57 protein-coding genes (2 of these 57 only partly in view) are annotated in these 56125 nt (G+C 55.3%); 40 read left to right on the forward strand and 17 right to left on the reverse strand.

Translation table 11 applies throughout. From position 1 onward, the window contains the following. On the forward strand, positions 1-792 hold the 3' portion of the coding sequence (locus tag ACW17M_RS01325) for a 3-hydroxybutyryl-CoA dehydrogenase (protein WP_457546787.1). Its footprint begins 186 nt before the window's first position; the window shows 792 of its 978 coding nt (coding positions 187-978); the start codon falls outside the window, past its left edge; its stop codon occupies positions 790-792. A 71-nt stretch (positions 793-863) separates the two neighbouring features. Next, positions 864-1925, forward strand: coding sequence for a TRAP transporter substrate-binding protein (locus ACW17M_RS01330; protein ID WP_457546788.1), 1062 nt, complete (start codon positions 864-866; stop codon positions 1923-1925). A 23-nt stretch (positions 1926-1948) separates the two neighbouring features. On the opposite strand, the gene ACW17M_RS01335 is transcribed toward ACW17M_RS01330, so the two are convergent. Beyond that, on the reverse strand, positions 1949-2965 hold the full coding sequence (locus ACW17M_RS01335; RefSeq protein ID WP_457546789.1) for an AraC family transcriptional regulator: 1017 nt from the start codon (positions 2963-2965) through the stop codon (positions 1949-1951). 170 nt (positions 2966-3135) lie between these two features. Here ACW17M_RS01335 and ACW17M_RS01340 point away from each other — a divergent pair, with 170 nt between their 5' ends. From ACW17M_RS01340 to catA, 6 genes are all read left to right on the forward strand, one after another. Next, positions 3136-3612 (forward strand): MarR family winged helix-turn-helix transcriptional regulator, encoded by a 477-nt coding sequence (locus tag ACW17M_RS01340; RefSeq protein WP_041157349.1) that lies wholly within the window; start codon positions 3136-3138, stop codon positions 3610-3612. Between the two features lie 432 nt (positions 3613-4044). Beyond that, positions 4045-5550, forward strand: a complete 1506-nt coding sequence (locus ACW17M_RS01345) for an SLC13 family permease (RefSeq protein ID WP_457546790.1) — start codon at positions 4045-4047, stop codon at positions 5548-5550. A gap of 113 nt (positions 5551-5663) precedes the next feature. Then, positions 5664-6494, forward strand: coding sequence for a 3-keto-5-aminohexanoate cleavage protein (locus ACW17M_RS01350; RefSeq protein ID WP_457546791.1), 831 nt, complete (start codon positions 5664-5666; stop codon positions 6492-6494). 565 nt (positions 6495-7059) lie between these two features. Then, entirely contained in the window at positions 7060-8178 is a 1119-nt protein-coding gene (locus ACW17M_RS01355) for a muconate/chloromuconate family cycloisomerase (protein WP_427770240.1), read from the forward strand. 58 nt (positions 8179-8236) lie between these two features. Further along, positions 8237-8527, forward strand: a complete 291-nt coding sequence (catC, locus tag ACW17M_RS01360) for a muconolactone Delta-isomerase (RefSeq protein WP_027958957.1) — start codon at positions 8237-8239, stop codon at positions 8525-8527. 66 nt (positions 8528-8593) lie between these two features. Beyond that, complete coding sequence (gene catA, locus ACW17M_RS01365; protein WP_427770241.1) at positions 8594-9568, forward strand: catechol 1,2-dioxygenase; 975 nt, start codon at positions 8594-8596, stop codon at positions 9566-9568. Between the two features lie 109 nt (positions 9569-9677). On the opposite strand, the gene ACW17M_RS01370 is transcribed toward catA, so the two are convergent. Then, entirely contained in the window at positions 9678-10580 is a 903-nt protein-coding gene (locus ACW17M_RS01370; protein ID WP_457546792.1) for a LysR family transcriptional regulator, read from the reverse strand. A gap of 421 nt (positions 10581-11001) precedes the next feature. Here ACW17M_RS01370 and mscL point away from each other — a divergent pair, with 421 nt between their 5' ends. Then, the gene (gene mscL / locus ACW17M_RS01375; protein ID WP_022521214.1) at positions 11002-11529 is read left to right on the forward strand and encodes a large-conductance mechanosensitive channel protein MscL; all 528 of its coding nucleotides are present in this window, start codon (positions 11002-11004) and stop codon (positions 11527-11529) included. 60 nt (positions 11530-11589) lie between these two features. Here the strand turns inward: mscL and ACW17M_RS01380 are convergent, their stop codons facing one another. From ACW17M_RS01380 to hemC, 4 genes are read right to left on the reverse strand one after another with little or no spacing between them, the layout of a single operon-like run. Continuing rightward, positions 11590-12867: a heme biosynthesis HemY N-terminal domain-containing protein gene (locus ACW17M_RS01380; protein WP_022521215.1), complete on the reverse strand. Its 1278-nt coding sequence runs from the start codon at positions 12865-12867 to the stop codon at positions 11590-11592. Continuing rightward, positions 12864-14360: a uroporphyrinogen-III C-methyltransferase gene (locus ACW17M_RS01385; RefSeq protein WP_457546793.1), complete on the reverse strand. Its 1497-nt coding sequence runs from the start codon at positions 14358-14360 to the stop codon at positions 12864-12866. The genes ACW17M_RS01380 and ACW17M_RS01385 overlap by 4 nt, the downstream gene beginning before the upstream one ends. Positions 14361-14373: 13 nt before the next feature. After that, the gene (locus ACW17M_RS01390; protein ID WP_400669754.1) at positions 14374-15153 is read right to left on the reverse strand and encodes a uroporphyrinogen-III synthase; all 780 of its coding nucleotides are present in this window, start codon (positions 15151-15153) and stop codon (positions 14374-14376) included. Beyond that, complete coding sequence (hemC, locus tag ACW17M_RS01395) at positions 15150-16094, reverse strand: hydroxymethylbilane synthase (protein WP_400669749.1); 945 nt, start codon at positions 16092-16094, stop codon at positions 15150-15152. Before hemC ends, ACW17M_RS01390 begins: the two co-directional genes overlap by 4 nt. Before the next feature lie 134 nt (positions 16095-16228). Here hemC and ACW17M_RS01400 point away from each other — a divergent pair, with 134 nt between their 5' ends. The 9 genes from ACW17M_RS01400 (at position 16229) to ACW17M_RS01440 (ending at position 25787) form a co-directional block, all read left to right on the forward strand. Continuing rightward, on the forward strand, positions 16229-18286 hold the full coding sequence (locus ACW17M_RS01400) for a sensor domain-containing protein (protein ID WP_457546794.1): 2058 nt from the start codon (positions 16229-16231) through the stop codon (positions 18284-18286). A gap of 97 nt (positions 18287-18383) precedes the next feature. Then, the gene (argH, locus tag ACW17M_RS01405; protein WP_022521219.1) at positions 18384-19787 is read left to right on the forward strand and encodes an argininosuccinate lyase; all 1404 of its coding nucleotides are present in this window, start codon (positions 18384-18386) and stop codon (positions 19785-19787) included. Then, positions 19784-19915 (forward strand): LPS translocon maturation chaperone LptM, encoded by a 132-nt coding sequence (lptM, locus tag ACW17M_RS01410; RefSeq protein ID WP_022521220.1) that lies wholly within the window; start codon positions 19784-19786, stop codon positions 19913-19915. Before argH ends, lptM begins: the two co-directional genes overlap by 4 nt. A 33-nt stretch (positions 19916-19948) precedes the next feature. Then, positions 19949-21220: a diaminopimelate decarboxylase gene (gene lysA / locus ACW17M_RS01415; RefSeq protein ID WP_089691342.1), complete on the forward strand. Its 1272-nt coding sequence runs from the start codon at positions 19949-19951 to the stop codon at positions 21218-21220. After that, entirely contained in the window at positions 21220-22053 is an 834-nt protein-coding gene (gene dapF / locus ACW17M_RS01420) for a diaminopimelate epimerase (protein WP_141440343.1), read from the forward strand. The genes lysA and dapF overlap by 1 nt, the downstream gene beginning before the upstream one ends. A gap of 139 nt (positions 22054-22192) precedes the next feature. Further along, positions 22193-23206 (forward strand): alpha/beta hydrolase, encoded by a 1014-nt coding sequence (locus tag ACW17M_RS01425; RefSeq protein WP_457546795.1) that lies wholly within the window; start codon positions 22193-22195, stop codon positions 23204-23206. 178 nt (positions 23207-23384) lie between these two features. Beyond that, a complete protein-coding gene (locus ACW17M_RS01430; RefSeq protein ID WP_027957991.1) occupies positions 23385-24095 on the forward strand; it encodes a DUF484 family protein in 711 nt (236 codons plus the stop codon). Continuing rightward, positions 24088-25032, forward strand: a complete 945-nt coding sequence (locus ACW17M_RS01435; protein WP_457546796.1) for a tyrosine recombinase XerC — start codon at positions 24088-24090, stop codon at positions 25030-25032. Before ACW17M_RS01430 ends, ACW17M_RS01435 begins: the two co-directional genes overlap by 8 nt. Further along, complete coding sequence (locus ACW17M_RS01440) at positions 25029-25787, forward strand: HAD family hydrolase (RefSeq protein WP_400669731.1); 759 nt, start codon at positions 25029-25031, stop codon at positions 25785-25787. The genes ACW17M_RS01435 and ACW17M_RS01440 overlap by 4 nt, the downstream gene beginning before the upstream one ends. Here the strand turns inward: ACW17M_RS01440 and yihA are convergent. Then, positions 25760-26398 carry a ribosome biogenesis GTP-binding protein YihA/YsxC gene (yihA, locus tag ACW17M_RS01445; protein ID WP_009286228.1) on the reverse strand — a complete coding sequence of 213 codons (639 nt, stop codon included), beginning with the start codon at positions 26396-26398 and terminating at the stop codon, positions 25760-25762. The genes ACW17M_RS01440 and yihA overlap by 28 nt on opposite strands. Positions 26399-26748: 350 nt before the next feature. Between yihA and ACW17M_RS01450 the strand changes: the two genes are divergently transcribed. The 9 genes from ACW17M_RS01450 (at position 26749) to dtd (ending at position 34850) form a co-directional block, all read left to right on the forward strand. Then, positions 26749-27378, forward strand: coding sequence for a c-type cytochrome (locus tag ACW17M_RS01450; protein ID WP_457546797.1), 630 nt, complete (start codon positions 26749-26751; stop codon positions 27376-27378). A gap of 185 nt (positions 27379-27563) precedes the next feature. After that, positions 27564-28196: a thiol:disulfide interchange protein DsbA/DsbL gene (locus ACW17M_RS01455; protein WP_457546856.1), complete on the forward strand. Its 633-nt coding sequence runs from the start codon at positions 27564-27566 to the stop codon at positions 28194-28196. Positions 28197-28201: 5 nt separating this feature from the next. Continuing rightward, positions 28202-29035 carry an endonuclease/exonuclease/phosphatase family protein gene (locus ACW17M_RS01460; RefSeq protein ID WP_089691363.1) on the forward strand — a complete coding sequence of 278 codons (834 nt, stop codon included), beginning with the start codon at positions 28202-28204 and terminating at the stop codon, positions 29033-29035. A 101-nt stretch (positions 29036-29136) separates the two neighbouring features. Further along, the gene (locus tag ACW17M_RS01465; protein WP_457546798.1) at positions 29137-29697 is read left to right on the forward strand and encodes a TRAP transporter small permease subunit; all 561 of its coding nucleotides are present in this window, start codon (positions 29137-29139) and stop codon (positions 29695-29697) included. After that, on the forward strand, positions 29697-31103 hold the full coding sequence (locus ACW17M_RS01470; protein ID WP_022521229.1) for a TRAP transporter large permease: 1407 nt from the start codon (positions 29697-29699) through the stop codon (positions 31101-31103). Before ACW17M_RS01465 ends, ACW17M_RS01470 begins: the two co-directional genes overlap by 1 nt. Before the next feature lie 168 nt (positions 31104-31271). Continuing rightward, positions 31272-32384: a TRAP transporter substrate-binding protein gene (locus ACW17M_RS01475; RefSeq protein WP_009286225.1), complete on the forward strand. Its 1113-nt coding sequence runs from the start codon at positions 31272-31274 to the stop codon at positions 32382-32384. 137 nt (positions 32385-32521) lie between these two features. Further along, positions 32522-33352 carry a bifunctional hydroxymethylpyrimidine kinase/phosphomethylpyrimidine kinase gene (gene thiD / locus ACW17M_RS01480; protein WP_009286224.1) on the forward strand — a complete coding sequence of 277 codons (831 nt, stop codon included), beginning with the start codon at positions 32522-32524 and terminating at the stop codon, positions 33350-33352. Between the two features lie 124 nt (positions 33353-33476). Continuing rightward, positions 33477-34322: a universal stress protein gene (locus tag ACW17M_RS01485; RefSeq protein WP_027957986.1), complete on the forward strand. Its 846-nt coding sequence runs from the start codon at positions 33477-33479 to the stop codon at positions 34320-34322. Positions 34323-34412: 90 nt separating this feature from the next. After that, positions 34413-34850, forward strand: coding sequence for a D-aminoacyl-tRNA deacylase (gene dtd / locus ACW17M_RS01490; protein WP_027957985.1), 438 nt, complete (start codon positions 34413-34415; stop codon positions 34848-34850). Between the two features lie 26 nt (positions 34851-34876). Here the strand turns inward: dtd and ACW17M_RS01495 are convergent, their stop codons facing one another. Continuing rightward, complete coding sequence (locus tag ACW17M_RS01495) at positions 34877-36853, reverse strand: ATP-binding cassette domain-containing protein (RefSeq protein ID WP_457546799.1); 1977 nt, start codon at positions 36851-36853, stop codon at positions 34877-34879. A gap of 29 nt (positions 36854-36882) precedes the next feature. On the opposite strand from ACW17M_RS01495, the gene ACW17M_RS01500 reads away from it, so the two are divergent. The 7 genes from ACW17M_RS01500 to ACW17M_RS01530 all read left to right on the forward strand — a co-directional run bounded on the left by ACW17M_RS01500 (position 36883) and on the right by ACW17M_RS01530 (position 43338). Beyond that, positions 36883-37470, forward strand: coding sequence for a TIGR02444 family protein (locus ACW17M_RS01500; protein ID WP_457546800.1), 588 nt, complete (start codon positions 36883-36885; stop codon positions 37468-37470). Between the two features lie 185 nt (positions 37471-37655). Continuing rightward, entirely contained in the window at positions 37656-38702 is a 1047-nt protein-coding gene (locus ACW17M_RS01505) for a TRAP transporter substrate-binding protein (protein WP_027957982.1), read from the forward strand. 355 nt (positions 38703-39057) lie between these two features. Then, positions 39058-39636 (forward strand): TRAP transporter small permease, encoded by a 579-nt coding sequence (locus ACW17M_RS01510; RefSeq protein ID WP_022521254.1) that lies wholly within the window; start codon positions 39058-39060, stop codon positions 39634-39636. Positions 39637-39666: 30 nt separating this feature from the next. Further along, entirely contained in the window at positions 39667-40950 is a 1284-nt protein-coding gene (locus ACW17M_RS01515; RefSeq protein WP_022521255.1) for a TRAP transporter large permease, read from the forward strand. Between the two features lie 21 nt (positions 40951-40971). Continuing rightward, positions 40972-41415 carry a universal stress protein gene (locus ACW17M_RS01520; RefSeq protein WP_022521256.1) on the forward strand — a complete coding sequence of 148 codons (444 nt, stop codon included), beginning with the start codon at positions 40972-40974 and terminating at the stop codon, positions 41413-41415. Between the two features lie 132 nt (positions 41416-41547). Next, positions 41548-42228: an FKBP-type peptidyl-prolyl cis-trans isomerase N-terminal domain-containing protein gene (locus ACW17M_RS01525; RefSeq protein ID WP_009286218.1), complete on the forward strand. Its 681-nt coding sequence runs from the start codon at positions 41548-41550 to the stop codon at positions 42226-42228. A 3-nt stretch (positions 42229-42231) separates the two neighbouring features. Beyond that, the gene (locus ACW17M_RS01530) at positions 42232-43338 is read left to right on the forward strand and encodes a PHB depolymerase family esterase (protein WP_089691351.1); all 1107 of its coding nucleotides are present in this window, start codon (positions 42232-42234) and stop codon (positions 43336-43338) included. Positions 43339-43351: 13 nt separating this feature from the next. Here the strand turns inward: ACW17M_RS01530 and ACW17M_RS01535 are convergent, their stop codons facing one another. Together ACW17M_RS01535 and ACW17M_RS01540 are read right to left on the reverse strand one after the other, a co-directional pair. Beyond that, positions 43352-43945: an SCO family protein gene (locus ACW17M_RS01535; protein ID WP_022521260.1), complete on the reverse strand. Its 594-nt coding sequence runs from the start codon at positions 43943-43945 to the stop codon at positions 43352-43354. A gap of 5 nt (positions 43946-43950) precedes the next feature. Continuing rightward, the gene (locus ACW17M_RS01540; RefSeq protein ID WP_039857676.1) at positions 43951-44454 is read right to left on the reverse strand and encodes a hypothetical protein; all 504 of its coding nucleotides are present in this window, start codon (positions 44452-44454) and stop codon (positions 43951-43953) included. Between the two features lie 106 nt (positions 44455-44560). Between ACW17M_RS01540 and ACW17M_RS01545 the strand changes: the two genes are divergently transcribed. The 3 genes from ACW17M_RS01545 (at position 44561) to ACW17M_RS01555 (ending at position 48049) form a co-directional block, all read left to right on the forward strand. Then, entirely contained in the window at positions 44561-45475 is a 915-nt protein-coding gene (locus ACW17M_RS01545) for an AEC family transporter (protein ID WP_400669698.1), read from the forward strand. Positions 45476-46139: 664 nt separating this feature from the next. Then, the gene (gene thpD / locus ACW17M_RS01550; RefSeq protein WP_457546801.1) at positions 46140-47051 is read left to right on the forward strand and encodes an ectoine hydroxylase; all 912 of its coding nucleotides are present in this window, start codon (positions 46140-46142) and stop codon (positions 47049-47051) included. A gap of 5 nt (positions 47052-47056) precedes the next feature. Beyond that, positions 47057-48049, forward strand: coding sequence for a 2-hydroxyacid dehydrogenase (locus ACW17M_RS01555; protein ID WP_400669693.1), 993 nt, complete (start codon positions 47057-47059; stop codon positions 48047-48049). A gap of 22 nt (positions 48050-48071) precedes the next feature. On the opposite strand, the gene argE is transcribed toward ACW17M_RS01555, so the two are convergent. From argE to ACW17M_RS01575, 4 genes are read right to left on the reverse strand one after another with little or no spacing between them, the layout of a single operon-like run. Beyond that, positions 48072-49259 carry an acetylornithine deacetylase gene (gene argE, locus ACW17M_RS01560; protein ID WP_400669690.1) on the reverse strand — a complete coding sequence of 396 codons (1188 nt, stop codon included), beginning with the start codon at positions 49257-49259 and terminating at the stop codon, positions 48072-48074. 35 nt (positions 49260-49294) lie between these two features. Next, positions 49295-50767, reverse strand: a complete 1473-nt coding sequence (locus tag ACW17M_RS01565; RefSeq protein WP_400669687.1) for a tripartite tricarboxylate transporter permease — start codon at positions 50765-50767, stop codon at positions 49295-49297. A 25-nt stretch (positions 50768-50792) separates the two neighbouring features. Continuing rightward, positions 50793-51296: a tripartite tricarboxylate transporter TctB family protein gene (locus tag ACW17M_RS01570; protein WP_035555025.1), complete on the reverse strand. Its 504-nt coding sequence runs from the start codon at positions 51294-51296 to the stop codon at positions 50793-50795. A gap of 59 nt (positions 51297-51355) precedes the next feature. Then, positions 51356-52321 carry a Bug family tripartite tricarboxylate transporter substrate binding protein gene (locus ACW17M_RS01575; RefSeq protein WP_400669682.1) on the reverse strand — a complete coding sequence of 322 codons (966 nt, stop codon included), beginning with the start codon at positions 52319-52321 and terminating at the stop codon, positions 51356-51358. A 227-nt stretch (positions 52322-52548) separates the two neighbouring features. On the opposite strand from ACW17M_RS01575, the gene ACW17M_RS01580 reads away from it, so the two are divergent. Both ACW17M_RS01580 and ACW17M_RS01585 read left to right on the forward strand, forming a co-directional pair. Continuing rightward, positions 52549-53466, forward strand: coding sequence for a LysR family transcriptional regulator (locus ACW17M_RS01580; RefSeq protein ID WP_039857665.1), 918 nt, complete (start codon positions 52549-52551; stop codon positions 53464-53466). Between the two features lie 41 nt (positions 53467-53507). Further along, positions 53508-54110: a glutathione S-transferase N-terminal domain-containing protein gene (locus tag ACW17M_RS01585; RefSeq protein ID WP_141440353.1), complete on the forward strand. Its 603-nt coding sequence runs from the start codon at positions 53508-53510 to the stop codon at positions 54108-54110. A 64-nt stretch (positions 54111-54174) separates the two neighbouring features. On the opposite strand, the gene trmB is transcribed toward ACW17M_RS01585, so the two are convergent. The 3 genes from trmB to thiS are packed head-to-tail and all read right to left on the reverse strand — an operon-like array spanning position 54175 to position 55987. Next, positions 54175-54945, reverse strand: coding sequence for a tRNA (guanosine(46)-N7)-methyltransferase TrmB (trmB, locus tag ACW17M_RS01590; protein ID WP_400669676.1), 771 nt, complete (start codon positions 54943-54945; stop codon positions 54175-54177). Between the two features lie 15 nt (positions 54946-54960). Further along, complete coding sequence (locus tag ACW17M_RS01595) at positions 54961-55770, reverse strand: thiazole synthase (protein ID WP_400669673.1); 810 nt, start codon at positions 55768-55770, stop codon at positions 54961-54963. 10 nt (positions 55771-55780) lie between these two features. Beyond that, a complete protein-coding gene (gene thiS, locus ACW17M_RS01600) occupies positions 55781-55987 on the reverse strand; it encodes a sulfur carrier protein ThiS (protein ID WP_022521266.1) in 207 nt (68 codons plus the stop codon). 137 nt (positions 55988-56124) lie between these two features. Between thiS and ACW17M_RS01605 the strand changes: the two genes are divergently transcribed. Beyond that, on the forward strand, position 56125 holds a 1-nt sliver of the coding sequence (locus tag ACW17M_RS01605; RefSeq protein WP_027957973.1) for a DUF423 domain-containing protein. It continues 383 nt past the right edge of the window; only 1 of the gene's 384 nt is visible here; the start codon is cut by the window's right edge — 1 of its three bases falls inside, at position 56125; its stop codon lies off the right edge, out of view.

Consider the following 56125-nt stretch of genomic DNA (forward strand, 5'->3'; position numbering starts at 1 on the left):
CGGCTCATTCAGGAAGAGCAGATCGCTTCAATGGTGAAGCAGCTTCGTATCGTGGATGACCAGCAGGTGCAGATGTTGGCGGGAAGCCGTCTGGTTTTCGAGGCGCTGCCTGAAGTCGGCGAGATTAAGCAGCAAGGGCTGGCCTGGGCAAGCCGACATTTGGATAAAGAGGCTGTTATCGCCTCAACGACGTCCACTTTTCTGGTCACCGAACTCGCTTGCATGGTTAGCCATCCGGCCCGTTTTATGAACGCCCACTGGCTTAATCCTGCCCATTTGATGCCCTTAGTGGAGGTAAGCCGGGGCAAGGATACCGAGCAGCGTTATGTCGATGCGCTGTTCACGGTGCTTAAAGGGATAGGAAAAGTACCGGTGCTGTGCGAGGCGGCGCCGGGCTACATCATTCCCCGCCTGCAGGTGCTGCTCATGAATGAAGCCGCGCGTATGGTCGAGGAGGGCGTTGCCAGTGCCGAGGATATCGATGTGGCCATTCGAGTCGGGCTGGGGTTGCGCTATTCGGTGCTGGGAGTGCTGGAGTTCATCGATTGGGGCGGTGGCGATACGCTTTTCTACGCCTCCAACTACCTGTGCGACAAGCTGGATAACCGATTCAAGTCACCTGAGGTTATTACCCGGAATATGCAAGAGAAGCGTCGAGGCTTCCAAGATGGCGTGGGCTTCTTCGACTACTCAGGGGTCGATCTGTCGAACTACCGAAAGCAGCGCTCCGACGCTTTTCTAAAGCGTCTCGAGCTGCTTGACCTGATGCCAGCAGTCACTACCCGTTATTAATCCTTCACAGCCTATAAAGCGCCTATTGGAAACCATGCTGTTCCTGTAGGCCTTCGCCGAGGATAGTCATAATGAAAACGAGTACACAGGTGGGAACGTTAACGGTACTAATAGCTGCAATGGCGTTGGTGGGGTGTAGCGATGCACAGGAGGAGGTAGTCGATGAGCCTAGCGACGAGTCCCAAGTGATTACCCTCAGCTACGCTTTCTTTGCCCCTGCGCAGAGCTTTCCGGCCATTCAGATGGAGCACTGGGCGAAAGAGCTCAATGAACGTACCGATGGTCGTGTCGAGGTCGACCTCTTCCCCGGGGGCTCCTTACTCACGGCCAGCAATATGTACGATGGGGTGTTGAATGGTGTTGCGGATATAGGGCTTTCCGCCACCTCTTACGAGCCGGGCCGTTTTCCTCTGATCAACTTGGCCGGGAGTCTGACCGGCCAGGACGTCAATTCAGAAGTCGCCAGCCGCATGACTTACCAACTGATTCAAGAGTTTGGTGACCAGATGCCCGAACTCGAAGAGTTCAAGGTCATCACGGCCTTTACATCGGAGCCTGCTTATTTTCAAACCATTGAACCGATTCATCAACTGGAAGACCTGGAGGGGCTGGAAATAAGAATTTCCGGCGATAACTCCAGGGCGCTGGACGCACTGGGAGTAACAGCAGTAGGTATGTCGCAAGCCGATGCCGGTGAGGCACTTCAATCTGGCATTATCGATGGGTATGCGGCTTCCCGGGAAGTGCTAATGGATATGCAGTTCGCGCGTTTGGCTAAGTACGTGACCGACTATCCCTTAACTAACACCATTTTTGCGGCGCTGATGTCGCGAGAGAAGTGGGAGGCGCTCCCTGCTGATATACAGGCGGTGATCGAGGAGTTGGCGCCGGAGATGGCAACCTTCACCGGCCAATATCTCGATGAGCATATACAGCGTTCACTCGAGTGGGCGCAGCAGGAAGAGGGCGTTGAAGTAATAGCGCTTGACGATGATGAGGCTAGCCGTTGGGATGATCAGCTCGCTCCGGTCAATGCAACTATCCTGTCGGATGCAGAGCAGCAGGGCCTACCGGCGTATGCCTTTGCAGAACGAATGCGTGAGCTGATCGAGGAGTATCGTACTGGGGAATAAAAAGAGCAGAGGCGACAGTAGGCTCAGAGCAAGACGTTGGTCAATTCGTTATCAATAGTATGCTCGCGGTTTGACTGCAGTGTTTGCACGGGGGTCACCCCATAGACCTCCTTGTACTGAGCGGAGAAGTGGCCAGGACTGTTGATGCCATGCTGCATGATGACGTCGGTGACACGGTGGCCACGAGGGGCATTAATCAGCGCCTGGTGCACACTCTTCATGCGTTGCTGAGTAAAATAGGCTTTGGGTGGGAGCCCGACAAATTGCTGGAAGCCGTATTGCAGCGTGCGCTTTGATACCCCCACCATCGAGGCTAGTGTCTCGAGCTCAATACTCTGCTTGAGATTTTGGTCAATAAGCGTTTTGGCGTTTTTTACATAGTGCGGAAGAGGAGAGGGGTTACCACTCAAGCGCTGACTGTAGTTGTTAATGAACAGCCCCAGCAGGCTGTCATATAAGTAGTCTTCCATCAGCTTGATCTGCTGGCGCGGGGCATTTTGCTGGTGAAGAGAGTCGGTGAGACGGGCAAAATACTTGATGGTATCCAGAAGAAAGACCGTGCCGGGGTAATGCTCGGGAAAGTAGTGGTCAAAGATGATCGGAAGATCAATGCGCTGTTCAAGTCGACACGAAAGGCGTTGTTCCAACCGGTGGCGCGGTACTCGAACGATGATGTTATGGCAGTTCGGAGAAGTTTGAATGAGAGCGCGTTGACAGGGGGATGTGACGGTAACACCTCCCTGAATCATACTGACCTGACGGTCAGCGTATACGATGGTTCCCTGGCCTTCGAGAGTGATACGAAACAGGTAAACGTTTGACTCTTCGACGGGATCAATTTCGACATTGGCACCATATTGCAATTCGATAATGGCCAATTGGTCGAAGCTGACGGCACTCAAACGTGAGGCAAGTCGCGGGCCGTTAAATAAACGCATGCGATGTGGGCAGAGGTAGTGGGTGACATGCTCACGAATGACCTCTTGTGAATCGGTGCGCAGAATAGCGTGCTTCTGCAGCAGAAACGGTGTTGTACCCATGGTTCACCTCAACAATGCACCAAGCAGGTGATGGTTTTGGGGTGTGAAGCCGAGGCAATAGCGGCTGGGCCAGTAGATGGCACGCTCTATCTCTAGAAGCTCCCAGGCGCTTACACTCGAATGGATATATGCTAGAATAATCCACTATTTTTTTGGATGGCGCGCTTCTTATGGTCGACAAGGATGAATTATCGTCTTCCTTTTTTCCTCTTGCCGATGAATTTCGCTCGCGTGATTTTCCTTTTTATTGGGTCGCGAGGCTGAATGCTAAATACAGCGCTGATGTCGATACACTACTGAAACCACTCGGGCTCAGTTCGTCTAAGTGGCGCATTCTCATGATCCTACATGAACATGGGCGCCTTAGCATGTCGGATATATCAGTACACGCTGTTGCAAAATTGTCAACTATCACCAAAATTGTATACCGAATGCAAGAGTCGGGTTTGCTTAAAACAGAGGCCAGCCCGCAGGATGGTCGCGTCACTGAAGTAGAGCTTACCGAGGCGGGTGAGGCAAAGCTGGATATTGCGCGGCAAGTTACTAGCCGTCTGGTGGAAAAAGCCTTTGCCGATTTCAGTAAACAGGACATTGTGTATATCAATCAGTGCTTGAGTAGGATGTTTCATAACTTAAACGCGCTTTAAGGTCTAGAGGGACGCTGGAATTACTGCCATCGCGGCCAAAGTGCTTACATTTGCCCTATGGGCTATCTAATAGCCCTGCCCTTTCCTGAACTACTCCTTTTTATTCAAACTTCCGCTTAGCGCTTTTGCTTAAACGTCACGCGGGTAGTGAAATTGCCACGCTTTTCGCAGTAGCCCATCCATTAGTCGTAAACTATACGTCGTAATTAAGCAGGATATTCCCTATCCCTTGTGAAAGTCACGAATAGGTCAAGTACGAAAATAGCAGCTATTTTATAGTTAAATAACTGATTTTATTGACTATATAGAGTTCTCTGTATTCATGTCAATTTGCTCAGTTAGGTATGTGCATCAACCTGAGAGGTATTGGCGACTCGGCCCATCAGTCGTAACACTCACCTGCACTGTTATTGCTATGCGGGTAAAACGATCATGTCGCAAACCACAGGGGCCGTTGAACAAGCGCCCTACGCTGCTGAAGCCTCTGCTTTCAAGCCAATCTCACTTGTAATGGGTATTGTCATTGGCTTGGGTGTTTTCTTCCTTTTGCCTGAAACGCTGGCCTTCAGTGCTCGTCTAGTGGCGGGCATTGCCATGCTGATGGCCACCTGGTGGATGACCGAGGCGATACCCATTCCTGCCACGTCGCTGTTGCCGCTTGTACTGTTCCCGTTTTTCGATATTGCCTCGGTCGGTGAAACCGCCTCGCCCTATGCTCACAGCATTGTCTTTCTAGTATTGGGTGGCGTACTGCTGGGCTTGGCAACGCAACGCTGGAATTTACACCGCCGCTTCGCGCTACTGACGGTGCTCACCGTGGGTACTAAGCCGGCTCAAATCGTCTTCGGTTTGATGTTCGCTAGCTGGTTTATCACCATGTGGGTCAGCAATACCGCCACCGCAGTGATCATGGTGCCCATTGGAGGCTCGATCATTGCGCTAGTGAAGTCACTGGGTAACGGTGATGACACGCCCAAGTTTTCTGCCTCTGTGCTACTGGGCATTGCCTATGCCATCACCATTGGCTCCATGGCCACATTGATCGGCCAGCCGCCGATGGCGCTAATGCGCGCCTACATGGAAGACACCCACGGGCTTAGCATCGGATTTGGTCACTGGATGCTGGTGGGTGTGCCGTTCTCATTCACTATGCTAATGCTGGCTTGGTTTGTGCTTAACAAACTGGTGTTCCGCTCGGAAGTCGAGAGCATCCAGGGTGGCCGGGCGATGATTGAGGCAGAGCTCAAGGGGATGGGCCGACTATCGCCTGAGGAGTCACGTGTATTGATGGTTTTTGCCGGGGCAGTGTTCTGCTGGGTATTCCTGCCGTTAATCGCGAGAATTCCTGTCGTGCAGAGTGCACTGCCTTGGTTGGGTAACATCAACGATACTAGTGTGGCGATTCTCTCGGCGATTCTGATGTTTGTGATTCCTGCCTCTAATGGAAAAGGGGCGTTGCTGGCGTGGTCGGCTACCCGTGACGTGCCCTGGGGGGTACTGATTTTGTTTGGCGGTGGCCTAACACTCTCAGCCCAGTTCACCGCCACTGGCTTGAGTGCGTGGGTTGGCGAGAGCGTCTCGGGATTATCGGGGTTACCTCCGATTCTGATCCTAGCCATCACGGCTATCGTCATTATCCTATTGACCGAGCTAACCAGTAACACGGCGACGGCGGCTGCCTTCTTCCCGATTATGGGATCTATTGCCGTGGGACTGGGTATCGAACCTTTTCTGATGACCATCGTGGTTACCTTTGCCGTGAGCTGCGCCTTTATGTTGCCCGTGGCGACACCTTCCAATGCAGTGGCTTTCGCAACAGGGGATCTTCCAATCAAGAGCATGATCCGAGCAGGTATCTGGCTCAACGTCATCGGTTTGCTGGTGATTATGGTCGCGCTCTACACCATTGTCCCTTTGGTATTCGATGTCTCTTTCTAAAATGTGGTTGTCAACGTCATTGGCAGCGATTCGGATTTGACGCTGGTAAAGATTCGCTCTATTTTGTTCGTAATGCAAATTAGTGTTCGCAATATGAACAAAGAGAGGTTTCCATGTCTCAGCCCTGTATTATTTGTGTCGCTATCACCGGCAGCCTGCCGCGCAAAGAGAACAATCCTGCCGTGCCGATTACGGTTGAAGAGCAAATTGAAAGTACTCAGGCGGCGTTCGAGGCGGGAGCTACCATTGCTCATTGCCACGTGCGTAACGATGACCAAACGCCTTCTTCCGACCCAGAGAAATTTGTAAGGCTGATGGAAGGGCTCAAGAAACACTGCCCTGGCATGATTATTCAGCTCTCAACCGGCGGGCGCTCTGGCGCCGGTGAGGTGCGCGGCGGGATGCTGTTGCTGAAGCCTGATATGGCCAGTCTCTCGGTGGGCTCCAATAACTTCCCCAATCGTGTGTACGAGAATCCGCCCCAGTTGGTGGAGTGGCTTGCCGATGAGATGCTCACGTATGGCATTAAGCCTGAAATCGAAGCGTTTGATCTGTCGCATATCCATCAGGCGGTTGCACTCTCCAAGCAGGGAAAGCTGAAAGCACCGCTCTATGTGCAGTTTGTCATGGGCGTTAAGAATTCGATGCCAGCGGATAAGCCGACTTTTGATTTCTATATCGAGACACTCAAGCGGCTAGCGCCGGATGCACAGTGGTGTGGCGCAGGCATCGGCGCCAATCAATACCTGCTTAACGAGTGGTCTATTGCTGCTGGTGGTCATACTCGGACGGGGCTTGAGGATAACGTTCGCCTGGATAGTAATACGCTGGTGCCCTCCAACGCCGCGCTGGTCGAGCGCACCGTAGCTCTCTGCGAAAGGTATGAGCGCCCGGTGGCTACTTGGCAGCAGGCGCGTGAGATGCTTGGGTTGAACAATGTGTAAAAATGTTAGCTGCTACCCAACGGTGGGTGAAGGAACATACTCAATCACCATCGGATTGTTGTTCAGTCGTCTTTAAGGTGTCAGAGAGGGCTACTTACTTCGCGATATGTCAGTAGTCACCGGTAATTTTTCATAAAGCAGCCAGTATTATCCTTTTGTCGTAAATGTATTTTGTAGCGCGATGTGGTTGAGAACCCTAGCGGCCGCGGCAAATGGCTGTCGTATCGGGCTAACGGCTGAAGTGCTACGGCATTTCTCATTTCGTTATTTAAGGCATTTATGCTCATTTAGTGATTAGTGGTGTAGCGTTAAGCTGCACCATTTTTTATTGTAGTCATTTGATTTAGTTGAATTTTAATCTATCAGTATTTGAGAAAATATATTTTTAGTTTGTTTTGTACGGTTTAATTTAAGCTACAGCTACACATGAGCGTTAAACAGCAACGCTAATGCTGGGTTGGCGATACCCTTACGGTATGGAAAGGCACTTAAACAATATTGGTTTCTAAAACCAGATGCTACCAAACTGCAGCCTAGCTAATGATTGCCAGACGCTGGAGCCTGCATGTCAACCGTCATCCAACATATTGAGACGCTGCTGGTCGATTTACCGACTATCCGTCCTCACAAACTCTCCATGACCACCATGGCCTGCCAAACCATGGTGATTGTGCGCATGCGCCACTCCGACGGTATCGAAGGGCTCGGCGAAGGCACCACCATTGGTGGCCTGGCCTATGGCCCAGAAAGCCCGGAGAGCATTAAGCGCAATATTGATACTTATCTAGCCCCTCTGCTGGTCGGCCAGCCCTCCAACAATGTCCATCAGTTGCGTGCTCGGCTTAACCGCCATGCTCGCGGCAATATGATCGCCAAATCTGCATTAGAAACGGCTCTGTTGGATGCCCAGGGCAAGCGCTTGGGATTGAGCGTCGCCGAGCTGCTGGGCGGCGTACGTCAGGATCACTTGCCCGTACTATGGACGCTAGCCAGCGGTGATACCGCCAAAGATATTGATGAGGCCATGCTGCGTTTAGAACAGCGTCGGCACTGCGACTTCAAGTTAAAAATTGGTGCTAACCCGGTGGATCAGGACGTGCGCCATGTGGCGGCGATCAAGGAAGCGCTGGGTGATCGGGCCAGCGTGCGAGTTGATGTTAATCAGGCGTGGGATGAATCCACCGCCGTTCGCGGTATTCAGGTGCTACAGGATGCTGGCATTGAGTTAATCGAGCAGCCCATTGCTGCTCGTGAACACGCCGGTCTAGTTCGTTTGGCTAACCGCTTCAATGTGCCAATGCTGGCTGACGAGGCCGTGCAGGATGCCCGCGACGGGCTTGATCTCGTGTGCGGCGGCTTCAGTGGTGCCTTTGCGCTGAAGATTGCCAAATCCGGCGGTATTTACGGGGTACTAGAGTTAGCTCACGTCGCCCAAGCGGCTGGAATTGGCTTATATGGCGGCACCCTGTTGGAGGGCACTATCGGTACGGCTGCCTCTCTACATGCCTGGGCAACGCTGCCAGCAATGGCCTGGGGCACGGAAATGTTCGGCCCTCTGCTGCTGCAAGACGACATCGTCGTTTCCCCTCTCAACTACACCGAATTTGGGGTGGAGTTGCCGCAAGGGGCTGGGCTCGGCATCACCTTAGATGAAGATAAGTTGGCGCACTACTCACGTAAGTAAAAGCCGCAGTAAATAAAGCCATCGCTTGTGATCGCCCGCGATGAAAGAGGAGAGCCATATGCTGTTTCAAGTTGAGATGACCGTTAAGTTGCCGCCGGACATGCCTGCCGAGCAGGCAGCCAAGATCAAGGCAACGGAAAAGGCGTATTCCCAAGACCTGCAGCGCCAGGGTAAGTGGCGCCATTTGTGGCGGGTGGCGGGTAGCTACTCGAACGTCAGTATTTTTGACGTGGAAGACAACGCCGAGCTGCAAGAGCTGGTCAGCAATCTGCCGCTCTTCCCCTATATGGAGATCAGCGTCAAACCGCTGTGTCGTCACCCCTCTTCAGTGCGCGATGACGATAGATAGCTCTCCACGTAACACGCCAGATCATATGACTACAACAACACCCCATAACAAACAGAGGGTTTCACCATGACTGTAAAAATATTCGACACGCCCGAGGTTCAAGACTTCCTAAAAGCCGTTGCGGGCTTTGACCAGACCGGCGGCAACGATCGCGCCAAGCAAATTGTGCACCGCCTAGTGGGCGACCTGTTCAAGCTGATCGATGATTTCGATGTCACTGAGGAAGAATACTGGGCAGCGATCAACCTGCTCAACGCTCTGGGCGGCCAGACCCAGTTCGGCCTGCTTTCTCCTGGGCTTGGTTTTGATCACTATCTGGACATGCGCCAGGACGCCATCGATGCCGAAGCCAAGCGCACCGGCGGCACCCCGCGTACCATCGAAGGCCCGCTCTACGTGGCCGGTGCCCCGGAAGCGGAAGGCTTCGCCCGCATGGACGACGGCAGTGATCCCGATGCCGAGGTGATGTGGCTGACCGGTCAGGTGCGCGATGTCGACGGTACCCCGATCCCCGGCGCTAAGGTTGAAATCTGGCACTGCAACTCCAAGGGCGGCTACTCGTTCTTTGATCCCTCCCAGGATGAGTACAACATGCGCCGCACGATCTATGCGGACAGCGAAGGCCGCTACACCGCGCGCAGCATCATTCCCTCCGGCTACGGCGTGCCCGAAGGCGCCCCCACCGATGTGGTGCTCAAGTCCCTGGGCCGTCACGGCGAACGCCCGGCGCATATCCACTACTTCGTCTCCGCACCGGGCCATCAGCACCTGACCACCCAGATCAACCTGGCGGGCGACCCCTACACCTTTGACGACTTCGCCTTCGCGACACGGGAAGAGCTGGTGGTGCCCGCTGAACGGATCGAAGATCCGGCCGAGATCGCCAAGCGCGACCTGGACGGCCCGTTCTCCCATGTGGTGTTTAATGTCGAACTGGCTAAAACCGAAGCCCCTGAGCTGCAAGTGCGTCACGCCCGTCCCCGCGCCAAGGAAGACGAGCAGGATCTCGCTAGCCAGTTGGCGGGTACCGCGAAGGTTTAATAGCCTTGTTAATTTCCTTTAAGTGCTTGAAGGAGCTTTAAAGAAGGGCCGCGCTAGGAAGGGGAATTGGCAAGCTCCAAAGGATCCACTTTCCTTTGAATATCATAGGTTATGGGTAGCGGCCCATGAAGCGATCATCAACAAGCTTGTGTAAAATGGTGGTCGCTTCATTCATGAGAAGTGATGGTTTTTCACCGCGGCGACGGCTGCAGACAACAGGTGAGGTGATTGTCTTGTCCGCCAATGCTACGTAAGAAATACCATCTCGTTGTACGCGCTTTACCTCCTCAGGTACCAGTGTAATACCGATATCAGAGGCGACGAGGCTAAGTGCTGTCTGAACTTCGTTTGCTTCCTGTATGACCTCAACCTTTAAGCCTTGTCGGCGGAAAATACCCAGTACCATATCTGCCAAGCTAGGACGTGGTTTGGCGGGGAAAAGAATAAGTGGATAACGTGCCAATTCTTCGCATGTAGGCGTAGTGCCCTCTAAGGGGTGACCGCTAGGAAGAGCAGCAATAAATGGCTCATTGAAGAGTATCTCTTGCTCTACGTCTGGATCATCAATGCGAAGACGTCCAAATCCCATGTCAATACGGCCTGCTTTAAGCGCCTGAATTTGCTGTATGGTCGTAAGTTCTGTCAATGATATTTCCACATTCTCAATTTGACGCAAGTCGCGAACCAGCATTGGAATCTGCCCATAAAAGATAGAGGGGACAAAGCCAATTCCAAATAGAGTTCGCTTGCTACGTGCCATATGGCGTGTTGTATCAATGGTGACGTCGACTTTCTCTAAAATTTCTAAAGCACGCTGCTGAAAAAATATACCCGATGGTGTTAAGCGAAGGCCTCGCGAGCTTCTCTCAAACAGTTCGACCCCAACTTCCCGCTCTAGCTGTTTAATTTGGCGCGAAAGTGGCGGCTGTGACATATGCAAGCGTTTAGCGGCACAGGTGAGATTAAGCTCTTCAGCGACAACGCAAAAGTACCTCAGGTGGCGTAATTCCATAAGAACTCCAAGGCATGAGTAACTTCTTAACTAATGGTGGCATTTACCTTCGGTGGCTTCCAATCAGGCTGCATTGCTCAAACAACCGGGCAATCTGCTACTAGCTAGGTGAGGCGCTATAACGCTACCAGTATTTACGCACTTGAAAGCTAAATAACGTCTAAGACTTTAGTAATACAAGGTAGTAACAAGAGGGGGAGAGCTTCCGAGTACGCCTATTCGCTGAGCTTTCAGCAACGACTCGTATAGCTTGGTTAGTCGCTGACACATAGTTGCACGAGGAAGGGGCTTCAACGCTTTATAATGCCTAGTATCGAACCGCAAGGAAATTACTTGCCGTCTAACACACCCTAGCCCATGCTTTTAGCAAGACGCTATAACCTAGGGTATTGGCTAAAACGAGACGTTAGGACGTTTGAACATGGCAAAATTCTTCCAGGAATTCCGAGAGTTTGCGGTAAAAGGCAACGTCGTCGATATGGCGGTGGGGATCATTATCGGTGGGGCGTTTACGCTGATTGTGCAGAGCCTGGTGGCGGATGTGATGAACCCGCTGATTGGCTTGTTGGTGGGCGGTGTGGATTTTTCCAATCTGTTTGTAGTGTTACGCCAAGGGGCGGTGGGCGGCCCTTATGCGACGCTGGCGGATGCCCAGGCGGCAGGGGCGGTAACGCTAAACCTCGGGCTTTTTATCAATGCGGTGGTCAGCTTTATGATTGTCGCCTTCGTGGTCTTCTTATTGGTACGCACCATTAACCGATTAAAGCGCGAAGAGGCGGTAGCGCCTGCGAACCCTACGGAGCAGCCGTGCCCTTACTGTTTGATGGTGGTGCCGATCAAAGCCACGCGCTGTGGCCACTGCACAGCAATGCTGGATCAGCCAGCGGAGGCTGAAACGCCGGTTGAAGTTACCTCTGCGCCACCGCAAATGCCACCCGCCAAACCTTGAGCCACTAAAAAGGGCGCCACTGCTGAAGTGGCGCCCTTTCACGTTATACCAGCAGCAACCCTAGGCGCTTTTCTTAATGGTTTTGCTGTCTTTTTGCTTACTGCCGGGCTTTTTGCTGTCGTTAGCATCGCTGGGTTGCGGCAGCGATGGCAGCGATTTGGCCAGCATTTCGACGCTGTGGCGATAGTAGAGCTGGCTCTTATTATGCTCGCCAAGGCTTGCATAGAGACGTGCAAGTTCAGCGCAAACTTCGCCATTGGGGCGCTGCCGCTGGCTGGCTTCAAAGTACTCCAACGCCTTTTGCCACTGGCCGGTGCGCAGCGAGAGGCGACCGCAGGCGAGCAGCAGCTCGGGGTCGTTGGGGCGCTCCTGCAGCCACTTCTCGGCTTTAACTAGTTGGCGACCGGCGTTCACATTCAGCAGGCCGTAGCGTTTTACCAAGCGTGCGTCCCAGTGGTGATCCAGCGAGTGGTTGAGCAAGCGCTCGGCAATGGGCTCTTCGTTGGCTTGAATCAGCGCTTCGCTGTACAGCACGATCAGCTCGGTGTTGCCGCGCAGGTAGTCGGGCATATCAGCCCAAAGGCCACGCACCCGCTCAATGTTGGTGGGGTTTTGCGCTTCAAACACGATCAGCTCGCGGTAGGCTTTAAACTCCAACTGCTCACGCTCTTGCTGGGTAATGAGCTTCTGCGCCGCCAAGCGTGGAATCAAACGCCGTAAGCCTTCCCAATCGTTGACGCTTAAATGCACCTGTTTGAGTAGCTTGAGCACCTGCGGGTGGTTGGAGAGCTTCTTATCCAGGCGATTAAGAATCGCCAGCGCTTCTTCCGGCTGCTGACGCTCAATCATCATTTGCGCCTGCATCAAGCCAACGGCCGTATCGGCTCCGTCGGTGGTTAGCTGCGCCTGATTCAGGTGCTCCTGGGATTTCACGTGGTGGCCCTGGTAATGGGCCGCCAGCGCTGCGGATAGGTAGTTGACCAGCGGTGTGCTGGAATCATCGGCGGCATTAACCAGGGTTTTTTCGGCTTTTTTCCAGCGCCCTTCGGTCAGTGCTACCAGGCCACGCACGGTGCGCTGCATGGCGCGACGGTTACGTGCGCGGCTGTTCCAGCTACGAAAACGCCCCATAGGGCGAATAATGCCGCTGAGCAAACGCAGTACAAAGTGTAGGACGATAAAGGCGGCAAACAGCAGCACCAGACCAAACCAAAACGATGTCTGGATGGATGAGTCGCCCACGCGGATTAGCCAATAGCCGGGCACCGACATCATCAGGTGCCCAAACAGGGCCCCGACGGCGAGGCCTGCGACAATGAGGAGAACAAGCTTTCTCATGAATCACCTCCGCTTTGGCCACGCGTCTTATAGCGGTTGTCGATAAAGCGTGCGAGCTCCTGCTGTGAAGCGCTGATATCGGGCAGCTCGGGTTTTACCTCTGCTTCCTTGAGCTCTTGAAGGCGCGTAATAACGCTTTGGGTCTCTTCACGAGTGGTGTCGTAGTAGTCGTTCAGCAGCTGTAGCGCTTTGTCGATACTCGCGTCATAAAGCTCTTTCTCTTCGTTGAGCAGGGCCAACTGCGTCTGCTCCAGCACTAAGCGCAGACTTTGGCGTAGGTAAGACTCTTGCTCTGGGGTAATCAGCGCTTCCAGCGCTTCATCGTGATGGCGAACCACCACCAGGTCTTTGAGCTCTTCACCGAAGCGCGCCAGCTGGCGCTGGAAAGTGCCGGTCGGCGGCTGCTCGATGCTGGAGGTTACCGCTTGCTCCTCAATTTCTTGAGAGAGTCGCAGAGAGGAGATGCGTTCCTGCTGGGCATTGAGCGCTAAGTAGAGGCCTGTACGGTCAACCTGGGGCACGGCATCCAGAGCGGCTAGCTCATTGGCAATCGCTGCGCGTACGGGTGTCAACGCCGGGTTGTCAGCATCTACTAGGCGCGCATCGGCGGTACGCAGCAGCGCAGCTGCGCCATCAACGTCGCCTTCCAGCTGTAAACGCTGATTGGCCAGACGCAGCAGGTAGGCGGCTTCGGCATGCAACCACTCGCGCTCGTCGGTGTCCTGCTCTTGAGAGAGCTGGTCCAGCACTTGGCCCAGGGTCTCATCGACGTCGCTGCGGTAGCTGTCAAATTCATCACGCAGGTCACCCAGTGTGCTTTGCAGCGCTTCATCGCGCTCGGCTTCGCCGCTATCAAGGCGTGACTCGAGGTCGCTAACCGTTTGCTGTGAGGCGCTCCCCTCAGCCTGCTGTGCGACTTCGTCGAGGCGTTGCTGCTGGCTCTCCAGGCGCAGCCAGCCCTGCCAAGCGATAAATGCCAAGGCAATCGCCAGGATAATCACCAGGGCAATCGCGAGGCCGCCGCTTTTACTGCCTCCGCTTTTGCCCCCACCGCTTTGGCCGTTACCGCTGCCTTTGTGGCCGGTGGGCGGCGTAGTGCCCGCCGATGACTTGCCGCTGGTCGGCTTTGACGAGGCGGCGCTTGACGATGGCGAACTAGAAGCCGACCCGCTTGAGGAAGATGGGCTGGGTTGAGCGGCACTCTGGGAAGGTGAGGCTGCGTTGCTGGATGTGGTATCTGCCGATTTAGCCGTGCTGGTAGTGCTGCTAGCAGCGGTTGAACTCGCAGTGGGCGAGCCCTTTCCACGTCGCCGCGACCGGCTATTTTTAGCGCCACTCTGAGCAGGTGTTGTTGAGCTCGGCGGTGTGTTCGGCTTGCTGGGCTCAGTCGCGTCGGTCGTGGAAGCTGCTTTGTCGGTCGTTTTAGGGACGCCTTGAGAGGCATCGGAGGACGTCGGTTGTACATCGTCCTGATCGTTTACTTGTTTGCTCATGTGTCGCTAGCCCTTAGTAAGTTCCTTGATCGACATCGGCACCCTGTGGGTCGCAGGTCTCCAACGCCGCTATCAACGCAGCTGGCGTAGCTCCGGACGCCACCTTGAGGTCACAAAAACCCAGTATGCCAGCCAGTGTAGCCAAACGGCGACTGGAAACGATTAGCGGTTGGTTCAAGGCCGCCTGATTGCACCATTTTGCCAGATGTTCCAGCAGTTCGCTGCTGGTGACGATCAACGCCCGGTAATTACCTGAAAAAAGGCGCGTTTGCAGAGCGGGTTCAAGGGGGTGAAATGTGCGTCGATACACCGCTACACGAGTCACCTGCGCCCCCCGCTCGGCAAGCGTTTCAGCGAGCAGCGGGCGGCCACCTTCGCCCGCCACCAGTAGAATGCGCTGGTGCCCTAACTGCTGAAGCGAGGCAAGCGCAAGCAGTGCTTCGCTGGTATCTTCACCTGCATTGGGCGAAGGCACATGCACACGTACGCCCAACTGATCATAAAGCGTGGCCGCGGTGGCGCTGCCAACGCTGTAGTAGTCAATACCAATGGGCAGCTGTGGCCAGAAGCGATCCAGCGCTTCACTCAAGCAAGTGGCCGCAAAGGGGCTGATGACTATTATCTTATGGTACTGATCAATATCCAGCCAGATACGCCGCATTTCAGGGGTTTCTGGCAAGGCTTCGAGTTGCATCACATTGAGTGATTCAACGCTCTCGCCCCGCTCGCGCAGAGCAGCGGCCAGTGCTTCACCTCGCTCGCCAGGGCGGCAGATCAGTACCGGTTGGCTCATATGGCGCGGCCGTAAACCTCAGCCAGAATATCGCCAGCGCCTTGGTCGAGCAGCTCTTCGGCAATGCGAATGCCCAGCGCTTCGGGCTCATGCATCGAGCCACGGCCTTCGGCGCGCAGCACTTCGGTGCCCTCTGGGTTGCCCACTAAGCCGCGTAGCCAAAGGGTTTCATTTTCAATATCCAGCACCGCGTGGCCCGCAATAGGCACTTGGCAGCCGCCCTCTAAGCGCGTGTTCATGGCCCGTTCGGCGCGCACACGCGTCGCGGTATCCGCGTCATCCAGCGGGGCTAGCAAGGCAATCAGCTCGGGGTCATGCAGGCGGCACTCAATGCCTAGGGCTCCTTGGCCGCAGGCGGGCAGGCACACTTCCGGCGGCAGTGCCTGGGCAATCCGCTCATCCAAGCCCAACCGCTTAAGGCCCGAGGTCGCCAGGATGATGGCGTCAAATTCGCCCGCGTCTAATTTACCTAGCCGCGTTTGTACGTTGCCGCGCAAGTTGAGAATTTGCAGATCGGGGCGGGCTTCACGCATCTGCAGGCCACGGCGTAAGCTGGCGGTGCCAATTCGTGCCCCTTCGGGAAGCTCATCAATGCTAGAGTAGTGGTTGGATACAAACGCATCGGTAGGGTCGGCCCCTTCTAGGATGACCGACAGGCCCAGCCCTTCGGGGAAGAGCATGGGTACATCTTTCATCGAGTGGACGGCAATATCGGCACGGCCATCGAGCATGGCGTCTTCCAGCTCTTTAACGAACAGCCCTTTACCGCCAATTTTTGAAAGCGGTGTATCGAGAATTTTGTCGCCCTTGGTAGACAGAGCTACAAGCTCGACCTCAAGGCCGTTGTGAGCCGCCATTAAGCGGTCGCGAACGTACTCAGCCTGCCACATGGCCAGTTGGCTTTTACGCGTGGCAATGCGCAGTTTGGTGATTGATAGCACGTTATTCTCCCTATACCGCAGACACGGCGAGTCAAGCTATGATAAGTGTCATCATAAAGCACCGAGCGCCACAGTAAAAATAACGGAACTGATTATGCTCCCGTAACGTGTTTTATCCGTCCCTAGGAAATTTTATGTCCTTAGTGTTACCCCGCGGCCAGCTTGACCAGTTTTTCCTGCTTTCACGGGATCTGTTCTGCTGTATCGACTTTGCAGGCACGCTGCTGCAAATCAATCCAGCCTTCGAGACGCTGCTGGGGTACTCGTCCGAAAAATTAATTGGGCGTTCCTGTGGTGTTGTCATTAACCCCCTTGACCACCCGGTGATCGAACGGGCGTTACAGCGAGTGCATCAAGGCGAAAAGGTCATTCCTTTTGAGGTGCGCGCTGTTTCCGCAACCGGCAAGCAGCACTGGTTAGAAATTTCGCCGTCGTTGGGGGAGGACGTGATTTACGTAATCGCCCGGGTGATTACGCGGCGTAAAGCTAGCGAACAACAGCTAAAATTATTGGAGCGTAGCGTTGAATCAAGCACCAATGGTGTTCTTATTGTCGATGCTCAGAGCAGCGATCTGCCTCTGGTTTACGTCAACGCTGCCTTTGAGCGCATTACCGGCTATTCGCGCAACCAGGCACTGGGGCGTAACTGCCGTTTCCTACAGGGGGAAGAAACCGACCCCGCCACCGTCAAGCAGCTACAGGTAGGGATTGCCGAGCAGCGTGAAGTACACGTGGTCATCCGTAACTATCGGCATGACGGCACGGTTTTTTGGAACGACTTGCACATTTCACCTGTACGCGATGAGAACGGCCAAGTGACCCACTTTGTCGGCGTACAGAATGATATCTCTGAACAGCGTGAATATCAGGCTCAACTCGACCATAACGCCCATCACGACGCCTTGACCGGGCTGCCCAACCGCTTGTTACTTGGTCAGCGCTTGGAAGAGGGGGGCGTGATGGCGCGCCGCTACCATCGCTATATAGCCGTGCTGTTTATTGACCTGGACGATTTTAAGCCGATCAACGATACCTTAGGTCATGAAGTGGGTGACTTTATTCTGGTGGAGGTTGCCAAGCGGCTGGAAAATGAGCTGCGCCCCTGGGACACCGTTGCGCGTTTTGGTAGCGATGAGTTTGTGGTGCTGTTGCCGGATCTAGCCCATCAGGACGATGTGATACAAGTGGTCGAGCGGGTTCTCCAGGGGCTTTCGCCGCCCTACTGGTACCGCGACAGCGAGCTGCGCATCACCGCCAGTATCGGCATTGCCATCAATGACGGCAGCATGGACAACCCTCGCCAGCTTATTCAGCGGGCGGATTTGGCAATGTATAAAGCCAAACGGCGCGGGCGTAATACCTACCACTGGTATACGGAAGACTTGAATCGCAAGGTGAGCGAACGGGTTAGCTTACGCAGCGCGCTACAGCAAGCCATTGAGCAGCAGCAGTTCGAGCTTCATTACCAGCCGCAGATTCACGCGCCAAGCGGTCGCGTGGTGGGGGTTGAAGCGCTGATCCGCTGGCAGCACCCTGAGCGCGGCAATATCCCACCGTCTGATTTTATTAGCCTTGCCGAGGATACGGGTCAGATCATTCCCATTAGCGAGTGGGTGTTGGCTACCGCCTGTCGCGATGCCCAGCAGCTCAATGGCCTGGGGTTGGGCGAGATCACCATGGCGGTCAATATTTCGCCTATGCAGTTTCAACGCCCTGGCTTCCTCACCTCCATTGAGCAGGTGCTGGTGAGCAGCGGTCTAACGCCAGCGTTGTTAGAGCTGGAGCTTACCGAGGGAGTGCTGATGGATAGCGCCGAACAAGCGATCCAGGCGTTAAAGAATTTGCGAGCGCTGGGAGTCCTGATTGCACTAGACGATTTTGGCACCGGCTTCTCTAGCCTAAGCTATTTAAAGCGCCTGCCGATTAATCGCATCAAGATTGACCGATCCTTTGTGCGCGATGTGATTTCAGACCGCTACGATGCCGCGATTATCGACGGCGTGGTCGCCATGGCGGGGAAAATGGGGCTCGAAGTGCTGGTCGAAGGCGTAGAAACGGCAGAGCTGTTTGGCTACCTGCAACAGCGTCACTGTGACTACTATCAGGGCTACTACTTTGCCCGCCCCATGCCCCTAAGTGCCCTGCACGAATTTCTCCACAAACCACCTGCCGTCGTAACGTCACGCTCTTAGCCGCCACAGAAATAAAAACGGCGTGCCGCTGACCGGGGCGACTCTGGTACACTTTCTGCTAACGACTCCTTTGTTTTGTCAGCAGGATATATCTTCGATGAGCCAAGCCACGAATCAGTCTTGGGGCGGTCGCTTTAGCGAGCCCACCGATGCCTTTGTTGCACGCTTCACCGCGTCAGTTAATTTCGACCAACGCCTGGCCCCCCAGGACATCCAGGGCTCCATCGCCCACGCTACTATGCTGGCTCGGGTAGGCGTGCTCACCGATGACGAGCGTGATGCGATTATTAATGGCCTGAACGAGATTCAGGGCGAAATCGAGCGCGGCGAGTTTAACTGGTCGGTGCCGCTGGAAGATGTGCATATGAACATCGAAGCGCGGCTGACCGAAAAGATCGGTATTACCGGCAAAAAACTCCACACCGGGCGCTCGCGCAACGACCAGGTCGCCACCGATATTCGCCTGTTTATGCGCGATGAGATCGATGTTATCGAAGTGGAGCTCAAGCGTCTGCGTGAAGGCATGATCGAACTGGCTGATCGTGAAGCCGAGACCATTATGCCCGGTTTTACCCACCTGCAAACCGCCCAGCCGGTCACCTTTGGCCACCATATTCTGGCTTGGCAAGAGATGCTGGCCCGGGATCACGAGCGCCTGCTGGACTGCCGCAAGCGCGTCAACGTCATGCCATTGGGCGCCGCTGCGCTGGCAGGGACGACGTACCCGATTGACCGCCACGTTACGGCAGAGCTTCTAGGCTTTGACCGTCCAACGGAGAACTCTCTGGACGCGGTCTCGGATCGTGACTTCGCTATCGAATTCACCAGCTTTGCCAGCATCCTACTAATGCACCTGTCGCGCATGAGCGAAGAACTGGTGCTATGGACCAGCGCCCAGTTCAACTTTATCGACCTGCCCGACCGCTTCTGCACCGGCTCTTCGATCATGCCGCAGAAGAAAAACCCCGACGTGCCTGAGCTGGTACGCGGCAAAACCGGGCGCGTGTACGGCCACCTGATGTCGTTGCTAACGCTGATGAAATCGCAGCCGTTGGCTTACAACAAAGACAATCAGGAAGATAAAGAGCCGCTGTTCGATGCAGTGGATACCGTGCGCGACTGCTTAAAAGCGTTTGCCGATATGGTGCCCGCCATTGAGCCCAAGAAAGCCAGCATGTATGAAGCGGCGCGGCGTGGTTTCTCTACCGCGACGGACTTGGCCGACTACTTGGTGCGCAAAGGCGTGGCCTTCCGCGACGCCCACGAAATCGTCGGACAGTCGGTGGCCTATGGCCTTAAAAGCGAAAAAGACCTGTCTGAGATGAGCCTGGATGAGCTCAAACAGTTCTCCGATACCATCGAGCAGGATGTGTTCGAGGTGTTGACCCTGGAAGGCTCGGTAGCCGCCCGGAACCATATTGGTGGCACAGCACCCAACCAGGTGCGGGCAGCTGCACAGCGAGCGCGTGAGGCGCTGAGTGCGCTCAAGGCGGGCGCATGAAAACGCTGGCAATCATGGCCCTTTCGGCGCTGCTGTTAACCGCGGTTGTTGGCTGTGGGCAAAAAGGGCCGCTTTATCTGCCGGAAGATGCACCCGCTGACGAGCAATCTGCCCAGGCGTCTGAATAGATAGCTGCAGGCCCAGGAGAAGGGGAGAGCACCATGGACTATTTTAATTACCGCGATGGCGTGCTGTACGCCGAAGACGTGCCTTTGTCACGCATTGCTGACGAGTACGGCACGCCCTGCTACGTCTACTCAAAAGCGACGTTTGAACGTCACTTTCGCGCCTATACCGAAGCACTGGGTGGCCATCCGCACCTGATTTGTTACGCGGTGAAAGCCAACTCCAACCTGGCGGTGCTGGGCCTGTTGGCCAAGCTGGGCGCGGGGTTCGATATTGTTTCCATTGGCGAGCTTGAACGGGTGCTAAAAGCCGGTGGCGACCCGGCGAAAGTAGTGTTTTCGGGCGTTGCCAAGCAGCCCCATGAAATGGTTCGTGCGCTGGACGTGGGCATTAAGTGCTTTAACGTTGAGTCACGCCCCGAACTTGAGCGCTTGAATCGTGTCGCCGGTGAGTTGGGGAAAATTGCCCCGGTCTCGTTGCGGGTCAACCCAGACGTGGATGCGGGTACTCATCCGTATATCTCCACTGGTTTGAAGGATAATAAGTTCGGCATCCCGGTGGATGAAGCGCTGGCGGTTTACGAACTAGCCGCAAGCCTGCCCAATTTGCAGGTGAAGGGGCTCGACTGTCACATCGGTTCACAGCTAACTGAAACCGCACCCTTCCTGGATGCCCTTGATCGCTTACTGGTGCTTATGGAGCGGCTGCGTGAGCGGGGCATCGAAATCGAGCACCTTGATTTAGGTGGCGGTTTAGGCGTGCCTTACCGCGATGAAAAACCGCCCCAGCCGTTTGATTACGCTAGCCAACTGTTGGCGCGGCTTTCGCGTTGGGAAGGTGGCGAAGCGCTTACGTTACTGTTTGAACCCGGTCGCTCCATCGCCGCCAATGCGGGTGTCATGCTCACTCGGGTAGAGTTTCTCAAGCCTGGAGAGACCAAGAACTTCGCCATTGTCGATGCGGCCATGAACGACCTGATTCGCCCGGCGCTGTACCAGGCCTGGCAGGCGATTGTGCCGGTGGATACTCGTCAAACACGCGAAAGCGCCCTTTACGACGTAGTGGGCCCAGTGTGTGAAACGGGTGACTTCCTGGGTAAGGAGCGCGAGCTGGCGATTGACGAAGGTGATCTGCTTGCAGTGCGTTCGGCGGGGGCCTACGGCTTTGTCATGGCGTCGAACTACAACAGTCGCCCTCGCGCCGCTGAGCTAATGGTTGATGGCGACAGCTGCCATGTGGTGCGCGCGCGGGAAACCGTTGCCAGTCTGTGGGCGGGTGAAGCGCTGCTGCCCGAAGGGGGGCGTTGATGCTGTTACACTTCACCAAAATGCATGGCCTGGGTAATGACTTTGTCATGGTGGACCTGGTCACTCAGCGCGCCCGGTTGGACGAAGCTCAGATTCGTGCACTGGCAGACCGACGTTTCGGCATTGGCTTTGATCAGTTGTTGCTCGTCGAACCGCCCCGGGATCCAGAGATGGATTTTCGCTACCGCATTTACAATGCTGACGGCAGTGAAGTGGAAAATTGTGGCAACGGCGCACGCTGCTTTGCCCGCTTCGTGCGCGATCAGCGATTGACCCACAAGCATGAAATCCACGTAGAAACCGCCGGGGGCCCGTTAGTGCTGACCGTGCAGCACGACGGCATGGTGCGAGTGGATATGGGTCGCCCGCGGTTTAGCCCTTTGGCGCTGCCGTTCGATGCCCCTGGGGATCAACCCCTGCATCAGTTACAAGTGGGTGATGAAACGCTGCAGATCGGCGTGGTCTCTATGGGCAACCCACATGCTGTGATGCAGGTTGAGAGCGTTGATAGCGCCCCGGTGGAACGCCTCGGGCCATTGGTCGAGGCGCATCCCCGCTTTCCCAAGCGTGTTAACGTGGGCTTTATGCAGGTACTCTCGCCCAGTGAGATTCGTTTGCGCGTGTATGAGCGCGGCAGTGGCGAAACGCTGGCCTGCGGTACTGGTGCCTGCGCTGCAGTGGCCAGCGGTATTCGCCAGGGGCTGCTGAAAAGCCCCGTAAAAGTCCATTTACCCGGTGGAGAGCTCAGCATTGAGTGGCCTGACCCTGAAGGGGCGCTAACGATGGTGGGGCCAGCTACACGCGTCTTCGATGGCCGCGTAGCACTTAATTAATTCGGGTATCCGGGTTATCTGGTTGATTGGGAGTCCTGGCCCTACATTCCAGAGGCTTGATAACCCGACGCTGTGCGATGATTATGGATGGCCCGTCCACCAGTTTTCCTGGAAGCCTCGAAATGATAGGAAAATAGATATGCCGGAAACCAAGGAGACTGAGGTGCAGGGTGTCCGCATCCACGAGCGTTTGATCCCCGTCCCCGCATCGATCAGCGCCGAGGCGCGAGGGATGCTGCAAGCCGCCGTACGCCACGACGGCACGCCACTGAATGCGCTCTATCCCTCTCCTGCACCGCAAGATCATGACGGCTGGAGACAGATGCAGGAAGCCGCCGACGTGCACTACGCGGAGGCGGTCAGGGGGCTCGCGGGCGAGGTGGAAGCCGAGATCGAGACTCAGTACATTGGCCCAGCAACCGTGCATATCGCGACGCCGCACGCTCTTCGACACGAAGGCTATGTCTGCATCGATCTCCACGGCGGCGCGCTGGTCTTTGGTGGTGGAGAAGCCTGCCGCCAAAGTGCGCGGATGCAGGCGGACCGGCATGGCATGGTGTGCTTCGGTGTTGACTACCGGATGCCCCCGGATCACCCCTATCCGGACGCTCTGGAGGATTGCATGGCAGTCTACGGACACGCGGTCGAAGCGTACGGTGCTGGTCATGTTATCCTTTGCGGACGCTCGGCCGGCGGCAACCTCGCGATGGCCACGATCCTGCGCGTGCGGGACGAGGGGCTGCCTCTGCCGGCCGCCGTCGTCCTTCTATCCCCGGAAGTCGATCTGACGGAGTCGGGAGACAGCTTCCAGACCAACCGGACCATCGATGTCGTGCTGCCGAATTCCCTGATGTCATGCAACTTGCTCTATGCGGGCGACGCGGACCTGACACATCCCTATGTCTCGCCATTGTTCGGAAAGATGACGACCGACATGCCGCCAATGTTCCTGCAGAGCGGAACCCGTGACCTCTTTCTCTCCAATACGGTACGCCTCCACCGCAAGCTGCGCCAGGCGGGAGTACCGGCAGAGCTACACGTCTTCGAGGCGATGCCACATGGCGGGTTCGGAGGTACAGCCCCTGAGGATCTCGAGCTTGTGCAGGAGGTTACCCGTTTCATCACGGACAATCTGCCTCAACGCAAAGTGTAAAGCCAGCGTCCACGTCATGCGCGATGTCTCCAATGCAGCGTTCAAGGCCCATGCGCTCGATACGGGTATCCGGACCAAATAGTTGACTGCAACATTCTGAGAGGATTAAGAGGTGGATATGCAGAAAGGTTCCATCCACCATTTAATCCGTATACCCATTAATTCGAGGAGAACGGCGATGTCACAAGCCCCCGAACCCCGCAAAACGCTCGAGCCTGATCAAGTGGCGTTCTGGCTGGCGCGCCATCCCGATTTTTTCGTCGGCCGGGAAGGGCTTCTGCAGCAACTGCAGGTTCCCCATCCGCATATCGACGGGTCGGTGTCACTGCTCGAGCGCCTGGTGTTAGATCTGCGTAAGCGCGCGGAAACCGCCGAGGGCCGCCTGGAGCACCTGCTGGAAACCGCTCGCCATAACGAGTCCCAGTACCGCCGGCTGCGGGAAACGTTGATAGCCCTGGTGGAAGCGCCGGATCGCGATGCGCTGGCGCAAGCATTGGCCACTCAGCTTAGCGAGCGCTTTGAAACCCCGGCCATGGCGCTGTGGTGTCCGGCCACGTTAAGCGATAGTGAACCGACGCCGCCTCAACCGCCACGGCACGTGCTTGATCAACATGCCAGCACGCGGCTGTCGGCGCTGCTGGATGGCCGCACCAGCCGTTGTGTGAAGCTTAGCGTCAGCGACTGGAAGTGCTTGCTGCCCCATGTCAAAGCGCCGCGCAAAGCCGGTTCCTGTGCGATTTCACGGCTCTCGGCGGGTGATCCTTTGGGTTATTTGCTACTGGCCAGCCCCAGCCCCGATGCTTATCGGGCCAGCATGGATACGCTGTTCACTGAGTACTTGGGCGATATCGTCGCGCGCCTGCTGGTGCGCCTGGGCGACTATGGCTGAAGCTCTCCCAACGGAAATAACGATAGCCAAGCGCATTGAGGCTTTTTTAGCAGCGCTGGCGTCCCATGCTAGCCCTGCCACGGTGGCGGCTTATCAGCATGATTTGGCCGCACTGTGTAACTTCACCGAGCGACGCGATGTGACAAATCCTGCAGCGTTAGACACCGCCCTGCTGCGGGCTTTTCTGGGGTCGGAGCGTAGCCGGGGGCTGGCGCCTAGAAGCCTGGCCCGGCGGCGGGCGGCACTTTCCCGCTTCGCCGATTACCTGGTCAAGCAGGGTGTGCTGGTCGATAACCCGGTGGGACTACTGCGTACGCCCAAACAGCCCAGCCACCTGCCGCGCCCGGTGGATGTCGACGCCCTGGCGCGCTTTCTCGATACCCCCCACGATGGCTCGCCGCTGGGCGTGCGAGATCAGGCTATTCTTGAACTGTTTTACTCCAGTGGCCTGCGCTTAGCGGAGCTGGCGGCGCTTGATTTGGGCGATTTGCAGAATAGCCGGGTAAGGGTGATCGGCAAAGGCGGCAAGCCGCGTCAGGTGCCGGTAGGGCGCCGCGCCCAGCAGGCGCTGGCTGAGTGGCTGGGATGTCGCTCAGCGCTGGCACCTATTACTGAGCAGGCGCTATTTGTGGGCCAGCGCGGGCAGCGCTTGGGCCATCGTGCCATTCAAAAGCGTTTAGCTCAGCTGTCGATTGCCCGTGGCTTGCCCGAACACCTGCACCCGCACCGTTTGCGGCACTCCTTTGCCAGTCACCTGTTGGAGTCGAGCCAGGATCTGCGCGCCGTGCAAGAGCTATTGGGGCACGCCAATCTATCGACCACGCAAATCTACACCCGGCTTGATTGGCAGCATCTGGCGACCAGCTACGACGCAGCGCACCCCCGTGCTAAACGAGGCCCCAACGACAGTAAGAATAGCCCCAGGAGCAAACCATGACGATGCTGCAGGCCATTACCTTCGATTTGGACGACACCCTATGGGACAACCACGGAGTCATGGCGCGTACCGAAGAGGGCCACTACCGCTGGCTACTGGAGGCACTTGAGGCATGGCGAGCGGCACGCCAGGAAACAGCGCTGGCGTTATCCCACGAAAGCGGCGGGCTGGATTATCTGCAGCGCCGTCAACAGTTGGCAAAAGAGGTGCCCGAACGGCGCGGCGACTTCACTTGGCTACGTTTGCGCTCACTGGAGGCCCAGTTAGAACACGCAGGTCTGCACCGCAGTGCTGCGTTGATGTGGGCAGCAGCAGCGATGAATGAGTTTCACCGCCTGCGCGTGCAGGTCACGCCCCATCCAGAAGCGGCCGGACTGCTGGCTGCCCTGGCAGAGCGCTATCAGTTGGCGGCGATCACCAACGGTAATATTCATCTTCAACGTCAGCCGCTGGCTGGCTACTTTCCGGTGGCCATTGCCGCGGGCGAGTTACTGGCGCCCAAGCCTGATCCGATGCCGTTCCTCACCGCGCTGTCGCGCTTAAACGTCGCCCCCGAGTGCGCTATGCACGTGGGCGATTCGTGGCAGGAGGACGTGTTACCCGCCCAGCAGTTGGGCATGCACGCGGTATGGATTTCTGAAACAGAGGATCAACCGCTCCCCACGCGCGTGCATCGTATTGCCCATATTAAAGAGCTGCCCAGCATTCTCGAGAAGTTAGAGGCGCATCATTCTGGCGGTGTATACAGCCACTGATTGAGTTTCTGGGACAGCGTATCGACGCCGTCGCGCTTGAGTGAAGAGAACAGCTGAACAGAGACGAGGTCTTCCCACTCTTTCAAGCGTGAGCGCACTTTTTGCAACGCAGCGCTGGCAGGGCCTTTTTTCAGTTTGTCGGCTTTGGTGAGCAAAATATGCACCGGCATTCCGCGCTGGTCAGCATAATCGAGCATCATTTGGTCGAACTCGGTGAGCGGGTGGCGCACGTCCATTAGCAGTACTAAGCCGCGTAGACTGAAACGGTTGCGCAGGTACTCGGCTAGGTGCTTTTGCCACTCTAGCTTGACCGCCTCCGGCACCTTGGCGTAACCGTAGCCGGGTAGGTCGACCAAACGCCGCGACTCGTCGTTCATAACGCTGAAAAAATTGATCAGCTGGGTGCGCCCCGGTGTGCGCGAGGTGCGCGCTAACGCATTTTGTTGCGTTAATGCGTTGATAGCACTGGATTTGCCCGCGTTTGAACGCCCGGCAAAGGCTACTTCTGCGCCGGTATCATCCGGGCACAGGGCCAGGGTGGGGGCGCTGATAAGAAAACTTGCCGTCGGGTAGTTCAGCCGAGGGACTGGGCTATCATGGGGGGTAGTCATTGGGTTGATCCTGAAAAACGAACATAAAAGCGGCCTACTCTGCGCACTATCACCTCTCTATCGCTTCGGTAAAGTAGAACGCATGATAGCGACTCATGATAGAGAATTGAGAGCAGTACCGCGACGAATTACCCCTAAAGCAGTCCAGTACTTGCATTCCCGCCGCTGGGGTGATTCGTTATAATGCAAGCGGTTTATATCTGCGACCTGGGGCGCTAGTGTACCATCGCGATACGTTGTTGGTATTAGCGAAGGTTGGTATTGGCGGAGCTAACCCTGGTAACTTGTGAAACCTGGGAAGCGCCCAGGGTGCGTACCAGTCAAACATAAAACGGCATAGTGGAATAGCAATGAGAAAGTTACTGGCAAGCCTAGCAATTACCATGGGCGCCGTTGGCATCGCCCACGCTCAAACAGACTATCAAGCTGATGCTGACGCATCCGCTGGCCAGGAAATGGCCCAAACCTGTGCCGCTTGTCATGGGCAGCAGGGCATTAGCCCATCGGGCGCTTTCCCTAACCTGGCGGGTCAGCAGATGTCCTATCTGGCGAAGCAGATTATGGATATCCGCGACGGCAACCGCATGGTTCCCCAAATGGCCGGTCAGGTAGATGACTACTCTGATCAAGACGCCTGGGATGTGGCAGCACACTTTGCGCGCCAGGATGCCAATCTGGGCCAGACCAGCGACGAAGACGCTGAGTTGCTGGCTCGCGGTGAAGAGCTTTACCGCGCTGGTGATATGTCCAAGGGCATTCCCGCCTGTTCAGCCTGCCATACGCCAACGGGTGCCGGTATCGGCAGCGCCGTTTACCCCGGTCTGTCTGGGCAGCACGCTCAGTACACGGTCTCAACGCTGCAGGCATTCGCCTCAGGTGATCGTAACAATAGCCCCAATAACATCATGGGCGACATCGCTTCAAAAATGAGCGACAACGATATGGAAGCAGTGGCCAACTACGTATTGGGTTTGAACTAACGTTTTAAATAAGCGCGTTTCAAGCCTGAAATCGACAGCCTAAACACTTCCTTATGCCGTTTGCGGGCCCTCACTGGGCAACGTTCTTGGCAACGTTAGCTAGCTGAGGGAACCCGCTAATGTATCTACGGTCTCACCCTTCGCTTACCCATGGAGAAACTTTTACAATGTCTAAAACGCGAGCGATGTTTAAAACGTTAATGGTCGCACTGGCCGGTTTGGGTCTTTCTGCGGCCGTGAGTGCCCAGGAAGTGGTTGAAGGCCAACATTATGAGCTGCTTGAAACGCCGGTAGAAACCCAGGTTGATGACGGGCAAATTGAAGTCACCGAAGTATTTTGGTTTGGCTGCCCGCACTGCTACCGCCTGCAAACGCCGATTAATGAGTGGTACGAGACCCTGGACGATGACGTTAGTGTCGTCAAAATGCCTGCCACCATGGGTGGGGATTGGAATACCCACGCTACAGCATTCTATGCAGCTGAGTCGCTGGGTATTGAAGAGGAGCTACACGCCGACTTCTTTAACGCCATCCATCAGGAAAATCAGTCGCTCACAGAGCCCGATGAGATTGCTGCTTTCTTTGCCAACTACGGCGTCAGCGAAGAAGAGGCCAAGCAAGCGCTGACTGACTTTGGTGTGCGTAGCGCAGTGAATGATGCCAATAACCGTATGCGCAAAATGAAGTTAATGGGTGTGCCTGCCCTGGTGATTGATGGCCGTTTTCTGGTGACGCCGAGCTCAGCCGGTAGCCTGGAAAACATGCCGAAAGTCGCTGAAGCGTTGGTTGAGCAGGTGCGTGAAGAGCGCGCAGAGTAACCGTGTTGCGTGAAGCGAGGGAGCGTGACACAACAGCCATCAATGGCTCACGCTCGACGCTGTTTGAAGATGGGCACTTGCGTTTGCTGACCTTTAATTTGCAGGTGGGCATCCAGACCTCGGCGTACCATCACTATCTTACGCGCAGTTGGCAGCACCTACTGCCCAACCCGCGTCGCCAGAAGCGGCTGGACGTGATGGGCGAAGTGCTGAGCAAGTTTGACGTGGTGGGGCTGCAAGAGGTCGATGGCGGTAGTTTTCGCTCAAGCCGCGTCAATCAGGTGGAGTATCTCGCTGCCCAAGCGGGGTTTCCCCATCATGTTCAGCAGCTCAATCGCAATCTGGGCCACATTGCCCAGCACAGTAACGGTTTACTCTCGCGCTTGGTACCCAGCCAAATAGAAGAGCACCGTTTGCCGGGGGCAATGCCGGGGCGCGGTGCGATTCACGCCCGCTTTGGCGAAGGGCCTGATGCGCTGCATATCTTTGTTGCCCACCTGGCGCTAAGCCACCGCGGCCGGGTGCGTCAGCTCAACTACTTAAGCGATATCATTCAACCACTGCGCCACGTGGTGGTGATGGGGGATCTCAACTGCACCCCTGACCAACTGCACGCTCACGAGCGTTTTAGTGCGTCGCTACCGCTGCACCCGGTTAAACCCCTGTTCAGTTACCCCTCCTGGCAGCCGCGCCATGCGTTGGATCATATCTTGTTGTCGCAGTCGTTAGAGGCCGCCGAAGTGCGGGTGCTGGATCATCTCTTCTCTGACCACCTGCCGATTGCTGTCGATTTACCCTTGCCCGAGGCCTGTTTAGCGGCAATTCGTTCAAGCGTTTAATAATAAGCACGCTGTGCACTCCGTGAGCGCTGCATTGTCCGCGTATATGCGCTATTGTCTGGGACGCTGATCCCCTTAGCCGTTTTACGCGAGACACTCCCATGTCGGACACAACACAACTACCTGCTTTTATTGGTGCGCTGGACCGCGCTTCCGAATGGTTCGGGCGTACCCTTGCGTGGCTGATCATCCTTATGATGTTGATTCAGTTCGCGATTGTACTGCTTCGCTATGCCTTCAGTGTGAATAGCATCTTCATGCAAGAACTAGTGATGTATATGCACGCCAGCGTGTTTATGCTCGCTGCCGCCTATACGTTTCGCCACGACGGCCACGTGCGGGTGGATATCTTCTATCGAGGCATGACCCCGCGCCGCCAGGCGTTAATCAATGTTGTGGGCATTATTACCCTATTGATTCCAGTGATGGTCTTTATCATCGCTTCCAGTCTGGGCTACGTTTTCAACTCCTGGCGTATTCTGGAAACCTCCTCCGATTACGGCGGTATTCCGGCAGTCTACGCTCTGAAAACCTTGATACCGTTGTTTGCCGTGCTGATGATCGTGCAAGGCGTGATTGAAATTGTGCGCAATGGTTACGTGATGACCGGGCGGATAACGCCGGGAGCTGCCGGTGGCAATCACCTTGAGGAGCGTGTTTGATGCTGGAATTTATGCCAGTTATTTTATTTGCCGTTATCTGTATTGTGTTGATGTTCGGCTTTCCCGTGGCGCTTTCGCTGGCGGGCACGGCGCTGCTGTTTGCCGGAATGGGACTCGGCTTGGAAGCCATCGGTATCGACGCTAACTTTGATAGTGGCTATCTTGCCGCTTTGCCCAACCGGCTCTACGGCATAATGACCAACCAAACGCTGTTGGCGGTGCCGCTATTTGTCTTGATGGGCGTGTTGCTGGAAAAATCCAAAGTGGCTGAGACGCTGCTGGATGCCATGGCCCTGCTGTTTGGTGCCATGCGCGGTGGCCTGGGTATTTCGGTGACCCTGGTGGGTATGCTGATGGCTGCCTCTACCGGTATTGTGGGGGCCACGGTGGTCACCATGGGGCTGATGTCGCTTCCCACCATGCTAAAGCGTGGCTACAGCACCTCGTTGGCAACCGGCACCATCTGCGCCACCGGCACACTGGGGCAGATTATTCCGCCTTCCATTGCCTTGGTACTGCTTGGTGATGTGCTGTCATCGGCGTATCAGCAAGCGCAGTTGGATATGGGGATCTTCAGCCCTAAAACGGTCTCCGTGGGCGACCTATTTATGGGCGCGCTGGTGCCTGGGCTACTTCTGGTCGTGATGTATATGGTCTATGTGGCCCTGGTGGCCTGGTTGCGTCCGCATATGGCGCCTGCTGCCGACCGTGAAGAGTTGATGGCCGAGCTTGGTCATACCTCAGGGATTGGCATGCTGCTGCTCAAAGGGCTGGTGCCACCGGTGGTGCTGATTGTGGCGGTACTGGGCTCGATTCTTAGTGGTTTTGCCACGCCGACCGAGGCCTCAGCGGTAGGCGCCTTCGGCGCTTTAGTACTGGCGCTGGCTTATCGTCAGCTCGATTGGGCGACGTTGAAGGACGTGCTGCGTTCGACCACTCACGTGACTACCATGGTGTTTTTGATCCTGATCGGTGCAGCGCTGTTTTCGCTGGTGTTTCGCGCTTACGGCGGCGAACACATGGTGACCGAACTGTTCGAGGGTATGCCTGGTGGGGTGGTCGGCGCGACGATCATCGTTATGCTGGTGATCTTTTTGCTCGGCTTTATTCTCGACTTTATCGAAATCACCTTTGTGGTGGTGCCCATTGTCGGGCCGATCTTGCTTGCCATGGGCCTTGACCCGATTTGGCTGGGCATCATGATCGCGATTAACCTACAAACGTCGTTCTTAACGCCGCCGTTCGGCTTTGCGCTGTTCTATCTGCGTGGCGTAGCGCCGCCATCTGTATCTACCTCGGCTATTTACCGTGGCGTTATCCCGTTTATCCTAATGCAACTGGGTATGTTGCTGATGCTAACGTTCTTCCCGCAGTTGGCAACGTGGCTGCCAGCGCAGTTTGGCTAATAAAGGGTTAGTTGAAAAACATCGCTGCTATCAACGTTAAGAAGTGGCAACCTAATTAATAAGCAGTAAATAGCCATTAATGGCCTGAAGTAAACCGCCTAGTGTTCTACGCTAGGCGGAGTATTCCCTACTCATAATAGTAATAATAGAAAGTAAGAGGGTTATTGTATGAAAGCCAAGACACTCCCTACCGCCATCGCCATGACGACAGCACTTTCCGCCAGTTTGTTGGCAGTTTCTAGCGTTGATAATCACGCCCAGGCGCAAGAGGAAGAATTCCGTTGGAAAATGGTCACCTCCTGGCCGAAAAATTTCCCAGGTGTTGGTCAGGGGCCCGAGCGGTTATCCCAGCTGGTCGATGAAATGTCGGATGGCCGCCTGACCATTGAAGTCTTCGGTGCTGGCCAGTTGGTGCCGGGGTTTGAGGTGTTTGACGCCGTTTCTGACGGTACCGCTGAGCTAGGCCACTCCGCCTCCTACTACTGGAAAGGCAAAGCGCCTGCTGCGCAGTTCTTTGCTGCCGTGCCGTTTGGCATGAATGCACAAGAGATGAACGCTTGGCTAAGCTATGGCGGCGGTATGGAGCTGTGGAACGAGCTCTACGATGACTTCGGCGTTGACGTCATGGTGGCGGGTGCCTCAGGCGTGCAGATGGGTGGCTGGTACAACAAAGAGATCAATTCGGTTGCCGACCTCGACGGACTGAAAATGCGTATGCCGGGCCTGGGTGGCGAAGTGATGAGCCGCATGGGTGTCGCGATTGTGAATATGCCGGGCGGCGAGATCTTTACTTCGCTGCAATCCGGTGCGATTGACGCAACAGAGTGGATTGGCCCTTACAACGACCTGGCATTCGGACTACATCAAGCCGCCGACTATTATTACTACCCAGGCTGGCACGAGCCGACGGTCATGTTTGAGGCGATTGTCAACGAAGAGGCTTTCGCGGAGCTGCCAGCGGATTTGCAGGCGATCCTGCGTACCGCTATTAGCGACATTAACCAGAGCGTACTGGATGAGTACACCGCACGTAACAACGATGCGCTGGAAACCCTGGTGAACGAGCACGATGTTGAGCTACGCCGCATTCCCGATGACGTACTGGCCCAGGCGCGTGAGCACTCTCAAGATGTGGTCGCCGAGCTGGCTGAATCGAGCGAATTAGCTACGCGTATCTATGACTCCTATCAAGCGTTCCAGGAGAAGGTCGAGGATTACCACGCCATCTCCGAGCAGGCGTATTACAACGCCCGCAACCCGGAAGGTGACACCGCGCAATAGTTTGCCGTGCTTGATGCACACTAACGAGCCGCCTTCGGGCGGCTTTTGTGTGTTTGGCATGTACGTTTTCGGCAGCATAAGGCGCGCAGCTTGGGTATCCTAGGAGTACAGTGACGTTTTTGCCGTGAAGGAGCCCCATGTCTACCCATTCCCGTCTTCGCAATGTGCTTACCATCGCCGGCTCCGATCCTTCGGGGGGCGCCGGGCTGCAGGGAGATCTAAAAACCTTTTCAGCCCTTGGCGTTTACGGCACCAACGTGATTACCGCGGTGATTGCCCAGAATACCTGCAGGGTGGCCTCGGTGTACCCCGTTTCGCCCCAGGCCATACGCGAGCAGTTGGAACACCTGCTGGATGATGTGGTGATAGACGCGGTTAAAATTGGCATGGTGGCGAGCCGTGAAGTCGCCGAGGTTATTGCTGATGTGCTGCGTCAGCGCCGCCCACGCTGGATTGTGCTCGACCCTGTGATGGTCGCCAAGAGCGGGGATGTTCTGGTCGACGACGCCGGTATTCATGCAGTGCGCGATATTCTAGTGCCGCTAGCCGATGTGATTACCCCCAATCTGCCGGAAGCCGCGGTATTGCTCGACACGCCGTCGCCCACCAGTTTAGACGCCATGGAAGCGATGCTGCCGGGGTTAACGCAATTGGGCGCGCCCTATGTGGTGCTGAAAGGCGGCCATCTGCGCGGGGAAACCTGCCCAGACTTGCTGGCAACCCCCAATGGTCATGAGTGGTTGCCCGCCTCGCGAATCGATACCGACAATTTGCACGGTACCGGCTGTGCTCTCTCCTCAGCGATCGCCGCCTGCTTGGCGAAGCTACCCGTGGATGCCGAAGGGGATGCCCCGGTAGCCGCTATCAGTGATGCCAAGCAGTGGCTGCATGCAGCCCTGGAGGCGAGCGTGCGCTTAAACGTGGGGAAAGGACGCGGTCCGGTGCACCATTTTCACGCTTGGTGGTGATGCTAGCTGTAGCCAGTGGCATTTGGGCAACAGTGCTTGCGAGAATGGACATTGCACACCATGCTAAGGAGTGTTTGCTTAACGGCTTGTAAGGCTGAGCTGCTCAGCCGAGGAGCGTTTCGCCATGCCTCGCACCATTCTGTTTGCCACCGATCTTTCCGCTGATAATCGCGCCGCTTTTGCTCGGGCGTTACGTTTGGCCTATGCCCAGGGTGTTCAGCTAGACGTGCTGCACGTGTTGGATCCTTACCTACCCAGGCGTGTGCTGCTGGATGTCGAGAGCGCGGTAGTGGAAGACATCACCACCATGTTGACGGATCTACGCGAAGACTACGCCCTAGAGGCGCCGAAAACGCTGATCCAGACCGTGACCGGCTCGCCTCATGTTGAAATCGTCCGCGAAGCTCATGAGCGCAACGCCGAGCTGATTGTGCTGGGCATGCATCGCAAGCGCGGGCAAAAAGACCTGCTGGCGGGTACCACGGTAATGCGCGTGCTGCGCAGTGCACCATGCCCTGTGGTGGTCTCTTCTCACCAGCCGACCCAGCCCTGGCAGCATATTTTGGTGCCCATCGATTTTTCACTGACGGCGCGGCATACCTTGAAAGAGGCGCTGATTCGCTTCCCTGAAGCCACGCTGACACTGTTGCACGCCTGGACACTGCCCGGCGAGCGCGAGCTGGGTTCGCAAGCCTATTACGCTCACTGGCGTGAACATGAAGTGCAGCGCCTGCGCGAGCAGTTGAGTAACGAAGTCGATAGCCTGATGCGCGAGTTAGAAGGAGTGCCTGATGTGGAGTTGGTGTTAGAACAAGGCGCGCCCTGTGATGTGCTGCAAGCATATATGAAGCGCCACACGCCCGATCTCGTGATGATCGGTAGTCGCGGTCAGCCCCATCACACCAGCCAGCTAACCGAGATGCTGCTGTGTGAACCGCACTGCGATCTAATGCTCTGCCGTGCTTGGTAACTCTGGGGGAAGCGTTTCGCGATGCCCTGCTAGGGAAAAATTAACGAGCGGTCGTTATAATGGCCGTTTGCTAGTGGGGAGAGAGACGTTTTGAAGGCACTCATTCAGCGCGTGAAGCGCGCCAGCGTGGAAGTGGAGGGCGAAATCGTCGGCAGTATCGACCATGGACTGCTGGCGCTGATAGGAGTGGAGAAGCACGATGACGGGACTAGCGTGGAAAAACTGCTGCACAAGCTCCTCCACTACAGGGTATTCAGCGACGCCGAAGGTAAAATGAATCACAACCTGCAGCAGGTGAACGGTGGTCTGTTGCTCGTCTCCCAGTTCACCCTGGCGGCGGATACCCGTAAGGGGCTGCGGCCGGGCTTCTCCAGCGCCGCTCCTCCCGCCCAGGGTGAAGAGCTATTCAACTTGCTGGTTACCCAGACCCGCACTGCTTGGCCGCACGTCGCCACCGGTGAATTTGGCGCCGATATGCAGGTGGCGCTAATTAACGACGGCCCGGTAACGTTTTTGTTGGAAAGCTAGCCCTGTTGTTGAGTATTCGCTTTCCGCTAGCTAGCCGTCTCTTCACTGGCGAGCAGCTCTGCTTCCATTGTCTCCAACGCCTCTTCGGCGCTCAGCCACTGCCGCTCTGATTCATCCAGGCGCGCTTTAATCTCCGCCTGCTGACTCAGCGTCTTGGTCAGTTCGGCTTTGCGGCTGCTGTCTGTGTAGAGCTCTGGGTCTGCCAGCACTTGTTCAACCTTATCAAGCTCGTGTTGGGCCTTCTCCATGGCTTTTTCTGCCTGGTCGCGCTGCTTTTTCAGTGGGCGCAGCTTCTCGCGCAGTTCGGCAGCCGCTTTGCGGGATGCTTTGCGTGCTTCTCGGCTGTCGCCGCTAGGCTGCTGGTTCTGGCGCTCGGCTTTTTCACCGCGGGAATCCCGACGGCTCTCTTCCAGGCGCGCTTTAAGCCAAGCCCGGTAATCTTCCAAATCACCATCGAAGGGCTCGACACGGTGATCCGCCACCCGCCAGAACTCATCGACCGTGGCGCGCAGTAAGTGACGGTCGTGGGAGACCAGAATAACCGTGCCTTCGAAGCTTGCCAGCGCTTGGGTCAGCGCCTCGCGCATCTCTAAGTCCAGGTGGTTGGTGGGCTCATCGAGCAGTAGCAGGTTGGGTTTTTGCCAAGCGACGAGGGCCAGCGCCAGGCGGGCTTTCTCACCTCCAGAGTAGTTGGCGACTGTGCCGAAGGCGTCATCGCCCTTAAAGCCAAAGCCGCCCAGGAAGTTGCGGATATCCTGATCGCTGGCGGTGGGTGAGAGTCGCTGGATATGCACAAAGGGCGTCGATGAAACATCCAGGCTCTCAAGCTGATGCTGAGCAAAATACCCAATCGCCAAATGCTCGCCGGGTACGCGCTTGCCGTTAAGCAGCTCAAGCTCCCCGGTGAGCGACTTAATCAGCGTTGATTTACCTGCCCCGTTGGGGCCTAGCAAGCCAATGCGGCTACCGGGCAGCAGGGTGACGTTGACCTTGTCTAGCTGGATGTTGTCGTCACTGCCGTCGCCCTTTTTACCGCGATAGCCTAGCTGCGCCTGGTCAAGCACCAGCAGAGGATGCGAGGTTTTATCGGCGGCGGGCAGCGTAAAGTGGAAGGGGGAGTCCACATGGGCGACGGCGATATCTTCCATGCGCTCGAGCATTTTTACCCGGCTTTGTGCTTGCTTGGCCTTGGTCGCCTTGGCTTTAAAGCGGGCGATAAAGCGTTCGATCTCTTCCCGGCGAGCCTGCTGTTTGGCGGCTTCAGCCTGCTGCAGAGCAAGCTTTTCGGCGCGAGTGCGCTCGAACTGGGAGTAATTGCCGCGGTATAGCTCCAGGGTTTGGTGGTGCATATGCACGATGTGATCGCATACGGCATCTAAAAAGTCACGGTCGTGGGAAATCAGCAGCAGGGTGCCAGGATAGCGGGTTAGCCACTGCTCCAGCCACAGCAGGGCATCTAGATCCAGGTGGTTGGTAGGCTCATCCAGCAGCAGTAGATCGGAAGGCATAAACAGCGTACGAGCAAGATTGACCCGCATCCGCCAGCCGCCGGAAAACGCCGAGAGCGGGCGGGCGAGGTCAGCCTGGACGAAGCCCAGCCCCACCAGCAACTGCGCCGCACGCGACTCGGCACGGTAGCCATCCAGGGTTTCAATCAAACCGTGCAGTTCGGCTTCGCGGTGGGCTTGCCCGGCTTCCTGGGCGGCCAATAAGTCAGCTTCTGCTTGGCGTAGCGCCAAGTCGCCATCGAGTACATACTCGATAATCGGGCGGTCGAGGGCGTCAACTTCCTGGGCCATATGCGCAATGCGCTGGCCGCCACTCATCTCGACATCGCCCTGGTCGGGCGCAAGCTCGCCGAGCAGCAGTTTGAATAGGCTCGATTTACCGGCGCCGTTTGCCCCGATAATCCCGGCCTTTACCCCGTTATTAAGGGTAATGTCCGCGTTGTCGAGTAGCGTTTGCGTGCCGCGTTGCAGGGCGACTTGGCGCAGTGCGATCATGCCTTCTCCCGAAGAAAGTGGGTCATTTGATGCGAGATTCTATTACGCTTGATTCTACCCGATTGCAGCGCCTACAGCAGACACCGTTATGGGATTTTGCACTGACGCTCTACGCTAGACCCGGCGTTGAAGCGGCCTGCCTGAAGCTTCAAGAGGAGGCCGGGCTGGATGTGTGCGAGATGCTGTTTCATTGCTGGCTCTACTCTTGCGGTCTGGAAGCCGAGCCTAGAGCGCTGGCTTACCAGCGTGAGCAGCGTCACCTTTGGCAGTGCCATGTAACGGAGGTATTGCGTGGGTTACGCCAAGACTTAAAAGCCTCAGCCGCAGAAAGCGAGTCCGTGAAAGCGCTGCGCGAGACCATCAAACAGGCCGAGCTGATGGCAGAGCGTGAGAATCTTCAACGTTGGCAAGCGTGGGCTTTGGCTCCGCCCAGCGATGAGGAACGTGTGGTCAACGTTGTCGAAAAGTCGCCAAATGCAGCTAAATGGCTGCTAAAACAGCTTTTTTTAGGACGGTGTTCCCATCAAGGCGAGGGGGGTATAAAGGAGCAAAATGAGTGGCTTGATTCGCTACAAACGCTTACTTGCCAGCTTGACCCTCACCAAGGAGCGCGCTAGCCTGAAATTAAGCTGTATTTGAAATACCTAGCGCTATTCGCCCGCTAGAACGCAGTATAGAGCAGCACCATTGCCGGTTTGCGAACACCGGTTAGCGAACAACAGTGTCGTGTTGAGATACGCGAGGCTTATCCAGGTTCTTGCGCACTCGTAAAGCGCGCTTACCACTGCAAGGGGAACACCGCATGAAGGCAAGCAAATTCGTTTCTACACGTTCTGTAACTACAAAGTTAATGACCACGGCAAGTGTGGGTGCACTGCTGTTTGGTCTAAGCGCCGCTGCTCAAGCAGACAACTGGCGCTATGCTCACGAGGAGTATGAAGGCGACGTTCAAGATGTCTTTGCCTATGCTTTTAAAGAGTATATTGAAGATAACTCAGACCACACCGTGCAGGTTTACCGCTTTGGTGAGCTGGGTGAGTCTGACGACATTATGGAGCAGACTCAGAACGGTATCCTGCAGTTTGTAAACCAGTCGCCTGGCTTTACCGGTGCGCTTATTCCGGAAGCACAAATCTTCTTTATTCCTTACCTGCTACCGACCGACGAAGAGACCGTACTGACGTTCTTCGACGAAAGTAAGGCTATCAACGAGATGTTTCCTGAGCTTTACGCCGAGCAAGGCCTAGAGCTGCTGAAGATGTATCCGGAAGGCGAAATGGTCGTGACGACCGACGAGCCTATTAGCTCACCGGAAGATATGGATAATAAGAAAATCCGTACCATGACCAACCCGCTGTTGTCGGAGACCTACGACGCCTTTGGTGCAACGCCGACGCCGTTGCCTTGGGGTGAAGTCTACGGTGGTCTGCAGACCGGCATCATTGATGGTCAAGAGAACCCGATTTTCTGGATTGAGTCTGGCGGTTTGTATGAAGTGTCTCCGCACCTGACGTTTACCGGTCACGGCTGGTTCACTACTGCGATGATGGCCAACCAGGACTTCTACGAAGGTTTGTCTGAAGAAGATCAAACGTTGGTGAATGAAGCCTCTGAAGCTGCCTATGACCACACTATTGAGCATATCAAAGGCTTGGCTGAAGAATCATTAGCGAAAATTCAGGAAGCATCTGATGAAGTGACGGTGACACGTCTCGACGAAGAGCAAATTCAAGCTTTCCGTGAGCGTGCCCCGCAGGTTGAAGAAGCCTTCCTGGAAATGACCGGTGAAGGTGGTCAAGAGCTGCTCGAGCAGTTTAAAGCTGACCTTGAAGCCGTAACAAACGAGTAATCATCCTTAAAGCCGCATTGGCGAATGGTTGATTGATCAAGGGGCAGCATAAGGCTGCCCCTTTTTGTTTTGCGGCGGTTAGGCAGAGGCTACTCGGGCTGGGGTTTGACATCGTTACCGTTGGGTTACGTACATCTAGCGTTGAATCATCGGCGGCCGCAAGCCGTTACGCTTTAGTTAACTCCTCGCCTTGCACGAGGTAAGACTTGTCTAGCAGTTCTGGTTTAGGCAAGTTGGGAAATAGGCAGGTTTTGACGAGATAGCTTGGATTGAGATAGCTCTGGAATAACGCTGTGTTTATTGTGCCTACGGCACGTAACTGTTGCCGTTAGAGCCGTTCAAAAGGAGTCCGGCCATGACCGATGACGAGATGGAAAAGAGTTACCGTTCCGGCTTGCCGGGGGTACTAGGCGTGATCGACACTGCAATTAGCAAAATAGAAGCCGTGATTCTCGCGATGGGTGTTTTGCTAATGGCGCTGAATACGGTCACCAACGTGGTTGCCCGCTTTGTATTTGGCAACAGCATCATGTTCTCCGGTGAGCTAAACCGCATTTTGATCATCATGATTACCTTTGCGGGTATTGGCTATGCAGCCCGTCATGGTCGTCATATTCGCATGTCGGCTATCTATGATGCGCTGCCGGTAGGTGGGCGCAGAGCGCTAATGATCTGCATCGCGCTGTTCACATCGCTAGTGATGTTTTTCCTGCTCTACTATTCGATCGTTTATATCCTGGATCTGCATAGCAAAGGCAGGGTGTTGCCCTCCTTGGGCTTGCCGGTGTGGATCATTTACCTATGGGTGCCGATGGGCTTTTTAATCACCGGTATTCAATACTTGCTGACCGCGGTTAAAAACTTCACGTCCCACGATGTCTATCTCTCGACGGGCGTGGTGGATGGATATAAAGACACCGAAACAGAAGTCTAACGCGGGGCATTGCACCCTAGGGGAACAGCTATGACGACAATAATGGTCACCACCATGATTGCCCTGCTGCTGCTGGGCTTTCCAATGATGATTCCGCTGATTACCGCTGCAGTAATCGGCTTCTATATGATGTTTAACGGCTTCGGCCAGATGGATACGCTGATCCAGCAGATGATGGCGGGTATACGCCCAGCCTCACTTATTGCGGTTCCCATGTTTATCCTTGCCGCTGATATCATGACCCGCGGGCAGTCCGCTAACCGATTGATTGATATGGTGATGGCGTTTATCGGCCACATTAAAGGTGGCTTGGCGGTGAGCACGGCAGCTTCGTGTACGCTGTTCGGTGCTGTATCCGGTTCTACCCAGGCAACCGTGGTCGCTGTTGGCTCGCCGCTGCGTCCAAAAATGCTTAAAGCGGGCTACTCAGACTCTTTCACGCTGGCGCTGATTATCAATTCCAGCGATATTGCGTTTTTGATTCCGCCCAGTATCGGCATGATCATTTACGGGGTTATCTCGGGCACCTCTATCGGCGAGCTATTTATTGCCGGGATTGGGCCAGGGTTAATGATCCTGGTTATGTTCTCGATTTACTGCATTATCTACGCCATCGTGAAAGATGTACCTACTGAAGCAAAATCGAGCTGGAAAGAGCGCGCAGTAGCGGTTCAGCAGGCTCTTTGGCCGCTTGGCTTTCCGGTCATTATTGTCGGTGGTATTTACGGCGGTATCTTCAGCCCGACTGAAGCCGCGGCAGCCTGTGTGCTGTATGCCATTTTGCTTGAGTTTGTGGTCTTCCGCTCACTTAAGATGAACGACATTTATGCCATCGCCAAATCTACCGGCTTGATTACCGCCGTTGTCTTTATCCTGGTCGCGGTGGGTAATGGCTTCTCGTGGATCATTTCGTTTGCTCAGATTCCGCAAATGATTCTGGAGGCGGTGGGTGTCAATGAAGCTGGCCCCACGGGCGTATTGATTGCCATCTGTATCTCTTTCTTTGTGGCCTGTATGTTTGTGGATCCGATCGTGGTCATTCTGGTGCTAACGCCCATTTTCGCACCCGCCATTGCGGCGACAGGCCTGGATCCTGTGTTGGTGGGTATTTTGATTACCTTGCAGGTGGCGATAGGTTCGGCAACTCCGCCCTTTGGGTGCGATATTTTCACCGCTATTGCGATTTTCAAGCGCCCCTATTGGGATGTGATCAAAGGCACCCCACCGTTTATTTTCATGCTGATTTTAGCGGCTGCACTGCTGATCATGTTCCCACAAATTGCGCTGTTCCTGCGCGATGTCGCCTTCCGCTAAACAGCCACAAGGAGTACGCGAATGTTTAATCGCATTTTAGTCCCGGTGGATGGTTCAAAAGGCGCCTTAAGGGCGCTGGAAAAAGCGGTGGGTCTGCATATGCTAACCGGCGCTGAGCTCTATTTGCTGTGTGTGTTTAAACACCACAGCTTGCTGGAGGCCTCGCTCTCTATGGTGCGGCCCAACCAGTTGGATATTCCCGACGATGCGCTAAAAGAGTACGCCACCGAGATCGCTGTGCACGCAAAATCTCATGCGATTGAGCTGGGCGCTGACAGTGCTCGCGTGCGCGCTTTTGTGAAGGGCGGGCGACCCTCGCGCATTATTGTGCGCTTTGCCCGTAAGCGGGAGTGCGATCTGATCGTGATTGGTGCCCAGGGCACCAATGGCGAGAAGAACCCGCTGCTAGGCAGCGTTTCTCAACGGGTGGCGGGTGCAGCACACTGCCCCACGCTGGTGGTCTAAATCCGCTAAACCTCTCTCCCATTTTGTGGTCTTATTGGCGCCCACCTCCCCGAAGATGCAGCTCGGGGCGGTGGGTGTTAGTCTTTATATGACACTGATCGGCGTACGGCGCCGCTATAAAAAGGATCTTTCATGAAACAACTGCTCTCTACTACAGCTCTGACAGGTTTGCTTTTGGTTGCCCCTTTTGCCGCGGCAGCGCCCGAAACCGATGAACAGCGCTTGGCTTACAGCCTGGGTGTGACCCTGGGTGAAAGCATGCAGGCAGACATCGAAGACCTCGACTTGGATGCGTTCCACGACGGCATGAGCGATGTGTTTGAAGGTAATGACCTGGCGCTCAGTGAAGAAGAGATGACCGAAGCGTTGATGGCGTTCCAAGAGCAATCCATGCAAGCGCGTGAAGCGGAAGCTGAAGAGATGGCACAGAAAAACCTCGAAGAGGGCGAAGCTTTCCTAGCCGAGAACGCTGAGCGCGAAGAAGTGACCGTGACTGACTCTGGCCTGCAGTATGAAGTGCTTGAATCTGGCGATGGTGCCACGCCTGGCCCTGAAGATACCGTCGAAGTGAATTACGAAGGCATGCTGCTGGATGGCACCGTTTTCGATAGCTCTTTTGAGCGCGGTGAGTCCGTCAGCTTCCAGACTAATCAGGTGATCGAAGGCTGGCAGGAAGCGCTGCAGATGATGAGCGTTGGCGATAGCTGGATGCTCTATATCCCTGCGGATATTGCTTACGGCAAAAATGGTCAAGGGCCGATCGGGCCTAACGAAGTACTGACCTTCCGCGTTGAACTGCTAGGCGTCGAATAAGGGATGACTTCAACCCCCTCTTCTAACCTGCATTCTCTCGCTCAGGCACTGGTTTGCTTAGGTCTATGCACGCCGCTGCTAGCGCAGGCAGAGACGGACAGTGAGCCTGAGGATTTGCCCGCCCTGAGTGCTGCGAGTGAGCAGGCCAGCGTAGTGGGAGTATCGTCGGGCGGTTATATGGCGACCCAGCTAGCGGTGGCTTGGCCCGAGCGGTTTAGTGGCCTAGGTGTACTGGCAGCAGGGCCCTGGAGTTGCGCGCAGGGCTCGCTGAGTTTGGCGCTTAATCAATGCATGATGACCCGCCGTGGCGTGCCTTCGCTGGATGAATTGGAGGCTCGCCACCAGCGCTATATTGAGCTTGAACAGGTTGGCAGCACTGAGGCGCTTAGCCAGCTCAGGGCCTACTTATGGCACGGTGAAGAGGATGAAGTGGTTGAGCCACAGCTTGGCGACCTGCTTGCTGAGCAGTGGCAGCAGTGGCTTGCTTCGCCTGATCAGCTACGCGTTGCGCGCAGTGAAAATGCGGGACATGGCTGGCCGATACGCTTACCCAGTGAAGCGGCTCCCGGGCCCCAGGAGTGGGGCGATTGCCGACAGGGTGGCGGTAGTTTCCTGTTATCCTGCGATGACGATATTGCTGGAGAAATGCTGGATTGGCTCTACCCCGAACGAGCAGCCTCGGACGCTGGCGAGTCTAGTCGTGAGCCAGAGGATGAGCAAGGGGGCGAACTAGTCGCGTTTGATCAGTCAGAGTTTGCGGTCAAGGGCCTAGCGGACACCGGCTATGTGTTTATACCTGAAGGCTGTGATGCGGGGGAGTGCCCGGTAACGCTGGCGCTGCACGGCTGCCAAATGAACGCAGAGGCCATTGGCGATACGTTCATACGCTACACCGGGCTTAATGCCTGGGCGGCAGCGCATCAGCAAATCGTGCTCTATCCTCAGGCAGAAAGCAGTATGGCGAACCCCCAGGGCTGCTGGGATTGGTGGGGGTTTGCTGAAAGTACCTGGCAGTTAAGCCCCCAGCACGATACCCGTAGCGGTACCCAAATTGGCGCGCTGCTGGCGATGCTGGATCGTTTACAGGCGGCACCTGAACAAGCCGATTAAGAAGAGACTTCGCTTAACCGTCTAGTTCGCTCTCTAATGCGGAAACTAAACCGTGCGGGGTCGGTGAGTAGAGCACTCGCTGAAGAATATCGCCCTCGCGATTAACCAAAAAGAGCGAAGCGCTGTGATCAATGGTGTAGTCCATTGCTGAATCCGGCGCTTCGACTTTCCGCCATATCACCCCATAGCGTGAGGCGACATCCTCAAGCTGTTCCTGACTGCCCACCGCGCCGATAAACTCCTCGCCGAAAAAGCCCATGTACTCCTGCATGCGCGCGATGGTGTCGCGTTCGGGGTCAACGGTGACCATCACCGGCACTACACGCTCGCGCTGCTCCTCAGAGAGCTGGGCCAGGGCTTGACGCTTAACCGATTGGGTCATGGGACAAATGTCGGGACAGTAGGTGTAGCCAAAGGAGAGTATCGCGACTTGATCTTCATCTAACTGGGTTAACGAGAAATCACCCTGGGTAGAGGGCAGTTCAACTGGGCCTCCTACCGGTTCGCCCTCTTTGGGGGCGAAGGCATACTGATAGAGGCCTATACCGCTGACCACCAGTAAAGCCGCGACTAAACCGGTGCCTAGCCATAAGGGTTTCCTTGCCATATGCGTTAACTCCGAATTACGTCAAAATCGAACCAACTGCCTACCTTGCCTTCTGCGGTTTCCAGTATGACACGTGCACGCCAAGGCATAACGCTTTGAGTGCAAATCCCTACTTGGCCGTGACCTTGAAAATGGCCGGGTGCACCTGCGCTAAGGGCAAAACGGTGTAGCCCCAAATCCATATCTCGACCAATAAAATCTACCTCGACCTGGGTGGCCGTTACACCATCGACTTCCACTTCCAGTGGTAATATCTCTAGTGCATCGATTCGCCCATTTGCCTGAACCGCGAACGTGATGCGGCCCTTATCGCCCAAGGTGGCGGAGCAGGGCGCGGCATGCAGGTTGCAGCTTGATGTGGGCGGAAACCATGTCACATCACTGTCGCGGTGTAGCCAATGTGAAAAGGCATACCACGCGCAGGCCGCTAGCGCCAAGCCAGTGACCAATATCAGTACCCTTAAGGCAGGAAAGCCCGCTGAGTGTGCAGGTTTTGATGTCATCTTCATGGCAGAATAATCGCTACGCAAGCCGTGGGGCGGGGAATCATTGCCATGGTAACAGTAATCGCACCGATATCGCTGTGCTGGGATGTCGCAGGCAAAAGGGACATAAATGGAGAGTATCACTGGCGCTTTAGGCCCACTATTTCTGTTGATCTTACTGGGCGCCGTGCTTGGCTATTGGCGCTGGCCCAGCGACACCTTTTGGCCGCAGATGGAGCGGCTGATCTACTTTGTGCTGTTTCCCGCCATGCTGGTAAGCACCTTGGCCACTGCGGATGTAAGCCGAGTGCCGGTCGGCCGCTTGGCGCTGGTGCTGCTGGGCGCGATGGCGCTGTTTGGCTTGCTGCTCTGGCGTTTACGTGGCTGGCTACAGCTAACGCCTGCGGCGTTTACGTCGGTATTTCAAGGCGCGGTACGTTTTAATACCTATGTGGGCGTTGCTGGCGCCGCCGCGCTACACGGCAGCTTAGGAGCGACCACCGCAGCCGTCGCCGTGGCACTAATGGTGCCAGTAGTTAACGTGATGTGTGTGGCCAGCTTTGTCGCCGCTGGCACACTCGGCGGTGCTAGCGTAGGTAAAAGTGCGATGGCGCTGATTAAAAACCCATTGATCCTTGCCTGCTTGGCGGGCATTGGTCTGAACCTTACGGGCGTTGGTTTGCCCGGCTGGAGTCAAGATACGGTAGAGCTACTGGGGCGTGCGGCGCTGCCGTTGGGGTTGGTGGCCGTGGGTGTGGCGCTGCGCCCAGCGGCACTGCTACGCATTGACCGCGGCGTGCTGGCCACCAATGGCGTTAAACTGCTGCTCATGCCCGCGCTGGTATTGGCATTCACCTGGATCTTGCAGCTGGATCCCGTAAGCCGCGACGTAGCGCTACTGTTTGCAGCACTGCCCACCGCCACCTCTGCGTATATCCTAGCCCGCCAACTAGGTGGCGATGCCGAGTTGATGGCGGCGATCATTACGGGCCAAACCCTATTGGCCATGCTCACCCTGCCTTTTTGGCTGCAGCTGGTTAGTTGACGGCGAGGCTGTAAAGTTAAATAAAAAATATTCGCATTTGTGTTGACGGGGTAAATGAGAACCATTACAGTGTGGTTGTCAGCGTTTGATGAGACGCTGACAACCAGGACAGCTGTTGATTTCAGAATCAGCGCCAGTTTACTGTCATGGTTTCTCCCTCTCATTGCTAGTCACGGTCTTTTTGCCGCTCCAATGGAGCGGCTTTCTTTTTTATGGGTTCCAGTTTCTTATTCATCTCCTGCGGGTGCGATCTTTGCTATCAGCAAGTGGTAATAAAAAATATTCGTATTTGTATTGACGCGGTAAATGAGAACTATTACATTGTGGTTGTCAGCGTTTGATGAGACGCTGGCAACCAGGACAGAAACCGCCAGTTTCCTGTCATGGTTTCTCCCTCTCATTGCTAGTCACGGTCTTTTTGCCGCTCCATTGGAGCGGCTTTCTTTTTTTAGCCCCTGCTACCCTCTCGCTTCCTATACTGCCTTTCGACTCCCGCTCCTCGCTTTCCGTCTCTTGTTTTAAAAACATGAATTTAAAAACGATGATTGCTGGCACGATGAGCCGGCTGACATAGCGTTATTGCTGTGGTGCGTTTTGGCGTCTACGTTTTATAAGTAGCCCCTAAAAGCGTTACTTGACATGGATACTAACGGAGGAGTTTGCCATGAACGATACACAAGACTTATTCCCTACTCGCTTGGAACGAAAGTTGGGAATGTTTGAACGCATCGATCCGGTGGTATACGGCGATGACTCACAGCTTGCGAATGGCCCCTTAAGCAAATCAGAAATTGATGAGTACGAAAGAAAGGGATTTCTATCGTTTGAAGGATTTTTTGACGCTGATGACATGCAGGTTTTTCTTAAAGAACTGCGCGAATATGAAGACGATGCTGATCTGAAACTTTCAGAAGGCACTATTCTTGAACCTGGGCGTGAAGAGATTCGTACTATTTTCGGCATCCACGATGTTTCAAAACGCTTTCAGCGCTTGACCCAGGATCCCAAGCTATTGGCGATTGTTAAGCAACTTCTTGGCAGCGATGTATATATTCATCAGTCACGGATTAACTATAAACCAGGTTTTAAAGGCAAAGGGTTTGAGTGGCACTCCGACTTTGAAACATGGCATAGCGAAGACGGCATGCCACGTATGCGTGCGTTAAGTTGCTCCATCGTACTCACTGACAACGGTGAATTTAACGGCCCATTAATGTTGATCCCTGGCTCGCATCATTATTTTGTTCCGTGTGTCGGACGAACTCCGGAAAATAACTATAAAGAGTCGCTGAAAAGCCAAGAGGTGGGCGTGCCCCCAGCCAGTAGCCTTCGCGAGATAATGCTAGAAAACGATATCGAAGCTCCCAAGGGGCCTGCCGGTTCGCTGGTGATCTTTGAATGCAATACCATGCACGGCTCGAACATAAATATGTCTTGCTGGCCGAGAAGTAATCTGTTCTTTGTTTACAATAGCGTTGAAAACACGCTACACGACCCTTACTGCGGTAATCGACCAAGGCCTGAGTTTCTGGCCAATCGTTCGGAATGGGAGCCGCTTAAACCGCTTAATGAGTAACGCCAATGCGCCTCGCCGTATTCAGCGCTAAACCCTACGATCGCACTTTTATTACTCGCGCCAACGCGGCGGAGCGTCACTCCTTGAGCTTTTTAGAGGCGCGTCTAACGGCTGATACGGCCCCTTTGGCCAACGGCTTTGATGCGGTTTGCGCCTTTGTTAATGACTGCCTTGATGCCACCGTGTTAGAGCAACTGCATAACGGTGGCACAAGGTTAGTGGCGCTGCGTTCAGCGGGCTTCAACCACGTTGATTTGGCTGCCGCCGAACGCTTAGGCATCACGGTGGTACGGGTGCCTGCCTACTCCCCCCACGCAGTGGCAGAACACGCGGTCGCCCTAGTGCTGAGCCTTAATCGCATGACCTATCGCGCCTACAACCGGGTGCGGGAGGGCAATTTTGCTCTGGATGGACTGCTAGGCTTTGACCTGCATGGTAAAACGGTGGGCGTTATTGGCACGGGACATATTGGGCTGATTTTTGCTGATATTATGCACGGCTTTGGTTGTCGTATCGTTGCCAGCGACCCGTTTCCCAGCCCGGATGCGAAACCCTTTGTTGAGTACGTGCCGCTAGCTACGCTGTTTGCCAGCGCCGACATTATCTCGCTGCACTGCCCGTTGACGCCTGAGACTCACCATTTGATTGATGCTGACGCCATCGCGCAAATGAAGGAGGGCGTGATGATCATCAACACCGGCCGAGGAAGAGTGGTCGATACACAGGCAGTAATTGCGGGCTTGAAAAGCGGTAAAATTGGCCGCTTAGGGTTGGATGTCTACGAAGAGGAGGAGCAGCTGTTCTTTGAAGACCTCTCTCAGGGCGTGATTGACGATGACCAGTTTATGCGCCTAACGACCTTCCATAATGTACTGATCACAGGCCACCAGGCCTTCTTTACTGCCGAAGCGCTGACCAATATCGCTGAGACCACGCTAGCGAATATTGACGCTTTTGAAAGTGGAAGTGGCACCATGCACCGGGTGTGTGCCAAATAACTCACCTCCACTCATGTGGGCGTTAGCGCTTCATCCAGGTGTTTAATTCATCTAAGAACGCTAGGCACTGGCACAGTTGATCAATTTCAATAAACTCATCGGGCTTGTGGGCTTGGCGTATAGAGCCGGGCCCAACAATCACTGAGGGTATGCCGCCATCGATTTCGAACACGCCGCCTTCTGAGCCATAAGATACCTTGCCGCCACGCTCGGGAAGAATGGGTTCAAGCTTTTTGAACATATCGCTGTCGGTGGCGTCCCCCATGGCGGGGTAGGCAAATAGCTCTTGCCACTCAATGGCGGAATCGGCTGATTGGCGCTGCATTTCGGGGAGTAGGGCAGTCTCTATATCGCGGATCAGTGCTTGAATGTCCGTGGCGGCTGCTTCCTGATCAATGCTGCGTAGCTCAAAGATAAAGCTGCAGGAATCAGGGGTAACGTTGGTCGCCACACCGCCTTCTATCATAGTGGTCAGTGTTGTGGCGTGGGGAACGGTAAAGTCGTGGTCGAAAGGGCCTTCTTGCTCATATCGTCGTGATCGCTCGGCGATCATGGTGATGATACGCGAGGCATACTCCACCGCATTGACGTGTTGAGGGGAGAACGATGAGTGGCCCCCTTCTCCGCGCACCGTCACCCGCATGGCGATTTTGCCCTTTTGGCCGTTGATCAGTTTCATTTCGCTGGGTTCACCGATAATCGCCAGAGCTGGTGGCACCTTGAGCTCGGCTAAGTGACGAGCAATGGCGGGGGCACCCAGGCAGCCTACTTCCTCATCATGAGAGAAGCAGAAATAGAAAGGTCGGTGTAGTTCGCCGTTGGCAAACGCCGGTGCCGCCGCCATAACGCAGGCTGCAAAGCCTTTCATATCGCAGGTACCACGACCAAACAAGCGGTTGCCGCGTTGCTCCATTTTGAAAGGGTCGCTCTGCCAGTTCTTCGGGTTGGCGGGTACGACGTCCGTATGACCAGAGAGGACGATGCCAGCTGCGTCGGCCGGCCCCAGGCGGGCGACTAAATTGGCCTTTTCGCCGCTCTCATCGGGCAGCACCGTCACATCCGCGCCAAGACTGGCGAAGAACCTCTCGATGTGATGAATAAGCTCGAGGTTGGAGTAAGCACTCGTTGTGTCGTAAGCGATAAGGTCGGTGAGGTGTGATATCGCGGCTTCCAACTGCGGGTGAGCGTTAGGCGTAGCACTAGCTTGCATAGCGTTAAATCCTTGGCAATAAGGGAATCTTTGGCTCAGACCTTGGCTTTTTTAAGCTGCTGACGAATTGTCACTACCACCACGAATATCGCCAGCGAAGCGAATAACCAGGTGATAGGCGACGACACCAGGATGCTTGGATCACCGCGAGAGAGCGCAAGGGCACGACGCAGGTTCTCTTCCAGCATCGGGCCAAGAATGAAGGCGATTAAAAAGGGGGCGGCGGGAATGGCGAACAGGAACATGAAAAAGCCAAATATGCCCATCGCTAGCAGTACGATGACGTCATACATACTGTTGGAGATCGAAAAAATACCGAATACGCACAGAGCAAGTACGATCGGCGCCATTAAGCCGGGGGGAATGCGCGAGATATGCGAGAAAAAGCGCATCGTTGCTTTACCAGCACCAAACAGCAAAACAGAAGAGAACAACATGCCAATAAACAGCATGTAAACCTCATGAAGGTTGTTCTCAAATAGCATAGGGCCTGGGGTCATGCCGTGAATCATAAAGGCGCCCAGCATCACGCCCGTAATCACATCGCCCGGCACGCCAAGTGCTAACAAAGGGATCATGGTGGAGCCACAGCAACCATTATTAGCGGACTCTGATGCTGCGATCCCTTCTAGTTCGCCCTTACCAAAGTTCTCGCGATTCTTTGAGCTACGCTGTGCTTCCCCGTAGGAGGAGAAAGCCGCCGCCGAAGGCCCTATGCCGGGAATGGCCCCCATCACGACACCAATCATGCTGCCTTTGAGCATTGCTTTTAAGGACTGGCGCAGCTCATCTCGCGTTACGCGGTTATCGCCCAGCTGCATGGGCTTATGGCTTTGGTTGTTACGAAAGACAATAATCTTAAGCAGCTCTGGGATCGCAAATAGTCCGATGAGTACGGGTGCAACGGCAAGACCGCTCTGCATATCCACAGTTAGATCAAAGCGGAACGAGCCGTACATATCTTCGCCCACGGTGGCTAACAGTAGCCCTAAACACGCCGATACAAGCCCAAGCAGCAGCGAACGCCCTGACACCCCAGCGACGGTGGTAAGTGCGAAAATCATCAACATAAAGTATTCGGGTGGCCCAATACGCAGCGCAAGTAGCGCCAGTGGTGCGGCAATAAAAATCAGCGATAGGTTGGAAATAAAGTCCCCGGTACAGGACGAATAGAGCGCCATGTTGAGGGCTTTGCCTGCCTTGCCTTGTTGGGCCAATGGGTAGCCATCAAGGGTGGTGCAGGCAGCTGAAGCAGTGCCTGGTGTCTTGATCAATATCGCGGATACCGAACCGCCGTAGGTCGAGCCTTTGTACAGTGCGACGAGTAACAAAATGCTCGGAATCGGCTGCATATAAAAAGTAAAGGGCAGCGCCAGCGTCACCGCCATGGTGCCGGTCATGCCTGGAATAGCGCCGATAATCACGCCGCCCCAAATACCGGCGGCCATGATCAGAAAGTTCTCAATGGTGGCAACCGCCTGGAAGGCAACCAGCAGGTCGTTGAGCATAGTGGTCAGTCCTATACGCGGTAAGTTAAATACCGATAGCCTTGAAAAGGCTGCCGACAGGGAAACGCGTATTGAGTGCGCTGGAGAAAAACAGGTAGAGGACCAGTGGGAGTGCAACGGCAACGATGGCCGCCACCACTTTGTGGCGCCAATAACCCGTCAATATCAGCATCGCCATTAACAGCAGAATGCTCGATAGCAAAAAACCGAGCAGCATCACTGAACCGATAAAGAGCGCAAAGGCGAGTACCGTCCAGCCGAAGCGGGTGAGCAGCGTGACAAGTGGCGTGTCACCGCGGATGGTGCTGGCATCTTCAGGGTCAGCGATTGCTTCGGTTTTGCGTGAAAAAGAAAGCCCGACGAGCAGTATGCCCAGTGCCATGCCGAGCATGGATACCGTGCGTGGCCACATATCAGGCGGTGGCGCGAACCCTGGAATAAAGCGCGGGCGGGGCACATAGGCGGGTATCAGTAAAAACAGCACGATACCGAACAGCACCGTAATAACTAAACCGCGTGTTATACCCATGACCCCTCCAGTGATGAAATGATGTATGCAGTGACGACAACGTGGTGCCTAACGCTGACTCACTCTAGATAGCCAAACTGTTCCGCTAAGGTGCGATAAAACTCATACTGCTCTTTTGCGTAGGTCTCCATATCGACGCTGCCAATAGTGGAAATTGAGCCACGATCGTCAGCACGACTGAGCCACATTTCATCTTCAGCCACCTGCTCCATTACCTCTGCCCAGGTATTCATGACCTCTTCAGGTAAATCTGGCGGGCCATACAGCGCGCTCCACCCCATCACCTGGCCAGCCAACTCATAACCCAACTCTTCAGCCGTCGGCACGTCCGGTAGTGCTTCCATGCGCTCTGGTGAGAACACCATTAACGGACGCATGTCACCGCTCTCGATATGCGGCATCAGAGAGGCTGCCGCGATGGCGAGAAAATCAACATGCCCACCCAGTAATGCCGTTGCGAGTTCGCCGCCCCCACGGTAGGGAATCAACGTAGCCGCCGTCAGCGGATCCATTTTCGCGTCAGCCAGTAGCGACTGCACCGTAAAGCCATCAATGGCGGTGGCGCCGGAAGCGGCGTAGCTCATCGCACCAGGGTCGTTTTCGATGCCTTCCAGTAAATCCTCAGCACTTTCATAGGGAGAGTCTTCAGCCACGGCAAGAATCATCGGTGTGGCTTCAAGCGGGCTGATGAAGGTGTACTCATCCCAATCAACACTGCTGTTTTCGTTGACCGCCGGTGATAGAGCCATGCCGACGCGGGCTAACAGCAGGGTGTAACCATCGGCGTCAGCTTGTGTCACATCGCGAGCGCCGGTCATTCCACCTGCGCCGGCTTGATTGACGACCGTGACAGGCTGTCCTAAATATTCGCGAGCCGACTCCGCTAGCGCCCGACCGGCCAGATCGGAGGCGCCGCCTGGGCCATAAGGGACTACCAGTGTGACGGGTTCGGAAGGGTAGCTCTGAGCATAGGCGGTGGAGGCAGCGAGCAGCGTTGCTGCCGCTAAGCTTAAGGTGAGTTTCATACTTATCTCCGCAATCGTTGTTGCATAGCTTTCATGGAGTGGATTTATTAATAGCATTTTTGAACCCAGCGCTTTTAACATAGACAGGTATGAAATTTGTTGCAACAATTCGATTTAGTATTCGATTTTGTTCTAGTGGTGAGCCAAAGTTGCAAGCTTATTGTTTATAAACGTTGTTTTTATTCGCTGTTTATTGAGTAAAAGACTTTTTGAGTGGGATTAACACCATGAAAATAAAAGAAATTGAAGCTTTTGATGCATTCATGAAGCATGGCACCACGAAAGCTGCTGCAGAAACGTTAGGAATCAGCCAGTCAATGGTAAGTCGTTTGCTCATCGGGCTAGAGGACGAGCTGGGTTTTGCTTTGTTCAAACGTGCCCGCAATCAGCTTTCGCCAACGTCAGAAGCGTTTTTATACCACGCGTCCGTTTTACGGCTAATGGCGAGTATTCGAGATACTCAAAAAGACGCGGATGCTATTGCTAATAACCAATTGGGCAGTGTCGTAGTCGCTGCACAACCCATTTTTTGCGATACCTTTTTACTCGATGTCATTAAGCGCTTTAAACAAAATCACCCTAATGTAGGCGTTCGGGTCATCGATGCCGGGTTGCAAGAGTTGCTTAAAATGATCGACAACAATACCTGTGATGTGGCGCTGGGAATAACGCTTGAAGCAGACACTTATGGAGCAACGGTTAGTAGTCTTGCACGCTGTTCTGCCAGGTGCATCATGCATCGTACGCACCCCCTTGCTAAGCAAGATGTGGTGGCGCTTACTAGCTTACAAAACCAGACATTCGTAGAGCTGATGGCGGATAGTCCTCTGCGTGCCCGCGTGGATTACATTATGCAGACAGTGGATATAAAGCGGCATATTGCCGCTGAAATGCGCCATATGCGGGGGGTGTGCGCATTAGTTGATCGCGGACTTGGGGTCGCAGTGATTGATCCCATTGCAGAACTGCTGTTGCAGGGAACAGCCGTTGTATCAAAGCCTATGGAGCCAACCATTGAGTGGGAAATTGCCTTACTTAAATCTAAACACAAGCCGTTAAGTAATGTGGCTGAATCCTTCTGCGAAGAGATATACGCTGAAATCGATAGCTTGCATCAAATGGGAATACTAACTTCACTAAAATAAAACAGTAACGACAAACATATGACTTAACAGGAGACCGCCCCATGCAGCTCTATTTAAATACCTCTTCTCCCTATGCACGTGTTGTGCGCGTGTGTCTCTATGAAAAGCAGCTGATCGAGCGCACTGAGCTTTGCTGGTGTGACCCTTGGGCGGCGGATAGCGAGCTTGTACAGATTACGCCGCTTAGCCGTATTCCAACGCTGGTAACCGATGAAGGAGACGTCATCACCGAGTCGTTGTTGATTGCTCACTATCTGGATGCAGTGGGTGAAGGGCCATCTCTGATGCCCAGTAAAGCACTAGCTGAAACCCTGGCGCTGGCAGGGTTGGGGCAGGGCTTGATGGACGCCGCTTTCAACGTGGTGATCGGCCGTAAGTATGCTGGTAATGAAGTGGATACGACGCTGTTGGGGCAGCGCCGTTTAAAAGCGATCGAACGCACCTTGATAACACTCAATGCCCACCCCAGCGTGCTAGCGGGCAGTGCCCAGCGCACCCTAGGGGCGATTACCGTTGCCGTTGCGCTGGCGTATATCAGCTTCCGCTTACCAGCCTTTGATTGGCAAAACCGCTACCCGACGCTACACGCCTGGCAGGCGAAGGTGGTGGAGGGTGAGAGCTTCGCGCTGACTGAATTTGAGTAGGAACCCACTATTTCAGATAGCGCATAAAGACTAGGCCATCGCGAGGTGGAGACAGCCCGTAGATTCACCCCTCCCGGCGATAGATCAAATCCCAAACCCCATGGCCGAGTTTCTCGCCGCGGGCTTCAAACTTGGTCAATGGGCGGAACGCCGGGCGCGGCACATACGGGGCGGTTTCCGCGCTGGCGGTATTGGCATAGCCGGGGGCCGCTTCCATTACCTCGGCCATCCACTCTGCGTAGGCTTCCCAGTCGGTGGCCATATGGAAGGTGCCGCCAGGCATCAGGCGAGTGCGAATCAGCTCAACAAAGGCAGGCTGCACGATGCGCCGTTTGTGGTGCTTCTTCTTCGGCCAAGGGTCGGGGAAGAACAGCTGCAGCGTGGTTAGCGAGCCTTCGGGAAGGCACTGTTCGAGCACCGCCAGGGCATCTTCACGATAAACGCGCAGGTTGGTGAGGCCGCGCTTATCAACTTCATCGAGTAATTTACCCACACCAGGGGCGTGGACTTCAATGCCGATAAAGTCGGTGTCCGGATGGGTCTCGGCTTGCTCAATCAGCGAGTTGCCCATGCCAAAGCCGATTTCTACTACCCGCGGTGCCTGACGGCCAAACAGGACGTCCAAGTCTTGACGACCATCGGCGATGGTCAGGCCAAAACGCGGCCAGATATCTTCTAAGCCACGGTTCTGGGCCTGGGTCATACGACCCGCGCGGATCACGTAGCTTTTAATGCCGCGGCGGTGCAGCGGTGCATCCGTACCTTCCGGGCCTGTGGTGGCGTTGCTTTCGGGCGCGGTGTGACTTTCTGGTACGGTATCGTTGGGTTCAGTCATGGGGTCTCGAATCAATTAACCGTTAATACGGCCAGCGAAAGGTGAAGAAGGATCGGCGGATTGGCGGCGCGGCATACGGCCGGCTAGAAACGCATCGCGCCCGGCTTCCACGGCCAGCTTCATGGCGTTGGCCATGCGTAGCGGGTCGCGGGCGTGGGCAATGGCCGTATTGAGCAGTACGCCATCACAGCCTAGCTCCATCGCCATGGCAGCATCTGACGCTGTGCCAATGCCTGCATCTACCAGCACCGGTACGCTGCTCTGCTCAACAATCAAGCGCACGTTGTGTGGGTTCTGAATGCCATGGCCCGAACCAATCAGTGAGCCCAGCGGCATGATGGCGCAGCAACCCATAGCTTCTAATTCGCGTGCCACAATAGGATCGTCGCTGGTGTACACCATGACGTCAAAGCCATCGGCGAGCAGCGTTTCAGCGGCTTTTAGCGTCTCGACCACATTGGGGTAAAGCGTGTGATCGTCGCCGAGCACTTCCAGCTTGACCAGGCTATGACCGTCGAGCAGCTCGCGAGCCAAGCGGCAGGTGCGCACCGCATCTTTCGCGGTGTAGCAACCGGCGGTATTGGGCAGCAGGGTGTAGCGATCGGGGGAAATAGCGTCTAACAGGTTGGGCGCATCGGCGTCCTGGCCTAAATTAGTACGGCGCACCGCAAAGGTCACAATCTCAGCGCCGCTTTGGGCAATGGCGGCGCCGGTTTCGGTAAAGTCTTTGTACTTGCCTGTGCCCACCAGCAGGCGCGATTGAAAATCGCGTCCGGCGATGGTTAGCGGGGTATCGGCTAGCGCTACATGCGTTTGTTGGGTCATAGTGTTTCCTCTAACCGCCGCCAATCGCGTGGACAACTTCTACGTGGTCGCCATCGACCAGGCGGGTGTCGGCGTGCTGGCTGCGGGGGACGATCTCTTCGTTAATTTCGACGGCGATACGACGACCGCTAAGGCCCAGCTGTTCAACTAAGTCAGCGGCGGTTAGGCCGGTCGACAGCGTATGGGGTTCACCGTTTAGACGTATCTGGATAGACATAGATAGGCGTGTCTCATTCGTCGTGGTAGTTCGTTCTCTAAGGCATTCTCTATTGTAGCGGTTTCACACCGCGCAAGGTAAGCCGTAGGTGCAAACAGCGTGATGTATGCCAACCATAATAGGAGTAGGAGAGCAGCG

It is taken from the genome of Vreelandella sp. 2A-K22 (assembly GCF_054065485.1).

Excerpts from the sequence above, each read along its gene's own strand:
- ACW17M_RS01335 (WP_457546789.1), bottom strand. The coding sequence starts at position 2,965 with ATGGGTACAACACCGTTTCTGCTGCAGAAGCACGCTATTCTGCGCACC.
- ACW17M_RS01350 (WP_457546791.1), top strand. The coding sequence starts at position 5,664 with ATGTCTCAGCCCTGTATTATTTGTGTCGCTATCACCGGCAGCCTGCCG.
- ACW17M_RS01345 (WP_457546790.1), top strand. The coding sequence starts at position 4,045 with ATGTCGCAAACCACAGGGGCCGTTGAACAAGCGCCCTACGCTGCTGAA.
- trmB (WP_400669676.1), bottom strand. The coding sequence starts at position 54,945 with ATGACTGAACCCAACGATACCGTACCAGAAAGTCACACCGCGCCCGAA.
- ACW17M_RS01585 (WP_141440353.1), top strand. The coding sequence starts at position 53,508 with ATGCAGCTCTATTTAAATACCTCTTCTCCCTATGCACGTGTTGTGCGC.
- mscL (WP_022521214.1), top strand. The coding sequence starts at position 11,002 with ATGGCAAAATTCTTCCAGGAATTCCGAGAGTTTGCGGTAAAAGGCAAC.
- ACW17M_RS01340 (WP_041157349.1), top strand. The coding sequence starts at position 3,136 with ATGGTCGACAAGGATGAATTATCGTCTTCCTTTTTTCCTCTTGCCGAT.
- ACW17M_RS01570 (WP_035555025.1), bottom strand. The coding sequence starts at position 51,296 with ATGGGTATAACACGCGGTTTAGTTATTACGGTGCTGTTCGGTATCGTG.
- ACW17M_RS01545 (WP_400669698.1), top strand. The coding sequence starts at position 44,561 with ATGGAGAGTATCACTGGCGCTTTAGGCCCACTATTTCTGTTGATCTTA.
- ACW17M_RS01520 (WP_022521256.1), top strand. The coding sequence starts at position 40,972 with ATGTTTAATCGCATTTTAGTCCCGGTGGATGGTTCAAAAGGCGCCTTA.
- argH (WP_022521219.1), top strand. The coding sequence starts at position 18,384 with ATGAGCCAAGCCACGAATCAGTCTTGGGGCGGTCGCTTTAGCGAGCCC.
- ACW17M_RS01565 (WP_400669687.1), bottom strand. The coding sequence starts at position 50,767 with ATGCTCAACGACCTGCTGGTTGCCTTCCAGGCGGTTGCCACCATTGAG.
- ACW17M_RS01495 (WP_457546799.1), bottom strand. The coding sequence starts at position 36,853 with ATGATCGCACTGCGCCAAGTCGCCCTGCAACGCGGCACGCAAACGCTA.
- dapF (WP_141440343.1), top strand. The coding sequence starts at position 21,220 with ATGCTGTTACACTTCACCAAAATGCATGGCCTGGGTAATGACTTTGTC.
- ACW17M_RS01515 (WP_022521255.1), top strand. The coding sequence starts at position 39,667 with ATGACGACAATAATGGTCACCACCATGATTGCCCTGCTGCTGCTGGGC.
- ACW17M_RS01475 (WP_009286225.1), top strand. The coding sequence starts at position 31,272 with ATGAAAGCCAAGACACTCCCTACCGCCATCGCCATGACGACAGCACTT.
- ACW17M_RS01505 (WP_027957982.1), top strand. The coding sequence starts at position 37,656 with ATGAAGGCAAGCAAATTCGTTTCTACACGTTCTGTAACTACAAAGTTA.
- ACW17M_RS01440 (WP_400669731.1), top strand. The coding sequence starts at position 25,029 with ATGACGATGCTGCAGGCCATTACCTTCGATTTGGACGACACCCTATGG.
- ACW17M_RS01555 (WP_400669693.1), top strand. The coding sequence starts at position 47,057 with ATGCGCCTCGCCGTATTCAGCGCTAAACCCTACGATCGCACTTTTATT.
- lptM (WP_022521220.1), top strand. The coding sequence starts at position 19,784 with ATGAAAACGCTGGCAATCATGGCCCTTTCGGCGCTGCTGTTAACCGCG.
- catA (WP_427770241.1), top strand. The coding sequence starts at position 8,594 with ATGACTGTAAAAATATTCGACACGCCCGAGGTTCAAGACTTCCTAAAA.
- ACW17M_RS01580 (WP_039857665.1), top strand. The coding sequence starts at position 52,549 with ATGAAAATAAAAGAAATTGAAGCTTTTGATGCATTCATGAAGCATGGC.
- ACW17M_RS01435 (WP_457546796.1), top strand. The coding sequence starts at position 24,088 with ATGGCTGAAGCTCTCCCAACGGAAATAACGATAGCCAAGCGCATTGAG.
- argE (WP_400669690.1), bottom strand. The coding sequence starts at position 49,259 with ATGCAAGCTAGTGCTACGCCTAACGCTCACCCGCAGTTGGAAGCCGCG.
- ACW17M_RS01380 (WP_022521215.1), bottom strand. The coding sequence starts at position 12,867 with ATGAGAAAGCTTGTTCTCCTCATTGTCGCAGGCCTCGCCGTCGGGGCC.
- thiS (WP_022521266.1), bottom strand. The coding sequence starts at position 55,987 with ATGTCTATCCAGATACGTCTAAACGGTGAACCCCATACGCTGTCGACC.
- ACW17M_RS01525 (WP_009286218.1), top strand. The coding sequence starts at position 41,548 with ATGAAACAACTGCTCTCTACTACAGCTCTGACAGGTTTGCTTTTGGTT.
- thpD (WP_457546801.1), top strand. The coding sequence starts at position 46,140 with ATGAACGATACACAAGACTTATTCCCTACTCGCTTGGAACGAAAGTTG.
- ACW17M_RS01575 (WP_400669682.1), bottom strand. The coding sequence starts at position 52,321 with ATGAAACTCACCTTAAGCTTAGCGGCAGCAACGCTGCTCGCTGCCTCC.
- ACW17M_RS01355 (WP_427770240.1), top strand. The coding sequence starts at position 7,060 with ATGTCAACCGTCATCCAACATATTGAGACGCTGCTGGTCGATTTACCG.
- ACW17M_RS01455 (WP_457546856.1), top strand. The coding sequence starts at position 27,564 with ATGTTTAAAACGTTAATGGTCGCACTGGCCGGTTTGGGTCTTTCTGCG.
- catC (WP_027958957.1), top strand. The coding sequence starts at position 8,237 with ATGCTGTTTCAAGTTGAGATGACCGTTAAGTTGCCGCCGGACATGCCT.
- ACW17M_RS01530 (WP_089691351.1), top strand. The coding sequence starts at position 42,232 with ATGACTTCAACCCCCTCTTCTAACCTGCATTCTCTCGCTCAGGCACTG.
- ACW17M_RS01425 (WP_457546795.1), top strand. The coding sequence starts at position 22,193 with ATGCCGGAAACCAAGGAGACTGAGGTGCAGGGTGTCCGCATCCACGAG.
- ACW17M_RS01470 (WP_022521229.1), top strand. The coding sequence starts at position 29,697 with ATGCTGGAATTTATGCCAGTTATTTTATTTGCCGTTATCTGTATTGTG.
- ACW17M_RS01390 (WP_400669754.1), bottom strand. The coding sequence starts at position 15,153 with ATGAGCCAACCGGTACTGATCTGCCGCCCTGGCGAGCGAGGTGAAGCA.
- lysA (WP_089691342.1), top strand. The coding sequence starts at position 19,949 with ATGGACTATTTTAATTACCGCGATGGCGTGCTGTACGCCGAAGACGTG.
- ACW17M_RS01465 (WP_457546798.1), top strand. The coding sequence starts at position 29,137 with ATGTCGGACACAACACAACTACCTGCTTTTATTGGTGCGCTGGACCGC.
- ACW17M_RS01500 (WP_457546800.1), top strand. The coding sequence starts at position 36,883 with ATGCGAGATTCTATTACGCTTGATTCTACCCGATTGCAGCGCCTACAG.
- ACW17M_RS01540 (WP_039857676.1), bottom strand. The coding sequence starts at position 44,454 with ATGAAGATGACATCAAAACCTGCACACTCAGCGGGCTTTCCTGCCTTA.
- ACW17M_RS01400 (WP_457546794.1), top strand. The coding sequence starts at position 16,229 with ATGTCCTTAGTGTTACCCCGCGGCCAGCTTGACCAGTTTTTCCTGCTT.
- ACW17M_RS01535 (WP_022521260.1), bottom strand. The coding sequence starts at position 43,945 with ATGGCAAGGAAACCCTTATGGCTAGGCACCGGTTTAGTCGCGGCTTTA.
- ACW17M_RS01485 (WP_027957986.1), top strand. The coding sequence starts at position 33,477 with ATGCCTCGCACCATTCTGTTTGCCACCGATCTTTCCGCTGATAATCGC.
- yihA (WP_009286228.1), bottom strand. The coding sequence starts at position 26,398 with ATGACTACCCCCCATGATAGCCCAGTCCCTCGGCTGAACTACCCGACG.
- thiD (WP_009286224.1), top strand. The coding sequence starts at position 32,522 with ATGTCTACCCATTCCCGTCTTCGCAATGTGCTTACCATCGCCGGCTCC.
- ACW17M_RS01595 (WP_400669673.1), bottom strand. The coding sequence starts at position 55,770 with ATGACCCAACAAACGCATGTAGCGCTAGCCGATACCCCGCTAACCATC.
- ACW17M_RS01385 (WP_457546793.1), bottom strand. The coding sequence starts at position 14,360 with ATGAGCAAACAAGTAAACGATCAGGACGATGTACAACCGACGTCCTCC.
- ACW17M_RS01450 (WP_457546797.1), top strand. The coding sequence starts at position 26,749 with ATGAGAAAGTTACTGGCAAGCCTAGCAATTACCATGGGCGCCGTTGGC.
- ACW17M_RS01430 (WP_027957991.1), top strand. The coding sequence starts at position 23,385 with ATGTCACAAGCCCCCGAACCCCGCAAAACGCTCGAGCCTGATCAAGTG.
- ACW17M_RS01510 (WP_022521254.1), top strand. The coding sequence starts at position 39,058 with ATGACCGATGACGAGATGGAAAAGAGTTACCGTTCCGGCTTGCCGGGG.
- ACW17M_RS01330 (WP_457546788.1), top strand. The coding sequence starts at position 864 with ATGAAAACGAGTACACAGGTGGGAACGTTAACGGTACTAATAGCTGCA.
- ACW17M_RS01370 (WP_457546792.1), bottom strand. The coding sequence starts at position 10,580 with ATGGAATTACGCCACCTGAGGTACTTTTGCGTTGTCGCTGAAGAGCTT.